General features: G+C 37.3%; 48 protein-coding genes (2 of these 48 cut by a window edge). 28 read left to right on the top strand and 20 right to left on the bottom strand.

All coding sequences use genetic code 11. The features are described 5' to 3' along the window. Positions 1-668, bottom strand: partial view of a transglycosylase domain-containing protein gene (locus ACMFKV_RS03420; RefSeq protein WP_413154497.1) — the beginning only. The gene continues 1,483 nt to the left of window position 1, outside the view; the window shows 668 of its 2,151 coding nt (coding positions 1-668); its start codon is at positions 666-668; its stop codon lies off the left edge, out of view. A gap of 397 nt (positions 669-1,065) precedes the next feature. Between ACMFKV_RS03420 and ACMFKV_RS03415 the strand changes: the two genes are divergently transcribed. The 12 genes from ACMFKV_RS03415 (at position 1,066) to ACMFKV_RS03360 (ending at position 16,028) form a co-directional block, all read left to right on the top strand. After that, a complete protein-coding gene (locus ACMFKV_RS03415) occupies positions 1,066-1,275 on the top strand; it encodes a hypothetical protein (RefSeq protein ID WP_336287923.1) in 210 nt (69 codons plus the stop codon). An 18-nt stretch (positions 1,276-1,293) separates the two neighbouring features. Next, the gene (locus ACMFKV_RS03410; protein ID WP_336287922.1) at positions 1,294-1,968 is read left to right on the top strand and encodes a response regulator transcription factor; all 675 of its coding nucleotides are present in this window, start codon (positions 1,294-1,296) and stop codon (positions 1,966-1,968) included. Next, positions 1,965-3,377 (top strand): HAMP domain-containing sensor histidine kinase, encoded by a 1,413-nt coding sequence (locus tag ACMFKV_RS03405; protein ID WP_336287921.1) that lies wholly within the window; start codon positions 1,965-1,967, stop codon positions 3,375-3,377. The genes ACMFKV_RS03410 and ACMFKV_RS03405 overlap by 4 nt, the downstream gene beginning before the upstream one ends. Positions 3,378-3,658: 281 nt before the next feature. After that, positions 3,659-4,393 carry a tetratricopeptide repeat protein gene (locus tag ACMFKV_RS03400; RefSeq protein ID WP_413154496.1) on the top strand — a complete coding sequence of 245 codons (735 nt, stop codon included), beginning with the start codon at positions 3,659-3,661 and terminating at the stop codon, positions 4,391-4,393. Positions 4,394-4,585: 192 nt separating this feature from the next. Further along, positions 4,586-5,083: a cytochrome c maturation protein CcmE gene (ccmE, locus tag ACMFKV_RS03395; RefSeq protein ID WP_336287919.1), complete on the top strand. Its 498-nt coding sequence runs from the start codon at positions 4,586-4,588 to the stop codon at positions 5,081-5,083. Continuing rightward, positions 5,073-7,058, top strand: coding sequence for a heme lyase CcmF/NrfE family subunit (locus tag ACMFKV_RS03390; protein WP_413154560.1), 1,986 nt, complete (start codon positions 5,073-5,075; stop codon positions 7,056-7,058). The genes ccmE and ACMFKV_RS03390 overlap by 11 nt, the downstream gene beginning before the upstream one ends. Continuing rightward, positions 7,055-7,447 carry a cytochrome c-type biogenesis protein gene (locus tag ACMFKV_RS03385; protein WP_336287918.1) on the top strand — a complete coding sequence of 131 codons (393 nt, stop codon included), beginning with the start codon at positions 7,055-7,057 and terminating at the stop codon, positions 7,445-7,447. Before ACMFKV_RS03390 ends, ACMFKV_RS03385 begins: the two co-directional genes overlap by 4 nt. A gap of 249 nt (positions 7,448-7,696) precedes the next feature. After that, complete coding sequence (locus tag ACMFKV_RS03380) at positions 7,697-9,211, top strand: Do family serine endopeptidase (protein ID WP_413154495.1); 1,515 nt, start codon at positions 7,697-7,699, stop codon at positions 9,209-9,211. A 79-nt stretch (positions 9,212-9,290) separates the two neighbouring features. Beyond that, positions 9,291-9,977, top strand: coding sequence for a response regulator transcription factor (locus tag ACMFKV_RS03375; RefSeq protein WP_332060321.1), 687 nt, complete (start codon positions 9,291-9,293; stop codon positions 9,975-9,977). Next, positions 9,974-11,356, top strand: a complete 1,383-nt coding sequence (locus ACMFKV_RS03370; protein ID WP_336287916.1) for a sensor histidine kinase — start codon at positions 9,974-9,976, stop codon at positions 11,354-11,356. The genes ACMFKV_RS03375 and ACMFKV_RS03370 overlap by 4 nt, the downstream gene beginning before the upstream one ends. Positions 11,357-11,452: 96 nt before the next feature. After that, positions 11,453-14,377 (top strand): bifunctional [glutamine synthetase] adenylyltransferase/[glutamine synthetase]-adenylyl-L-tyrosine phosphorylase, encoded by a 2,925-nt coding sequence (locus tag ACMFKV_RS03365; protein ID WP_336287915.1) that lies wholly within the window; start codon positions 11,453-11,455, stop codon positions 14,375-14,377. Between the two features lie 823 nt (positions 14,378-15,200). Continuing rightward, positions 15,201-16,028 carry an outer membrane protein gene (locus ACMFKV_RS03360; RefSeq protein WP_413154494.1) on the top strand — a complete coding sequence of 276 codons (828 nt, stop codon included), beginning with the start codon at positions 15,201-15,203 and terminating at the stop codon, positions 16,026-16,028. 330 nt (positions 16,029-16,358) lie between these two features. On the opposite strand, the gene ACMFKV_RS03355 is transcribed toward ACMFKV_RS03360, so the two are convergent. From ACMFKV_RS03355 to thiC, 9 genes are all read right to left on the bottom strand, one after another. Next, entirely contained in the window at positions 16,359-18,689 is a 2,331-nt protein-coding gene (locus ACMFKV_RS03355; RefSeq protein WP_413154493.1) for an ATP-binding protein, read from the bottom strand. A 269-nt stretch (positions 18,690-18,958) separates the two neighbouring features. After that, the gene (gene pepN, locus ACMFKV_RS03350) at positions 18,959-21,586 is read right to left on the bottom strand and encodes an aminopeptidase N (RefSeq protein WP_336287912.1); all 2,628 of its coding nucleotides are present in this window, start codon (positions 21,584-21,586) and stop codon (positions 18,959-18,961) included. Positions 21,587-21,664: 78 nt separating this feature from the next. Beyond that, positions 21,665-22,492 carry a uracil-DNA glycosylase gene (locus tag ACMFKV_RS03345; protein WP_413154492.1) on the bottom strand — a complete coding sequence of 276 codons (828 nt, stop codon included), beginning with the start codon at positions 22,490-22,492 and terminating at the stop codon, positions 21,665-21,667. Between the two features lie 138 nt (positions 22,493-22,630). Further along, positions 22,631-23,386, bottom strand: a complete 756-nt coding sequence (locus ACMFKV_RS03340; RefSeq protein ID WP_413154491.1) for a hydroxymethylpyrimidine/phosphomethylpyrimidine kinase — start codon at positions 23,384-23,386, stop codon at positions 22,631-22,633. Then, a complete protein-coding gene (locus tag ACMFKV_RS03335; protein ID WP_336287909.1) occupies positions 23,377-23,982 on the bottom strand; it encodes a thiamine phosphate synthase in 606 nt (201 codons plus the stop codon). Before ACMFKV_RS03335 ends, ACMFKV_RS03340 begins: the two co-directional genes overlap by 10 nt. Next, entirely contained in the window at positions 23,979-24,752 is a 774-nt protein-coding gene (locus ACMFKV_RS03330; protein ID WP_413154490.1) for a thiazole synthase, read from the bottom strand. Before ACMFKV_RS03330 ends, ACMFKV_RS03335 begins: the two co-directional genes overlap by 4 nt. A 3-nt stretch (positions 24,753-24,755) precedes the next feature. After that, complete coding sequence (gene thiS, locus ACMFKV_RS03325; RefSeq protein WP_336287907.1) at positions 24,756-24,953, bottom strand: sulfur carrier protein ThiS; 198 nt, start codon at positions 24,951-24,953, stop codon at positions 24,756-24,758. A gap of 3 nt (positions 24,954-24,956) precedes the next feature. Next, entirely contained in the window at positions 24,957-25,907 is a 951-nt protein-coding gene (locus tag ACMFKV_RS03320) for an FAD-dependent oxidoreductase (protein ID WP_336287906.1), read from the bottom strand. Then, complete coding sequence (thiC, locus tag ACMFKV_RS03315; protein ID WP_413154489.1) at positions 25,904-27,736, bottom strand: phosphomethylpyrimidine synthase ThiC; 1,833 nt, start codon at positions 27,734-27,736, stop codon at positions 25,904-25,906. The genes ACMFKV_RS03320 and thiC overlap by 4 nt, the downstream gene beginning before the upstream one ends. 2,743 nt (positions 27,737-30,479) lie before the next feature. Between thiC and ACMFKV_RS03310 the strand changes: the two genes are divergently transcribed. Then, a complete protein-coding gene (locus ACMFKV_RS03310) occupies positions 30,480-31,457 on the top strand; it encodes a tail fiber protein (RefSeq protein WP_336287903.1) in 978 nt (325 codons plus the stop codon). A gap of 509 nt (positions 31,458-31,966) precedes the next feature. Here the strand turns inward: ACMFKV_RS03310 and ACMFKV_RS03305 are convergent. The 5 genes from ACMFKV_RS03305 to ACMFKV_RS03285 form a co-directional block, all read right to left on the bottom strand. Continuing rightward, the gene (locus tag ACMFKV_RS03305; RefSeq protein ID WP_413154488.1) at positions 31,967-32,761 is read right to left on the bottom strand and encodes a heme ABC transporter ATP-binding protein; all 795 of its coding nucleotides are present in this window, start codon (positions 32,759-32,761) and stop codon (positions 31,967-31,969) included. Continuing rightward, positions 32,758-33,858 carry a FecCD family ABC transporter permease gene (locus ACMFKV_RS03300; RefSeq protein WP_336287901.1) on the bottom strand — a complete coding sequence of 367 codons (1,101 nt, stop codon included), beginning with the start codon at positions 33,856-33,858 and terminating at the stop codon, positions 32,758-32,760. Before ACMFKV_RS03300 ends, ACMFKV_RS03305 begins: the two co-directional genes overlap by 4 nt. Before the next feature lie 5 nt (positions 33,859-33,863). Then, the gene (locus ACMFKV_RS03295; protein WP_336287900.1) at positions 33,864-34,766 is read right to left on the bottom strand and encodes a heme/hemin ABC transporter substrate-binding protein; all 903 of its coding nucleotides are present in this window, start codon (positions 34,764-34,766) and stop codon (positions 33,864-33,866) included. A 15-nt stretch (positions 34,767-34,781) separates the two neighbouring features. Beyond that, the gene (locus tag ACMFKV_RS03290) at positions 34,782-35,825 is read right to left on the bottom strand and encodes a hemin-degrading factor (protein ID WP_413154487.1); all 1,044 of its coding nucleotides are present in this window, start codon (positions 35,823-35,825) and stop codon (positions 34,782-34,784) included. A gap of 278 nt (positions 35,826-36,103) precedes the next feature. Next, positions 36,104-38,299, bottom strand: a complete 2,196-nt coding sequence (locus ACMFKV_RS03285; RefSeq protein ID WP_413154486.1) for a TonB-dependent hemoglobin/transferrin/lactoferrin family receptor — start codon at positions 38,297-38,299, stop codon at positions 36,104-36,106. A 245-nt stretch (positions 38,300-38,544) separates the two neighbouring features. Here ACMFKV_RS03285 and ACMFKV_RS03280 point away from each other — a divergent pair, with 245 nt between their 5' ends. Beyond that, positions 38,545-39,321, top strand: coding sequence for a TonB family protein (locus tag ACMFKV_RS03280; protein WP_413154485.1), 777 nt, complete (start codon positions 38,545-38,547; stop codon positions 39,319-39,321). An 87-nt stretch (positions 39,322-39,408) separates the two neighbouring features. Here the strand turns inward: ACMFKV_RS03280 and ACMFKV_RS03275 are convergent, their stop codons facing one another. Then, positions 39,409-41,499: a lytic transglycosylase domain-containing protein gene (locus tag ACMFKV_RS03275; RefSeq protein ID WP_413154484.1), complete on the bottom strand. Its 2,091-nt coding sequence runs from the start codon at positions 41,497-41,499 to the stop codon at positions 39,409-39,411. Positions 41,500-41,749: 250 nt separating this feature from the next. Here ACMFKV_RS03275 and dapA point away from each other — a divergent pair, with 250 nt between their 5' ends. Both dapA and smpB read left to right on the top strand, forming a co-directional pair. Then, a complete protein-coding gene (gene dapA, locus ACMFKV_RS03270) occupies positions 41,750-42,628 on the top strand; it encodes a 4-hydroxy-tetrahydrodipicolinate synthase (RefSeq protein ID WP_413154483.1) in 879 nt (292 codons plus the stop codon). 25 nt (positions 42,629-42,653) lie between these two features. Next, the gene (gene smpB, locus ACMFKV_RS03265) at positions 42,654-43,130 is read left to right on the top strand and encodes an SsrA-binding protein SmpB (RefSeq protein WP_336287894.1); all 477 of its coding nucleotides are present in this window, start codon (positions 42,654-42,656) and stop codon (positions 43,128-43,130) included. Between the two features lie 66 nt (positions 43,131-43,196). Here smpB and ACMFKV_RS03260 read toward each other — a convergent pair whose 3' ends face one another. Next, positions 43,197-43,865, bottom strand: a complete 669-nt coding sequence (locus ACMFKV_RS03260; protein WP_336288034.1) for a uracil-DNA glycosylase — start codon at positions 43,863-43,865, stop codon at positions 43,197-43,199. Positions 43,866-44,437: 572 nt separating this feature from the next. Between ACMFKV_RS03260 and rpoZ the strand changes: the two genes are divergently transcribed. The 11 genes from rpoZ (at position 44,438) to panB (ending at position 53,807) form a co-directional block, all read left to right on the top strand. Next, a complete protein-coding gene (gene rpoZ, locus ACMFKV_RS03255) occupies positions 44,438-44,836 on the top strand; it encodes a DNA-directed RNA polymerase subunit omega (RefSeq protein WP_336287893.1) in 399 nt (132 codons plus the stop codon). A 120-nt stretch (positions 44,837-44,956) separates the two neighbouring features. Next, on the top strand, positions 44,957-47,185 hold the full coding sequence (locus ACMFKV_RS03250) for a RelA/SpoT family protein (protein ID WP_413154482.1): 2,229 nt from the start codon (positions 44,957-44,959) through the stop codon (positions 47,183-47,185). A 16-nt stretch (positions 47,186-47,201) separates the two neighbouring features. Continuing rightward, positions 47,202-47,780 carry an orotate phosphoribosyltransferase gene (pyrE, locus tag ACMFKV_RS03245; protein WP_336287891.1) on the top strand — a complete coding sequence of 193 codons (579 nt, stop codon included), beginning with the start codon at positions 47,202-47,204 and terminating at the stop codon, positions 47,778-47,780. A 97-nt stretch (positions 47,781-47,877) separates the two neighbouring features. Next, on the top strand, positions 47,878-48,480 hold the full coding sequence (locus ACMFKV_RS03240; protein ID WP_413154481.1) for a DUF2062 domain-containing protein: 603 nt from the start codon (positions 47,878-47,880) through the stop codon (positions 48,478-48,480). Continuing rightward, positions 48,477-48,878, top strand: coding sequence for a holo-ACP synthase (gene acpS / locus ACMFKV_RS03235; protein WP_336287889.1), 402 nt, complete (start codon positions 48,477-48,479; stop codon positions 48,876-48,878). The genes ACMFKV_RS03240 and acpS overlap by 4 nt, the downstream gene beginning before the upstream one ends. Before the next feature lie 82 nt (positions 48,879-48,960). Then, positions 48,961-49,773 (top strand): signal peptidase I, encoded by an 813-nt coding sequence (lepB, locus tag ACMFKV_RS03230; protein ID WP_336287888.1) that lies wholly within the window; start codon positions 48,961-48,963, stop codon positions 49,771-49,773. Continuing rightward, the gene (rnc, locus tag ACMFKV_RS03225) at positions 49,754-50,461 is read left to right on the top strand and encodes a ribonuclease III (protein ID WP_336287887.1); all 708 of its coding nucleotides are present in this window, start codon (positions 49,754-49,756) and stop codon (positions 50,459-50,461) included. Before lepB ends, rnc begins: the two co-directional genes overlap by 20 nt. After that, complete coding sequence (era, locus tag ACMFKV_RS03220) at positions 50,454-51,359, top strand: GTPase Era (protein WP_336287886.1); 906 nt, start codon at positions 50,454-50,456, stop codon at positions 51,357-51,359. The genes rnc and era overlap by 8 nt, the downstream gene beginning before the upstream one ends. Position 51,360: 1 nt before the next feature. After that, positions 51,361-52,107 (top strand): DNA repair protein RecO, encoded by a 747-nt coding sequence (recO, locus tag ACMFKV_RS03215; RefSeq protein WP_336287885.1) that lies wholly within the window; start codon positions 51,361-51,363, stop codon positions 52,105-52,107. A 27-nt stretch (positions 52,108-52,134) separates the two neighbouring features. After that, the gene (panC, locus tag ACMFKV_RS03210; RefSeq protein WP_336287884.1) at positions 52,135-52,980 is read left to right on the top strand and encodes a pantoate--beta-alanine ligase; all 846 of its coding nucleotides are present in this window, start codon (positions 52,135-52,137) and stop codon (positions 52,978-52,980) included. An 11-nt stretch (positions 52,981-52,991) separates the two neighbouring features. Then, positions 52,992-53,807 carry a 3-methyl-2-oxobutanoate hydroxymethyltransferase gene (gene panB / locus ACMFKV_RS03205; RefSeq protein WP_336287883.1) on the top strand — a complete coding sequence of 272 codons (816 nt, stop codon included), beginning with the start codon at positions 52,992-52,994 and terminating at the stop codon, positions 53,805-53,807. 423 nt (positions 53,808-54,230) lie between these two features. On the opposite strand, the gene ACMFKV_RS03200 is transcribed toward panB, so the two are convergent. Together ACMFKV_RS03200 and ygfZ are read right to left on the bottom strand one after the other, a co-directional pair. Next, the gene (locus ACMFKV_RS03200; protein ID WP_336287882.1) at positions 54,231-54,851 is read right to left on the bottom strand and encodes an HD family hydrolase; all 621 of its coding nucleotides are present in this window, start codon (positions 54,849-54,851) and stop codon (positions 54,231-54,233) included. Next, complete coding sequence (gene ygfZ / locus ACMFKV_RS03195) at positions 54,851-55,723, bottom strand: CAF17-like 4Fe-4S cluster assembly/insertion protein YgfZ (protein ID WP_413154480.1); 873 nt, start codon at positions 55,721-55,723, stop codon at positions 54,851-54,853. The genes ACMFKV_RS03200 and ygfZ overlap by 1 nt, the downstream gene beginning before the upstream one ends. A gap of 64 nt (positions 55,724-55,787) precedes the next feature. Here ygfZ and ACMFKV_RS03190 point away from each other — a divergent pair, with 64 nt between their 5' ends. Beyond that, positions 55,788-57,116 carry a dihydroorotase gene (locus ACMFKV_RS03190; RefSeq protein ID WP_413154479.1) on the top strand — a complete coding sequence of 443 codons (1,329 nt, stop codon included), beginning with the start codon at positions 55,788-55,790 and terminating at the stop codon, positions 57,114-57,116. Positions 57,117-57,360: 244 nt separating this feature from the next. On the opposite strand, the gene ACMFKV_RS03185 is transcribed toward ACMFKV_RS03190, so the two are convergent. After that, positions 57,361-57,671, bottom strand: the 3' portion of a protein-coding gene (locus ACMFKV_RS03185) for a TIGR02301 family protein (RefSeq protein WP_336288033.1). It continues 61 nt past the right edge of the window; only the last 311 of its 372 coding nucleotides appear in the window; its start codon lies off the right edge, out of view — the gene reads right to left on this strand; it ends in the stop codon at positions 57,361-57,363.

Genomic DNA, 57,671 nt, shown 5'->3' with positions numbered 1-57,671 from the left:
TACGCGCGGTCAAGATAAAGTTGCAAGATCTGCTTTTTACTAAAATTTGCTTCTAGCCAAAGAGCAAGATAAGCCTCTTTAATTTTGCGGGTTATGGTTCTTTCATTTGTTAAAAATAAATTTTTAGCGAGTTGTTGTGTAATGGTCGAGCCACCTTGAACGACACCTTTTGCTTGCATATTTTGCAAGATTGCTCGTGTGAGACCGTGCAAATCAATCCCCCAGTGATTAAAAAAGCGGCGATCTTCTGTTGCCAAAACCGCTTTAATAACATGATCGGGCATTTCTTCAACTGGGACAGATACCACTGGTAATGCACCACGGTGATCAATAGGGCGTCCATATCGATCTAAAAAAAGAATGGAAAAATTCTTGGGCGAATACCAATCTTTTTGGGTTAATTCAAAAATAGAAATGCCAGCTATGGTGAAAATGGTAAAACCAAACAATCCTAATGTTAGTGTTTCATCAAGAATTTCGATTATAAATCGCTTCCATCCTCGTATACGAAAACGTTGTGAGATGATTTTTGCTTTTTTCCAGAAAACACTATGAGTAGAGCGTATGCGATAAAGTGCTGTGTCTAGCCGTGCATCTAATTCAATGAGAGCAGAACTGTGAAATGGTTTATTGTATTGTGCTTTCTTTTTTTTAAAAAAATCAAACATCTAATGAGAGAGCCTATAACAAAGTGATGCAACAAAATAAATCTGTAATGCTTATCCTGTAATGATTATATGGAATGAAAGTATTTTTTTGCTATAGTTTTAATAAAGAAAGATCTTATTTAAATATTACGATAACACAGTTTTCATAGCGCATAGATTGTATATTCAATTTTTATATTTTTTAAAAAACTGTATCTTTCGATTATTGCGAAATTTTTAAAAAAGACTTTATTTTTAAATTGTTAAATTTTGAGGGAGTGTTTGCTTATTATTCTGTTGCACAGAGGATAAGTTATCTCTTGGACGTAAATTTTGAATAGAAAAAACATTATTCATCTTATATTCAGATAAAATAGATTATGAAATATTCATAATGGAAAAAGTTTTCTTATATATAATGATAGCAGCCTTTTTGTGGGGAGATTCTGTTTTTGCTGCTGGATGCGCCGAAGTTGGTAGGAAGATTGCTGCCCAACAGAGGGGAGTGTTAGTACGTTCAACCCCCGTTTTTCAGGATGGAAGAGAGAAGTGTATTGTTATGATTATAGTGCCTACTCATGATGGTAAAAAATTACGTCGTTTGGAGATTTCCGTACCTGCAGATTAGATTTTTTCGTGTATTGTAATGCGTATTTTAATTGTTGAAGATGATCGGAATCTCAATCATCAATTAGCAGAGGCTGTAAAAAATGCGGGCTATGTTTCAGATAGTGCTTTTGATGGTGAAGAAGCTTATTTTTTAGGCAGTACAGAGTCTTATGATGCTGTAATTCTCGATATTGGTTTGCCGCATTTAGATGGAATCCGTGTTGTTGAAAAATGGCGCAAAGAGGGGTATTCCATGCCTGTTTTAATGCTCACAGCACGAGATCGCTGGTCTGATAAGGTGCTTGGTATTGACGCGGGCGCCGACGATTATGTTGTTAAACCATTTCATTTAGAAGAAGTAATGGCGCGGTTACGGGCATTAATTCGTCGAGCTGCAGGTCATGCGACAAGCGCGCTACATTGTGGTGGGGTTTTATTAGACACCAAGACTTCTCGTGTTTTTGTTAATGGTCAGTTAATTAAATTGACGTCATACGAATTCAGGCTTCTTTCATATCTTATGCACCATTGCGATAGGATAGTTTCAAGGACGGAGCTTACAGAACATCTTTATGATCAAGACTTTGACAAAGATTCAAATACTGTTGAAGTTTTTGTAGGACGATTGCGTAAAAAGCTTGGGGTGGATTTGATTGAAACCATTCGTGGAATGGGTTACCGCGTAAGAGAGCGAGTGCTAGGTGATCAATGAGAGTTCTGAAAAAAAATAGCGGGCTGAGGGAGGTATTTTTTCTCGTTGGTAGATCTCTTAGTCTACGTGTTATGATTTTTTCAACATTATGGGTTGTTATTTCGATTTCATCAATTTCTGCGGTCAGTATTTTGTTTTATCAACGTTCAAGTGAACAAAGTCTAAAGCGCATCCTTTCTGCTCAATTGTACAGTCTTATTGCGACAGTAACTGTGTCACCTGAGGGAAATTTAAAAGGAGGTTTTGGGATTGATGATATCCGTTATTTAGATCCAACATCGGGTTGGTATTGGGAAGTTGTTGCTATATCACCTAATTTACAAGGAAGGTTAACATCCCCGTCGTTAGGAATGAGGAAAATACTTTCATCAAATGATGTGGGCGTCTCTTTTAACAAAAAATTCTTTCGCTTTTATCGGATAAAAGGGATCAACGGTCAAAATCTACAAGTCATTGAGAGTGATGTTGTTCTGGATAATCAAAATCATATTGCGCGTTTTCGTCTTGTTGGGAATATCGATGAAATACATGCACAAGTACAAGAATTTCAGCGAACTTTACAAATTTTTCTTTGGAGTTTTGGTATAGGAAGTGTTCTTATCAATATTGCTATTATTTTCTTTAGTTTTCGACCGTTGAAGCTTATTCGACAGTCATTGAATGATATTCGCGAGGGTAAGATTAATTATGTGAATACGGATTTAGTTAGCGAAGTTATGCCGTTAGCACAGGAAATGAATGCTCTCATTAATAATAATCAGCGTGTTATTGAAAGGTTTCGGGTGCAGGTTGGCAATCTTGCTCATTCATTGAAGACGCCTCTATCAATTATTATGAATGAGGCTGATAAGATGTGCGGAGAGCAGGCTATTTTATTAAGAGAGCAAACGAAAATAATGCAGGCACAAATAAATCATTATCTCCAGCGTGCTCGGATTGCAGCACAATGTGACAGTGTCGTTTATCACACATCTGTTCGCAGGGTAATTGAGCGTTTAATGCGTGTTATGGAAAAGCTTAATCCTGAGAAACAGTTTCAGTTTATCATGGATATAGATGATATTATTTTTTCTGGTGAAAGGGAAGATTTAGAGGAAATTGTTGGTAATTTGATTGAGAATGCTGCTCAGTGGTCGTGCACTAAAGTTTTGATCTCTTGTTGTTTAGGAAAAAATATTGAAGAAGAAGAATCCTTCTATATCATCGTAGAAGATGATGGTTCTGGCTTAACAAAAGAACAGATTGATGGAGCTTTAAAAAGAGGTCATCGGTTTGATGAAAGTAAGCCAGGGACAGGGTTAGGACTAGCAATTGTTTCAGATATGGTTAACGAATATGGGGGAAGTCTTTTCTTATCGCGTTCTGATTTGGGTGGGTTATATGCAAAAGTTTTATTGCCAAGACGATAGGCATAGTTTCCTTTTCTAAGGATGTATTATATTAAATTTTGTAAGGATGGAGCAAATATTTGTACATACGATATACAGAGCAAAAAATCATTTTATGTCTGTAGTTAGAATATAAAATAAAATTTTGCTTTGCGTTTTTATGCGCATTTGGAAAAATTGATGATAAACTTTACAATGGTAGCGGTGAAGAATAGTTATTTATCGTTTTTTATCGGCGTTTTAATGAATAAAGAGGAATAATTAGCGACGCTTTTTTATTTTCGTATTGGTACCAAAGTGATATGCTCTTGTTAGTTTTTGCTGCAATTTTTCTTTTATTTTTGATGATTGTTTTTTTTGCATTGCATTTTAGCCGTGCTCCAGAAAAAGATAGGCGAGTTTCAGCTGTTGATATTTATAACAACTGTATGCGTTTTGTTGAATTTGATAAGCCTTATACGCATTGTGAAAATGCACATGCTCTTAAAATTTTCATTATTTTATTTGTGCTTCTTATGACATGGGGTATTTACAGTTTGACAGGCAGCCCACAAGTTAAAAGTTATTTTTTTAATGAGTTAATGGAGAAGGATTTCAAGACGCTGAGTAAACGTGAGCAGCTTGTTCGTTTGCAAGCGCTTTTTTTGCGTGCACCTTATGATGGCAAGCTAGCAGATGCGTTAGCAGTGGGATACCTTGAAGAAGGTCGTTTTCAGGATGCAGTGAACATGTATTTAGATGCGCTTGGCTTGAATGGAGAATCGGCTCCACGACTTGTAGGATATGGTGTAGCATTAGTCGGTTATGAGGGGGGGGTGATTACGAGAGAAGCGCAAAACGTTTTTCAAAAGGCTATGAATTTAGCACCAAAAGATCTTTACCCTCGTTTATTTTTTGCTGATGCTCTTCGTCAGGCAGGTAAGTCTGCGCAGGCAATACAGTTTTTACAAAACTTTCTTGATACAATGCCTGAAGATTTTGTGGGGCGATTGCGTGTTGAAGAAATGATAATTCAGTTACGTAATTCACTCAATTAGCAGACTCAGAAAGTGATTGTGGATCAGTTTGAGATTGTTAAAATAAGAAGAAAGCATTGGGAAGGGGAGAGATATTGGATAAGAAGTTGCACCCGTATAAAAGATGTGCGAAGCTCTCTAAAATATGAGGCATATAAATAGTAATTTTGTGCCTATATAACACATTTATAAAAATATTTTCGTAGATGGTCTATGAAGAGTCAGTCCTTTAAAAATTTTCCTTCATTGAAAGCTGTTGTAAAGCAGCGGGAAAAGACGCGGTTGTTAATGATTCTACTGTGCGTTTTTATTATGTTAATTGCGGCAAGTCTCATTATGTATGCAATGCGTAATACGGTAAGTTTTTTCCGAATGCCGTCTGAAATTACAAGAGAAGATATTTTAATGGGGCGCCCTTTGCGTTTAGGTGGTTTTGTCGAAAAAGGAACAGTAGAATATATTGGCGGGATGAAAGTTACTTTTTTTGTAACTGATAATGCAAAACGCGAAAAAGTGATTTTCAATGGTATATTGCCAGATCTTTTTCGTGAAGGACAAGGTGTTATTGTAGAAGGATATTTTGATAAGCAAGGACTTTTTATTGGTACGCGCGTTTTAGCAAAGCACGATGAAACTTATATGTCTAAAAAAACAGCTGACTGTTTAAAAAAGCTCTATGGTATGGAAGGGCAATTTGACTGTGCTCGTTGAACTAGGTCATATTTTTTTAGCTGCAGCGTTTGCAATAAGTTTTCTACAGGTAATTTTATCCATTTTTGGTGTTTTGCGGGGATCATACATGTTAACGCAGGTAGGGATTCCGTTGACATATATCACCTTTATATTGGTGTTATTATCTTTTTTAATTCTTGTTTATTCTCATACGATGTCTGATTTTTCTGTTCTGAATGTTGTTAAGAATAGTCATTCAGAAAAGCCTATGCTTTATAAAATTACAGGCGTTTGGGGGAATCACGAAGGATCCATGTTATTATGGGTTTTAAGTCTCGCTTTTTTTAGTACATTGATGGCGTTTTTTGGTGAACAATTACCAGAACAATTTAAGACATTAGTTTTAAGCTGTCAAAGTTTGATTACAAGCGCTTTTCTTTTCTTTATTCTTTTTGTATCTAATCCGTTTTTACGTGTTCACCCACCAGCATTGCAGGGAAATGATCTCAATCCTCTTTTACAGGATATTGCTTTAGCAATTCATCCGCCACTTCTTTATTTGGGTTATGTTGGTTTTTCTATTTGTTTTTCTTTTGCAATAGCTGCATTGGTTATAGGGCATATCGATAAATTTTGGGCGCGTTGGGTTCGTCCTTGGCTTCTTCTTTCTTGGATTTTTTTGACACTGGGTATTATGGTTGGATCCTATTGGGCTTATTATGAGCTAGGATGGGGTGGTTATTGGTTTTGGGATCCAGTTGAAAATGTTGCATTTATGCCATGGCTTTCAGGAACGGCTTTTTTGCATTCTGCTCTTGTTCTTGAAAAACGGGAAACATTGAAAAACTGGACATTATTTTTAGCTCTCCTTACTTTTTCTCTTTCTCTTATAGGAACTTTTCTTGTTCGTTCAGGTCTTTTAACTTCTGTTCATAGCTTTGCTGTTGATCCAGCACGTGGGCAGGCAATTCTTGCTATTCTATTCTTTTTCACGGGAGGGGCTTTTCTTCTTTTTGCTTTGCGAGTACCTAATTTAAAAGCGAGTATATTATTTCCGCCAATTTCACGTGAAGGTTTTATTGTTTTAAATAATTTATTGCTCACAACAATAACAGTAACAGTGTTGATTGGCACGCTCTACCCTTATTTTATTGAGGCATTTACTGGGCAAAAAATTTCTGTAGGTGCTGCCTTTTTTAATCTTACCTGTGGACCTTTAATGATATTACTGTTGTTGTTGGTTCCATTTGGATCAATGATGGCGTGGAAACGTGGTGATTTTCTCGCAGTTTTTGAACGATTGTGGTTTGTTTTGGCATTAGTTTGCGTAGTTTGCTTTATAACATTTTATGTAACGTCTTTTCGTGATATCTTTGCAGTTTTAGGAATTGGACTTTCGGCTTTTGTTTTTTTAGGAAGTTTAGCTGATCTTTGGAGGAAGAGTGGACATCACAAGATAGCTTTGTTTGTGCGGGTTAAGAGATTTGTTGGATTGCCGTGGTCAGTTTTTGGTGCTGCAATGGCACATATGGGATTAAGTGTTACGCTGTTTGGGATTGTCTGTGTTGCGACTTTTACGCAAGAGCGTATTTTAACCATGGACATAGGAGATATGGTTACGATAGCAGATAAAACAGTTCGCTTTGACAAAGTACAAAAAGATGCAGGCTCAAATTATTCTGCAATCAAGTTTAATTTTGCAATATATGAGAATAAAAATGCAGTACGCAATGTAATGGCATCAAAGCGATTTTATTCAAGTCAAAATACATCAACAACGGAGGTGGGTATTCAAAATCATGGCTTATCTCAATTGTATATTGTACCAGGACGTATAAACGATCAAGGACTTGCTGTACATATTTGGTGGAAGCCTTACGTGATTTGTGTTTGGTTAGGCGCATTAATGATGGCTATGGGCGGATGTTTTTCTCTTTTTGGTTATTGGTTTCGTGTTGAGTTGCCTCAACGGATGGTCTCCTGCTTTAAATTTATCAAAAAGGCATTGAGATGAAAAAGACGCTATTTGGGATTTGGCTTTTTTTAGTTGCTATTTTTTCTCTGTCGTTAGCCAGTGCAGTAGAGCCAGATGAAGTTTTAAAAGATCCAATCCTTGAATCGCGTGCGCGTGATATTTCATCACATTTGCGTTGTCCAGTTTGTCAAAATCAATCAATTGACGATTCAGATGCTTCACTTGCACGTGATTTACGGCTTTTGATCCGTGAACGGTTAAAAATGGGTGATAGCAATCAGGAGGTGACTGATTTTCTTGTTGAGCGATATGGCGAATTTATTCTATTGAAGCCACCTTTTAATAAAACAACATGGTTTTTGTGGTTATCACCTTTGATAATTATGATCATTGGTATAAGTACCATCTTTTTCAGCGTAAGGCGGTAATACGAATACGAAAAGCAATCACTTTAGGTGTTTAATGAGGAACAATACTCCAAAATATCGCTAGGTTAAAATAAATATTTAATAGAGAAAAAGCTTGCTGCGTTTAAATCAACACTTTAGTTTTTTATAATTATAACTGCTGTATTTAATCTTACAAAATTTTAATAATTTAGACAGAAAATGGTAAGGTCTGCTATTTTATAACTATGTGCAATCAAGATAATATTACTGAATAGGAGCACATATAGAATGGTTAAAAAAACTTTTTTTTCAACATTAGTCGCAGTAAGCTTTTCTGTTGCGTTGGAAGGTACACTGTTTTTTAGTGGGTGGGGATCAAGTTTGTGGGTGACGGCAGCTCATGCAAATTCTGTGGTTACTCCGTTACAGCAACAGGGGGGGGGATTTGCAGATATTGTTTCTCAGGTAAAGCCTGCTGTTGTTTCAGTGCAAGTGAAGAGCGATAAAAAGAAAGAAGTGTGGTCTTGGGGTGATTTCTTTAATGGTCCAGGTCTTGACCAAATTCCAGATCAACATCCCTTTAAATGGTTTTTTAAAGAATTTTATGAGCGTAATAGACCAGATAACAGATCATTGCAGCGTTTGCGTAGACCTCGTCCTATAGCTTTTGGATCAGGCTTTTTTGTTTCGTCTGATGGCTATATTGTAACTAATAATCACGTAATTTCTGACGGGACAAGTTATTCTGTTGTTTTGGATGACGGGACAGAACTGAATGCAAAACTCGTTGGGACGGATCCGCGGACTGATCTTGCAGTATTAAAAGTGGATGAAAAAAGAAAATTTCCGTATGTTGATTTTGGTGATGATGAAAAGCTTCGCATTGGTGATTGGGTTGTTGCTATTGGTAATCCTTTTGGTCTTGGTGGAACTGTGACAGCGGGCATTGTTTCAGCACGTGGACGTGATATTGGTGCTGGTGTTGAGGATGATTTTATTCAGATTGATGCTGCTGTTAATCGGGGAAATTCTGGTGGTCCAACTTTTGATCTGAATGGAAAGGTTATTGGGGTTAATACAGCAATTTATTCTCCTTCTGGGGGAAACATTGGAATTGCATTTGCGATTCCAGCAACGACGGCAAAACAGATTGTGCAACAACTTATTAAAAAAGGTTCAGTTCTGCGTGGTTGGCTTGGGGTTCAGATTCAGCCTGTGACGAAAGAAATGTCTAATGCGGTTGGTTTGAAAGAGGCAAAAGGTGCTTTAGTAAGTGATCCATTAAAGGGACCAGCAAAAAAGGCTGGAGTTAAGGCAGGTGATGTGATCGTTTCAATAAATAATGAAAAGATTGCTGATGTTCGTGATTTAGCAAAGCGTATTGCAAGTTGTGAACCAGGAGAAACAGTAACTTTAGGTGTTTGGAGATCTGGTAAAGAGGAAAGTATTAAGGTTAAACTCGACACAATGCCTGAAGATGCAGGTGCGAAAGAGAATTCAAAATATTCAAGTGGACGCGATGCTGCAGATGAAGTATTGGAAGATTATGGCTTAACTATTTCTCCTTCTGATGATGGTTTAGGGGTGGTCGTAACTAATGTAGATTCAGATTCAGATGCCGCATATCAGGGAATACGCCCCGGTGATGTTATCGTGGCAGTTCATTATAAACCTATTAAAAAAGTATCTGATATTACTGATGCGATCAAGAATGCACAAAAGCTAGGACAAAATTATATAGCCTTATACGTGCAAACAAAAGATCGCTACCTTTATGTAGCTCTTCCAATTTTCAAAAAATAATATTTTTAAAAAATAGGACAGAGGTTTTATAAACCTTTGTCCTATAATTCCATTTTATAAAATAACGGAGATGCGTTTTATGAAGATACTCGTTATCGAAGATGATCGTGAGACGGGGCGTTATCTCGAAAAAGCTTTTTTAGAAGCAGGACATTCGGCTGATGTTGCATATGATGGCGATACGGGGTATATGTTAGCTGAAACAGAAAGTTATGATGTAATGGTTGTTGATCGGATGCTTTTGCATCGTGATGGTCTTTCTATTATTGCTGAATTGCGTGCTAAAGGCAATAAAACACCAGTTCTTATTCTTTCTGCTTTGGGGCAGGTGAATGATCGTGTAACGGGTTTGCGTGCAGGGGGTGATGATTATTTGACGAAGCCTTATGCCTTTTCTGAACTTCTTGCTCGTGTTGAAGTGTTGCAGCGGCGTAATAATCCTAAAGGGGCGGAGACCATTTATCGTGTAGGAAACCTTGAACTCAATCGGTTAGCACATACAGTAAAACGTGGTAACAGGAATATCACATTACAACCACGGGAGTTTCGTTTACTGGAATATTTGATGCGATATGCTGGTCAAGTTGTGACACGCACTATGCTTTTGGAAAATGTTTGGGATTACCATTTTGATCCGCAAACAAACGTAATTGATGTTCATATTTCTCGTTTAAGAGCAAAAATTGAAAAAGATTTTGATGTTCCTCTTCTCCATACTGTACGTGGGGCTGGATACATGCTGAAAGCAGCAGATAACAAAATATGAATCGTTTAATCAATATAATGCGTACAACTGCGTTGAGACTTTCGGCGCTTTATATTTTGCTGTTTGGATTAGTTGCAACAGGACTTTCTATTTATATGACGGCATTTTCTGCTTCATTGTTAACGGAGCAGACTGAACAAGCTCTGTATGAAGAGTTAAAATATATTGAAAATACTTATAAATATGGTGGACTACCTTTATTGATGCGTACGATTGATTATCGTTCACGACAACCAGGAGCTTTTCTTTATCTTGTTACTGATCCTATGGGACGCATTTTAGCAGGGAATGTTGCACGTATTGAAATTGGCGTTTTAAGCAATAATGGTGTTCTTTTGAATTCTTTCTTATATTCGCGTTTTGGAGAACGTGGAAAAAAAAGTGAACATCGCGCTCTTGCCGTTATTGTTGACTTACCAAATGCTATGAAAATTCTTATAGGGCGAGATTTAGATGAGCCAGAACGTTTTGCAATGGTTATTCGTAAAGCTGTGATGATTGCTCTTGCAGCGATGGTTGGGGGAGCTTTATTAATATGGTTTTTTGTTGGTAGACGAGCATTACAAAGGATTGATCATGTAACAGCTGCATCTCAGCGTTTAATGGAGGGTGATTTCAGTGGGCGTTTACCTGTTTCTGGAGTGGGTGATGAATTTGACCGATTGTCGGCTAATCTTAATGTTATGTTAGATCGCATTGAAGAATTAAATATTGGTTTGCAGCAAGTATCGGATAATATTGCTCATGATCTTAAGACACCGCTAACGCGTCTTAGGAATCGTGCTGAAGAAGCGCTTTCAGGGAAAAAGACAGAGCTTGAATATCGACAAGCACTTGATGGTGTCATTGTTGAGTCCGATCAGCTTATTCGTACTTTTAATGCTATTTTAATGATTTCGCGCATTGAAGCGAGCAGTGCGATTGAGCATCTTGAGACTATGAATATGAAGGTAATTCTTGAAGATGCTGTTGAGCTTTATGAACCTTTTGCTGAAGAATCAGGAGTTTTGCTTCGGTTAGGGAATACATTTGATAGAGAGCTGAAATTGAATCGTGAGCTTATTGCACAATCAATTTTTAATCTTATTGATAATGCGATTAAATATGCGTCTAATGACAAAGGAAAAGCTGAGGTTTGCCTATCAATGGAATACCGTGGGAAGCATTTGATGGTAGTTGTTCGTGATAATGGTCGAGGAATTGCAGCAGATAAATGTGAAAAAGTAACAGAACGATTTGTTCGCCTTGAAGAAAGTCGTACACAGCCTGGTTTTGGTATTGGTTTAAGTATAGCAAAGGCTGTGATGAAGCTTCATGGAGGTGAGCTTTTACTTGAAAATGCAAATCCAGGGCTTAGAGCTGTTTTATTGTTTCCTTAAAGGGTGGGTTCTTCATTTGACTCCTTTTACATATAGCGCATATTTTTTCTGGGTCTTATGCAATAAAATGGAAAATGATTTTTCAAGGGAGTGGAGATGAAAAGTGCTTTTTTAAAAACACAACTTCTTCCTTTACGTCCTCTTGATGAGAGTGGTTTTCAATGGTTGAAAGACATTGAAGAACAGGCAAAGAAAGAAAATTTAGAATCGCTTGTTGCTTATATTGCAAATAAAGGAAAGCAGGTTGATTTTATAAGTGCAGTTATGACCTTATCGCCTTTTTTGCGCGGGGTGTTAATTGCTAATCCGTCATATCTTAGCCCCTTATTGAATGTTGATATAGAAACAAGGCTAAGTGAAATTATAGACGATATTGCGCTCATCGATAAAAATGAATCTATTCATGAAGCTTTCTTGATGGCAGCTTTAAGACGTAAAAAACGGGAAGCACATACTTTAATTGCTTTAGCTGATTTAAGTGGTGTTTTTACTTACGAAGTTTCATGTTCTTGGCTGACCCGTTTGGGTGAAGTTGCATTAAGCGTGGCATTGCGCTTTCTTTTGAGAGAAGCATATGACCAGGGTAAAATAAACCTATCTAGCCGTGATGATCCAGAAAAAGACTGCGGTTTAATCATTTTAGCTATGGGCAAATTAGGTGCAGAAGAACTTAATTATTCTTCTGATATTGATTTGATTGTTTTCATTGATGAAATGTCACCTCATATTGTTAATCTTTATGAGAGTATCGATGTTTTTTCTAAAATGGTACGTCGATTGATCCGTATTATTCAAGAACGTACTGCAGAAGGGTATGTTTTTCGTCTTGATTTTCGGCTTCGACCAGATCCAAGCTCAACTCCTTTAGCATTGCCAGTAAGGGCTGCGTTACGTTATTATGAGGGACGTGGTCAAAATTGGGAACGAGCAGCTATGATTAAGGCACGTCCCGTAGCTGGTGATAAAAAAGCAGGCTTTAACGTTCTCAAAGAGCTTTCTCCTTATATATGGCGAAAATATTTAGATTACGCTGCTATTGCTGATATCCATTCGATAAAACGTCAAATTCACGCATATAAAAATTATGGTAAAATTGCAGCTTATGGTCATAATGTAAAGCTGGGGCGGGGCGGTATTCGTGAAATTGAATTTTTTGTTCAAACACAACAATTAATTGCTGGTGGACGTTTTCCCCAATTACGTGGGCGTCAGACAGTTGCAATGTTGGCAAAACTTCATACTCTCGGTTGGATCAGTGAGAAAACGAGAGATAGCCTTATAAAAAGTTATGCTTTTTTACGGAATGTTGAACATCGTATTCAGATGCTTGCAGATGAACAGACGCATCTTTTACCAAGCGATGTTTCTCAATTCAAAAGTGTTGCATATTTGATGGGGTATCAGGAAAATAGCTGTTTTATTCGCGATTTATTAAAAACGCTTCGAGTTGTTGAAAAGCATTATGCAGCACTGTTTGAAAACGAGCAAGAACTCGGGTTAGAAATTGGCAATTTAGTCTTTACAGGGGAAGAAGATGATCCAGAGACATTAATAACATTAAGCCATTTAGGTTTTGAAAGAGCAAGTGATATTTGTCGTATTATGCGGACATTACATTGTGGGCGTTACAAAGTTACCCAATCTTCTGAAGCACGTGAAAGATTAACGGAATTGACACCAGCGCTTTTGAAAGCCTTTGGCGCCACCAAACGAGCAGATGAAGCAATGTTATGTTTTGATAGCTTTTTACAAGGCTTACCTTCAGGGATTCAGTTGTTTAGCCTATTGCAGTCTAATCCATCTCTTTTGGATATGTTAGTGCTTATCATGGGAGCTGCTCCGCGCCTTGCAGAAATTATTACACGTAAACCACATGTTTTTGATGGGATGTTGGATTCAACAATTTTTTCAGAAGTACCAACAGAAGCTTATCTGGAAAGCCGGCTTGAATATTTTCTTGAAAATATAACTTCTTATGAAGAAACTCTTGATCATTTAAGAATTTTTGCTGATGAGCAACGTTTTTTGATTGGGATTCGAATTTTAAACGATACAATTGCAGGAAATAAAGCAGGTTTTGCGTTCACTGCGCTTGCTGACCTTATGATAAAAAAAACGTTTTCTGTGGTTCAAAAAGAATTTGCTCTTTTTCATGGAAATATTAAAGGAGGGCGTGTTGGCATACTGGGTATGGGTAAACTCGGAAGTCGTGAATTAACTGCTGGTTCAGATGTTGACCTTATTGTACTTTATGAACATGATGAGGATGCAGAAATATCTGATGGAGAAAAACCTCTTTATATTTCTCAATATTATACTCGTTTAACACAACGTTTTGTCGCTGCTTTATCAACTCTTACAAGTCAAGGTATCCTTTATGCAGCTGATTTAAGATTGCGTCCATTAGGGAATAAAGGTCCTGTTGCTGTTTCTTTTCAATTTTTTAAAAAATACTATTGCGAAGACGCATGGATATGGGAACACCTTGCTTTAACACGAGCGCGGGGGATAGCTGGGGATCAGGATTTTTTGCAAAAATTAGAAAATGAGGTTTGTGCAATTATTGCCGTTCCTCGTGATAAGAAGAGAGTTGCAAAAGAAGTGTGCGAAATGCGTACTTTGATTGAAAAAGAAAAACCGTCAGGAAATCTATGGGATTTGAAAACTATGTCTGGTGGTATCATGGATCTTGAGTTCATTGCTCAATATGCTCTTATTACTCATGCAACTGCATTTCAAATTGGAGCGACTACAGAAGATATTTTGGCTCACTTACCGAACAGTTTTCTCAGCCAGTCATGTATTTCTGATTTACATCGTGCTTATAGTTTATATACAAATTTGAGCCAAATTATACGACTCTGCTTAAACGATACCCTCAATCCTAATGATATGCCACCTAGGTTAAGTGATCTTTTATTAAACAGTATTGGGGAGCCTGATTTACTTCGTGTAGAAAATTTAATTAAGGAAGTGGGGCAATCGGTACGCTCAATTTTTACACAGGTCATGAAACATTGAAGTTGTTATAATTTTAACTCTATAGACTTTTGGGTATGAGAGTGAAGGTATTGATTCAATTGGAAAGCGTTTTTATTGATAAAATAGTAATTTTACCGCAATTATGTGTATTTTCACTCATTTTTTGATTTGTCATGTTAATTTTTGAATATTTTATTCTCGTTATGTATTTTATTGGAACAGATGGTTAAAGTTATTTTTGGTTGATTTTTATTGCTGGTTGGGGTTGTTTTTATGGTAGATCAGCATGTTTAGTATTATGATTTATTCAAAAAATTAAATTGTATTTTTTTCTCCCTTTAAGGGTATATAATATTCATTGTTTTTCTAAGCCAATATATAATAATAAATAGTGCTACAACGCATGTTGGTATAGAGAAGCATCAAGTTAGAGAGCTTCATGTTTTCAAAGTTTCTATAGATTTTTTCAAAAAAGAAACAAGTATCAGCACTTTTATTACATCAGTTTAGACAAAATGTCACAAAATTTATAGGAAACATATTATTTGTTATTGCACTAAACATGAGAGCATATTTTGCAAGGTGAGATAAAAATCTTTATCGATTACGTTCGCAAATGTAGTTTTCTTTCAATAATTAATATGACATTACTTGTGTATACCTAAGTAATATTAAGATATTCTCATAAAAGTTGATAATAATGATAACTTTTTTGGAAAAGATATAAGTTTAAATAATTTTTAATTGAAATTTTATTTTTTTTATAACTGTGTCATTTTTACTATAGATTTTTTCAAAAAAATATGAAACCATTTTTTATCATATGTTTATATGTGTCACATGAGCTTTTAGGGGAGCAATTATGACTACAAAATATTTAATCACAACATCCATTTTTGCTTTAATTTCACTATCTGTAGCGCAGGCATCAGAGGATACATTCTTTGAGCCAACAGCGCCTGTAGTTACAGTTCCAGCTTTTTCATGGACAGGGTTTTACCTTGGGGGCCAAATTGGTGGTCTTTCAGGGAAGACTTCCTTGAATTATTTAGGAGATGGAAATACAAGGAGAGTGAACTCAATTAAAAAGGAAAGTTTACCTCAACTTTCTGGTTTTGTAGGTGGCATTTATGCAGGATCTAATGTTGATATCGAGCATGGTTTTATTATAGGGATTGATACAGATATAATGTGGTCGGATAAAAAGGATACAAAAGCTATTAATGCGATATCAATAAATCTAAGAAAAATAGAGCAGAGTGATCGGGAGGAAAGGGAGAAAGAAGAGGAATATCATGACGAGGATTTAGTGGCGTTTCCTGGAGCTATGCGCTATACTTTAAAACAAAAGTGGTTTGGTGCTACGCGTGTGCGCGTTGGTTTTTCTGCTAATCGTGTGATGCCTTATGTTGCAGGGGGTATTGCTTATACACAGCTTCGAAATGTCTATAAAAAATCGGATAAAAACAGACGTAATTTAATTGATTTTGCTGATTTCTTTTATGATGAAAAAAAGACGATGGTTGGTTATACTTTGGGAGGTGGTGTTGATTTTGCAATGGCTGATAATATGATTATGCGCGCAGAATATCGCTATTCAGATTTTGGTAAAAAAAAGTTTGCACATGATAAAATGGAAGTTGGCTACAAAACTAATGATTTTCGCGTTGGTATAGCTTACAAATTCTAATTTATTGTAGGGTTAAATTTTTTATTAAAAGTCTCATTTTCGAATGAGGCTTTTATATTTTGATTATCTCATTATGTGCTGTAAAATACTGTGCTGAAAAAAGTGTAAGAAAAATAAAGCTAATTGTTTTTAATTTATCTCTCTCAGTAAATTTTTTTCTGCTCTCGTGTGCAATTAATATATTGGCATTGCAGAAAGTGATGTATGTGTTAAGCGAAAATTTGAGATAATATTATATTTTAAAATATGCCAAATTGAATATAGTCGCGAGTCCTTTTGGGGCATCAAGAGCAAGAAATATCATTGCAGTAAAAATGGTGTTTTATTTTTTTAAGATTTACTTTGTTGAATTGGCATTGTAATGACCACAGTTGTACCTCTCATTTCTTGAGAAGTAATTTCAAGTTTTCCTTTGTGTAACTCCAATAGTGAACGTGAGATAGCCAACCCAAGGCCAGAGCCAGTATGCGTTTTAGTAAATTGATTTTCAACTTGTTCAAAAGGTTGTCCTAGTTTTTTGATTGCTGATTGAGGAATACCAACGCCTGTATCTTTAATTTTAAAAACAAGATTGTTTTTTTTGTGGAATGCACAGACATCAATATTACCGCCAGAAGGTGTAAATTTAACAGCATTAGAGATGAGGTTAAGAAAAATCTGCCTCATAGCACGGCAATCAACTTCGGCATGCAGTTCTGGAGCAATATTAGTTGTAACAGAAATATTTTTTTCTTGAGCTTGTGGTGTTAGTGTCCGTACTGCTTCACTGATGATAGGTTCGAGATCGATATTTTTACAATCAAGGGTAAATCTTCCAGCTTCAATTTTAGACATATCAAGGATATCATTGATAAGGGTTAGAAGATGGGTTCCCGAGTTATAAATATCATGCATATATTCTTTATAGCGTTGTGAGCCAAGAGGACCAAAAGTGGATTGCAACATGATGTCTGAAAATCCGAGAATAGCATTAAGTGGAGTGCGTAATTCGTGTGACATATTGGCTAAAAATTCTGATTTAGCTTTGTTAGCGCTTTCTGCGCGCTCTTTTTCTGCTTTAAGACTTTTATTCAGTTTTTCAACTTCTGTTGCTCGTTGCTGGGCATTCCCTCGTGCTCGTTTGAGCTCTTGAATGAAAGAAAAAAGGCGTCTTTCACTGTCTTCAAATTTTTCTTGTTGTTGTTTAAGCTCAGAAATGTCTGTACCAGTGCAAACAAGTCCTCCATCTTGTGTGCGTCGTTCATTAATTTTGAGCCAACAGCCGTCTGCAGTTTGACGAATACTGGTTAAATTACCAAAACCATCGTCTTTGAGAGGATATTCACTAATTGCAGGGCGAGCCATAGCTTCGACTGTTGCACGTTCGATACCTGATTGTAGAACCTGTTTGGGAATGGCTGCATATTCGCAAAATTTGCTGTTGGACATGACTAAACGTCCTTCTGAATCCCACAATACAAAAGATTCTGAAATGTTTTCAATAGCATCGCGGATACGAAGATCGGCTTGTGCTGTTTGTTCAGCTAATTGGCGCTGCTCACTGATATCGAAAGAAATCCCAACCAAATGGGGTTCTTCTTCTTCAGTAACTTCGGCACGAATACGCATCCATACATAATGACCATCGGCGTGACGCATGGGAACGTTAATATCAATGTGCTTTTTTTTACCGTTCATTAATTCTTGTGCAAGATCAAAAAAATTTGCATCATTTGGATCAATAATCGCGGTAATTTGGGAAATTGATAACAGTGCATCTTGAGGCACATAGCCGAGCATTTCATACATTGCTCGCGACCAATAGACACGTCCATTCGCCATATTCCAATCCCAAAGTCCACAACGTCCACGCATCATTGCCATATCAATGCGGTTTTGAATTTTTTCTGAAATTATATCTGTATTGCGTGCTCGTACAATCTGATTGTAATAAGCATAAAGGAGAGCCAAAATAACACCCGTAGTTCCTATGAACAAAGTCATGTTTAATGAGAAAATTTTGTGCCATTCTGCGTAGGTGTGTTGTATTTTTTCACTGACGAATACACCATATTGTCCATTTTTTGTCTGACTAAATGAAGCAAAAGCAGGGTCATTATTCCCTATTGTGATTTGCATTGTACCAGCATGTTGTCCAAGAGATTGTAAAACAGCACTTTCAGAGGTAAAGTCTTGTAAGGGTTTTCCTAAAATTATTTCTGAGCTGGATGATGCGAGGACGTTACCCTTTTGATCTACTATAGCGATAACAGTGCTGGTATTGATAAGACCTTGGTTATAAAAATCAATAAGAATATTTTGCAAATGATTATGAGGAAGAACAGCAGCTTTTTCTTTCGGAGTGGTAGAAAGTAAGTCATGATCAATTATACTGCTAATATGAGCAGCTAAGAGAGTAATTGTAGAGCGCGTGTTTTTATCAATTGTATGGCGCCAATCATAAGCGAGCATGAAACGCACTGCTGCTAGCACAACAAGGAATATAACAATTATAATTGGGATAAAGCGCCGTAGCCAAGGCTCAATAAATAAAATTTTTTGATATGTTGAACCAGAAAGCAGTAGGCTGATGTGCGCTGTTCGCATTTTGCGATTTTGATCCCTCGGTTCTGAGGCAGTACGCACTTTTGTTGGCGCATTATATGCGTCCAATTTAGCCATTTCTAATTCCTCTAGCTATGAAATAATGTGACTAAAACTGCTTTGGTATTTACAATACCTCCAATAAGTGTAGTGAATCAAAACAGGAGTCTTCTGTCCAGTCTTTTTTTTAGAAAAAGTAATTTTACCTTTATGAGCAACGACGTATAAAAAGAAATCTTCACATTGCCCATAAATAGGCTTTTATTTCCTATTTATGGGCTTAGCGTTATTGAAGAGCTTATTTATGTTATTGCAAAAAATTATAATATATTGATTATAAACATTTTTTAAGAAAGTATGCGCTTAATTATATCTGCCACATCGCTTGACAATTGAGGAGCCACTGCGATTGTTTTTAATGCAGTTTCAAGTTTTTGTTGCCTAATAGGTTCTAATTGTCGCCAAGAGCGCATCATTGTTAGTAATCGTGAAGCAAGTTGTGGATTTTTTTTATCAATTTCTAAAATGATTTGGCAAAGAAAATGATAAGATGCACCATCAATTCTGTTAAAAGCTGTTAAATTATTAGATGCAAAGATACCAATCAAGGCACGTACACGATTGGGGTTATCTTTTGAAAAAAGTGGATGCTGCATGAGTTTTTGAATCTTGTCAAGCGTTGATGCTCCCGCAACCATTGCTTGAATAGAAAACCATTTATCCATAACCAGTGGATCATGCCGATAACGATTTTCAAAATTATTTAAGGCATTTTGTGTTTGTTCACTTTCGTTAAAATGTTTTACTAAAATGGTTATACTAGCTATACGATCAGTCATATTATTAGCCATTGCATACTGTGTTGCAGCACGCTCTGGTGTGGCTTCAGCAATGGAAAGATAGTCTAATATAATATTCCGTAATGCTCGTTTTCCAGTTTGCACAGTGTTTGGTGAATAGGGATCTTCTATTTGCATCTGGGCATAAATATTGGTTAAAAGCTCTTGGTGGGTATGCGCGATAGAAGCTAAAAATTGATTGCGTACATGATAAATGCGATCTGGATCAATATTTTTACCAATTATGTGGGCAAGCTCAACTTCGCTGGGTAAACTTAAACAAAATGCACGAAACTCAGGCTCAAGACTTTCATTTGTAATAATGGTTTCAATCAATTCTAGCAAAGTAGAGGGCATAGCATCTTTTGCGAGTGTTGTATCTTGAATGGCTTGAGTTAGGGCGTGCATCATCAAATGGTTAAGCGATTGCCAACGATTGATTTGATTGCTATCATTTTTTGCAAGAAAAATAAGTTCACTTTCATTGAAGGGGGTTTGCAGAGTGATAGGTGCAGAAAAATCTCTGAGAAGTGATAAAACAGGTTTTTCGTGTAGTCCCCTTAATGTGAATGTTTGGTTTTCTTTAGAGAGAAGCATAACATCTGATTGAATGTTTGTATCAGCTTCATAAGTCAGGGGTTCTCCGTTGCTTCCTAAGAGACCAAATGCGATAGGGATAAGCATAGGCTTTTTTGTATTTTGTTGCGGTGTTGCTGGCACATGTTGCTTTGCATGAATTGTGAGAACACCATCGCTATAATGGCTGTCGATTTCCACATTAGGTGTGCCTGCTTGTTCATACCACAGCATGAATTGTGAAAAGTCTCGACCAGAGACTTCAGCAAAACAGGCGATAAAATCTTCAATTGTGCAAGCTTGTCCGTCATGACGTTGAAAATAGAGATCCATACCTTCACGAAACAAGACGGAGCCCAAAATAGTATGTACCATACGGACGATTTCTGCTCCTTTTTCATAGACAGTCGTGGTATAAAAATTATTAATTTGACTATATTGACGAGGGCGTACAGGATGAGCAAGTGGTCCTGCATCTTCGGAAAATTGCGTAGCTTTCAGTGTTCTTATATTTTCAATGCGTTGTAGACTGCGGACATTTTGATCTGAGGAAAATTCTTGATCACGATAAACTGTTAATCCTTCTTTTAAACAGAGTTGAAACCAATCACGGCAGGTAATGCGATTACCAGTCCAATTGTGGAAATACTCATGTGCAATAACACGTTCAATATTTCTATAATCATGATCGGTTGCTGTTTCAGGATCTGCAAGAACATATTTATCATTAAAAATATTGAGCCCTTTATTTTCCATTGCGCCCATATTAAAGTCGGAAACAGCGACAATATTGAAAACATCAAGGTCATATTCACGCCCAAAATGTTGCTCATCCCAATGCATGGAACGTTTGAGTGCATCCATTGCATAAACTGCTCGTCCAGTTTTCCCCTTTTCTACATAAATGCCAAGTGTGATCTTTCGACCAGACATAGTGATAAAATGATCCTCCAGTTTATCAAGATTTCCACCAACTAAAGCAAAGAGGTAGGATGGTTTTGGATGAGGATCTTCCCAAATGGCAAAATGATGATTTTCATCAAGAACTCCTGTTTTTACAAGGTTACCATTGGAAAGCAAAATAGGGGTTGTTTGAGAATTTGCTTCAATTTTTACTGTATAGGTGGAAAGTACATCTGGGCGGTCGTAGAAATAAGTGATACGACGAAACCCTTCTGCTTCGCATTGTGTGCAATAAACACCGTTTGAAAGATAGAGTCCCATGAGTTGACGATTACTTTCAGGATTAATTTCCGTGACCAATTGTAATGTAAAAGGAGCTATTGGTGGAGTTGTAATTTCAAGACGTGAAGGAGTGCTTGTATAAGCGTCTTTGGTCAATGTTTCACCATTAATAGCAACAGAAATTAATGTAAGATTATCACCAGAAAGTACAAGAGGCGTTATCTCTTTTGTATTTTGACGCGCTTCAATGAATAATGTTGCTGTTACATGGGTTTTTGTTGGTTCTAAACGAAAGTGAAGTTCTGTTTTAGGGATAGCGTAGGGGGTTGGTTGGTAATCTTCTAAATGATAAATAGGTGTTGTTAGTTGTTCCATAATTTTTCCTAACTATATTCAAGATTATAAATGCTCAAAAAAGTAATTTATATTTTTAAGTGAAGTAATATTAAAGAATTATGATAGATTATTTAAGTAATTTTTAACTTCTAAAAAATCCATCCATGTGAGCTTTTTTTGACTGGGAGTTCGTAAAAGATAAGCGGGATGAAAGGTAGGCATGACAAGTATTTTTACTTCATCTTCTCCTGTATAGGTAAGCCACTTTCCCCTTGTTCGGATAATTCCGTTTTGAGTTCCAGTAAGAAATTGTGTAGCAACTCCTCCTAGTGCTATAAGGACACGAGGATTAGCGAGTTGAATATGTCGTTCAACAAAAGGACGACATAAGGCAACTTCTCTTGGTGTTGGTGTGCGATTTCCTGGTGGACGCCATGGAATAGTATTGGTTATATAAACATTTTGTCTTGTGAGTCCGATTGACGCTAGTATTTTATTAAGCAATATACCTGCTTTCCCTACGAAGGGAATGCCTTGCATATCTTCTTCTCGTCCTGGTGCCTCTCCAATGAGCATCAGTGGGCTTCCTGCTGTTCCATCTGCAAAACAGGTATTCTTTGCTGTCAGTTTTAATGAGCAGCCATTAAAAGCGAGGAGAGCAGATTTTAATTCATCAAGTGTATGAGTATTTTTTGCTATCTCTACGGCTGAAAGTGTATGTTGTGTGATATCAGAGTGAGGTAGTGGAGATTCATGTTGCTTGGTGGTTGGTGGTACTCGTTGGTGATGAGGAATATCAATAATCTGTTTTAACTTTTTGTCTGAAGAAACAGTTTGATCAAAGCGGTCAATGGGTGCATCAGTTAGCACGCCATCAGCACCACTTTCTTTATAGAAGTTTAGAAGTTCTTCATATGAGATTGAGTACTGAGATTGGTTTGACATTGTGTGTTTTCTGATAATCTATTCATTAACGAATAAACCAGATGAAATTATTCTTCAAGCTTTATGATGTTCTTATTGTTTAACCTCTATATAAGAACATTGTTAAAAGCATGGTGTTAGGAGTAACGTAATGTTAATTTAGCGTTCTTTACAGTGGTTTAAAAATAATGTGTGAGTGTATGCTTTTGCTTTTTTTACGGCTGAAATTATAGATTCATTGAATGCTAAGTGTGCTGCAATAGCACTTGATAGGATGCAACCTGTTCCACGCATTGTTCCTGCTAAGCGTGGCGCAGAAATATTTATTATCTCATTTTTATCAATTAAGCTATCGGTTGCAAGAGAGCCATTTGTGTGTCCACCTTTTATCAATATATAACGCGGACCAAATGACAAAAGTTTTTTTGCTTGTTCTATTGCTTCTTCATGATGAAATGCTAATGGGTTTTGGCTGAGAAGGGCGAGTTCTTCTATATTAGGTGTTAAAAGATCAATGTGAGGAAGCAATTTATTAATCATGGTTTCTATGATTGTTTCCGTTGTCAGTTTTCCTCCTGATGAGGCAACAAGTACAGGATCCAAAATAACTGGAATATGAGAATAATCTTTTAGGACATTACAAATTTCTTCTATAATTTCTTGAGTTCCTATCATACCAATTTTTATTGCGCTTATTGGATGAGCTTCTAGAGCTACACGCATTTGTGCGGCAACAAGTTTTCCATTCATTGGAACAATTTCAACAACGCGACGATCATCTTGTACGTTAACGCAGGTAATTGCTAAATTTGCTTTTATTTGAAAATATGTTGCTGTTTCTATATCACGAACAATTCCAGCTCCTCCTGTTGGGTCAGTTCCTGCAATGATAAGAATAGAAGGTATCAACGCCATGTTTGTGTTACCTTTATCCACTGTTGGACACGCTCTTCAGGTTTTTTATGGAGGATAACGTCTGTCACAACAGCGGCACTGTTTGCTCCTGCTTTTAAAACATCAACGGCACGTTCTGGTGTTAAACCACCAATGCCAACTAAAGGTAAAGAACCAATTCGTTTTCTCCATTGCTTAATTTTTTCTAGCCCTTGCGGCATCCATTTCATTTTTTTTAATATTGTTGGATAAATAGGACCAAGTGCAATATACTCGGGATTAACAGATATTGCGTTATCTAATTCATGTTCATCGTGTGTGCTAAGGCCAAGTTTTATACCGTTTTTACGAATTGCAGGAAGATCAGCATTTTGTAAATCCTCTTGCCCTAGATGAATAAAATTGCATTTTTCATCAATTGCTATCGTCCAATGATCATTGATAATCAATTGTGCTCCCAATTTATCACATATATTTTTTGCTCGCTTGATATGTTGACTAATTATTTTGGGGGGTTCATTTTTTATACGCAATTGTACAAGTTTGATTCCAAGAGGAACTAAACGTTCAATCCAATCAGCATTATCAACAATGAGATAAAATGGATCCAGTTTCATGAAAATACTGCTTTTCCAATGATTGGTGTTGAAGGAACCGCTACATTGCGCGCTTCGAGAATGCCTGCTTTATATCCCATACGTCCTGCCTGAATAGCTTTAGAAAATGCTTCAGCCATTAAGACAGGATCATTTGCTTTAGCAACTGCTGTATTAAGGAGTACTGCGTCATAACCGAGTTCCATAGCAATGGTAGCATGCGATGGACGACCAATACCAGCATCGATAACAAGAGTAATATCAGGAAGGTAAGCGCGGATAGAGCGCAATCCATCAGTATTATGAGGGCCTTTGGCAGATCCAATAGGGGCACACCAAGGCATAATGACACGACAGCCGACGTCTACGAGCTTTTCAGCAACAATGAGATCATCTGTTGTATAGGCAAAGACTTTAAAACCTTCATTATTTAAAATTTTTGCCGCTTCTATTAAGGAAAAAACATTTGGTTGTAAGGTATCTGGATTTCCGATAACTTCAAGTTTAATCCAAGTAGTTTTAAAAAGATCTCGTGCTAATTGAGCAGTTATCACAGCTTCTTTAACAGTGTAACAACCCGCGGTATTGGGAAGTACTGTTACATCAAGTTCTGTAAGAAATTGCCAAAATTGTCCGCTTTGTTTTCCTCCTGCGGTTTCTCGGCGCAATGAGGCAGTCACAATTTCTGTACCAGATTTATGAATAGCATCACGAAGAACTGCCAGTGAAGGATATTGAGCTGTACCTAACATAAGACGAGAAGAAAATGTACGTCCATAAAGATTCAGCATAGTTTAGCCTCCTTGCATTGGGCTTAAAATTTCAATTTTATCTCCTTCATGTAAGATAAATCGGTCTCGTGCATCTATGGGAATAACTTCAGTATTAACAGCAGTTGCTAGCCAATTTCCTTCATAACCCAATTCTTCAAGCAATAAATTGAGATAGACAGCTTCTGTTTGGATTGCTTCACCATTGACAAATATTTGCATGCTTTACTCCAATGCCAATTTCATTGCTCGTTTTGCCATTTCTGGAGATAAAAGAAAACCATGTCTGTAAAATCCATTCACAAAAATTTGATTACCATATTTATGCACATAAGGAAAGTTATCAGGATAGCATGGTCGTATACCAACACCAGTTTCGATAATTTCTGCTTCGGCAAAAGCTGGATGTAAGGTGTAGGCGGCGTTGAGTAATTCCATCATTGATCTTGCTGAGATGGCACCATTGAAGTCACTTTCAATCATTGTAGCGCCAATCATGAAAATGTTATCTTGTCGAGGTACAATGTAAAGTGGGATACGTGGGTGGAGAAGGCGAATTGGCCGAGAAATTTTAATATCTGTACTCCGTACTAGCAGCATTTCACCGCGGACACCCCGTATGTTTTTATCTTTTCCTAAACGTGCTATTCCTGTCACGTCAATGACAATATCAAAACTGGTTTCAGATGTTTCTGTACCAACAAAAGATGCTCCATTCTTTATGAGGTTTTCTTTTAAAGTGATAAGCGCTTTGCGAGGATCAATATGCGCTTCACTTTCATAAAAGAGTGCACAGTTAAAACGTTCTGCGAGATCTGGTTCAAGGCGCGTTATTTCTACACCATTTATCATTTTGTGATTATGTGTGCGCATTGAAAATCGTTCAAGCTCGACCATATCCCGTATAGGCGCGACAACTAAAGTCCCTTTTTGTATTACGAGATTAGGAAGAGTTTTGCGCCACCATTGTATAGCTTGTATACCAAGGTCTTCAACAATTTGTTCAGTATTTTCTCTTTCACAATAAGGTGCAAGCATCCCTCCTGCATACCAACTAGCAGTTCCTACAGGAGAGTGAGGTGGAGACGATACAGTAACAGAAATACCTTTTTGTTGTAGCATAAAGGCGACTGTTAAACCGCCTACACCTGCACCTTTGATAAGAATATTCTTCAACTGTTTACTATCTTTTTTTGAGTAGGAATAGCTTCTATATAAAGATCACCATTCTTTTGATATTTCTCGGCCATGGCAACCATACCTTCATCTTTTGTCTTTTTTGCTGCTGCATCACGAATATCATGAGAAATACGCATGGAACAGAATTTTGGTCCACACATAGAACAAAAATGCACCAATTTATGGGCTTCTTTAGGCATTGTTTCATCATGAAAAGTGCATGCTGTTTCTGGATCAAGAGAGAGATTGAATTGGTCATGCCATCGAAAGTCAAATCGTGCACGCGATAGAGCATCATCACGCAGTTGTGCTCTGGGCAAACCTTTAGCAAGATCTGCAGCATGAGCAGCAATTTTATAAGTGATCACGCCAGTTTTTACGTCATTTTTATCAGGAAGTCCTAAATGTTCTTTAGGTGTTACATAGCATAACATAGCAGTTCCAAACCACCCAATCATAGCGGCACCAATTGCTGATGTAATATGGTCATATCCAGGAGCTATATCGGTTGTCAGTGGTCCTAAAGTATAAAAAGGTGCTTCATGGCAAAGATCTAATTGTTTGTCCATATTTTCTTTAATTTTATGCATCGGGACGTGACCAGGTCCTTCAATCATAACCTGTACATCTTTTTCCCAAGCAATTTTTGTCAATTCTCCCAAAGTCTTAAGTTCGGCAAATTGAGCCTCATCATTGGCATCGGCAATGGAGCCTGGGCGCAGTCCATCTCCTAATGAAAGAGAGATATCATACATGCGTGCAATATCACAAATTTCATCAAAATGCTCATATAAAAAACTTTCTTTGTGATGATGCAGACACCATTTTGCCATAATAGAACCACCTCGTGAAACGATACCCGTTGTACGATCAATGGTCAAAGGAATAAAGGGTAATCTTAGTCCTGCATGAATGGTAAAATAATCAACACCCTGTTCTGCTTGTTCAATGAGGGTATCACGGAAAATATCCCATGTTAAGTTTTCAGCAATACCTTGTACTTTTTCGAGTGCTTGATAAATGGGAACGGTTCCAATAGGAACTGGGGAATTCCGAATAATCCATTCACGAATGTTATGAATTCCTCGACCTGTTGAGAGATCCATAACTGTATCTGCTCCCCAGCGAATGGCCCAAACCATTTTATCAACTTCTTCTTCCATAGATGAAGTAACTGCTGAATTGCCAATATTCGCATTAATTTTAACACGAAAATTACGCCCAATAATCATTGGTTCACATTCTGGATGATTAATGTTTTGGGGAATAATGGCACGTCCGCAGGCAATTTCATTGCGAACAAATTCTGCAGTGTAAATTTCTGGAATTGATCCATCAAATACTTCACTTGGTTGCATTTTTTGCTGGTCTTGTATTGCTAGTCCTTCATTTTCTCGTATAGCAACATATTCCATTTCTGCGGTAATAATGCCTGCGCGTGCATAAGCCATCTGTGTAATTGATTTACCATTTTTGGCTCGTAAAATATCCCGTTTTTGTTCAAAGGTTGGTGTAGGGTTTTTATCATAGGCGAAACCATTATCTTCAGGTTTCACTGTTCGTGCAGGATAAGGTTCAGTATCAGCACGTTTAGAGAGCCAAGATGAGCTAATGGCGGGCAAGCCTTTTGTAATATCAATGATTATATCTTGATCTGTGTAAGGACCAGAAGTATCATAGGTATTTAAAGGTTTTTCACCACTACCATCTGCCAGTGAAATTTCACGGAATGGTACGCGCACATCAGAAAAGAGAGGGCTCTGTTGATAAATTTTGCGTGAAGCGGGAAAGGGGTTGCAATTGATTGATGAAGTATTTTTTTGCACAAACTTTTTCCTTATAGCCACAGAGTTCAAAAACAGGTTGTGATGTTAACGAGGATGTATTGAAATTATCAATTTTACATATGCTTGAGTTCGGCGGCACATGTAATGCTGCTTTTACACAAGAACGCATTTAGTAAATGCTCAAGAAATTTTATTGAAAAAACCAATGCAAAATTTTTAAGAATATTTGCATTATACCCCCCTTTAAAGCACTTTTATTAGCATATACATGGTTGGCTTAAATACTTATATTGTCAATCGCAAAGATACATTTTTAACGATTTTAGTAAGTTTTTTAAAAAATTAAAGTGTGTATTATGATAGGCAATTCTCTATAAGATTGAGGGTATAGTGATAATAAAATCAATAAAATCAATAATTTCTTTCAACAAAGAGAGATTTGAAGCTTGTTACTTCTCTTAAATTTTTGCGCCTCATTTTTCACTTTTTTGTAGCTTTTTAGTTGATTCGATAACGAGTTTTTGCAATTAATACTCCTTGTTTGTATGAAGAAATGCCATATTATCTTCTACTGATCTAAAAAATGTTTTGAGTTGTGAAACTGCTGTACCTACACTTATATTGCGTGTTTTACTGAAAAAATTTTTTAATCTTTGTGCCAATTTTTTGATATCTTTTGGGTTGCACATCTTATAAAAGTTGGAGCAAAGCTTTCTTTTAAATAGGTGAGCGTATAGCTGTAAAAAATTTATGATATTGCAAAAGCAATGTTCACTCTTTTGCAAGAGGAAACAAGATGTATAGAGAATGATTTAGTTGCTTCTTTTGCTTTTTGAGACAACAATTTATAACCAAAATATTGTCAAAATACCAAGAGCTAACAAAATAACGGTTGTTATTGTGAATCAATATACAGAAATTTAAAATGCCAAAATAAATCTGATTAAAATAGGACAGATATGACGACAGTGATTTGATCATGAATGCAAAAAAACAAAAATAGTAAGTTGTTAAGAAAATGGAGAAAAAATATGGTGATAGTAGTTGGATCTTTTACCTTTAAAATAGATGCTTGAACTTCTGATTACTTATTTATCGTTGTTTGTTAGGGAAAAAAACTTATCTTTTCAGTGATAGGAAAGAGGAGTGATGCCATTAAAATGATTAAGACGTATCGAAAGATAAATGGACGATGCAGCAAATCTAAATGATCTCGAAGTTTATTAATTTTGGGGGGAAAAGCGATGGTGCATGCAGCTTAAGGTGATATTGTTTGGGGAAGGTAAGATATCTTATTTTAATGTGGCTGCTTTACAAGGCTAAAAATATGGTATGGAGGGAATATCTAGCATTATTCTTTATGTCTGTAGTTTCAGAATTGCTTTGTCGAAAGTGTCCTGCAAGAGATTTTAAAAGTTATGACTTTTAAAAAGCTTATTATAAAGTTGGTAAATCGTTGATTAAATCACTAAATGATCGCATAATCTCTCAGTTTTTTGATATTGATTAACAATATTACAAGTGCCAAATCAGAGTTGGGCGTGTTTTGTATTGTTGGTTTGATAAGGCAGAGCTGTAATTGAAGTGGTTTGGCAAGCATTTTCGACATTGCATGAAAAAATGGAATGCTAATAACTTGTAGGAGCCTTTCAAAAAACTTATTGTTCTTGCAAAAAAACTTTACATATAATAAAATATATAAACTAATAGTTGTGCTGAATGGGGGCAGGCAGTTACAGCAAGATAATTTTTAAAGGCTGAGTGTGTATTTATACACAAGGGGGAGCAGCGTTAGATGGGCGGTTTGTCAAATCGCGTAAATCAATAACATCTTTTATATGTCCTTCAAGCTTGATGGAGAAAATGTGTTGCATTGTTAGCAGTTAGTGCGTCATTCTCATATTAAATCAAGACAGAGGAAATCTATTGTGTTGAAGGATGTCATCTTCGGTGATGCGTTGAACGAGGGAGAGAAAGCATTCAAAAAGGATGCTTGTGTTGATTTGGTGCGGACATGTTTAGGAACAGACTTAACGAAAAGGTATGTTTGAAAGAATCATTTGCGTGCAGATTAAAAATACGGTGGGCAGAATAAAAAACGAGAAAAATTCTCTTAGTTTTTTTGACACAGAAAATTATCATCAAAAATAGTAACCCATTTTTGATGAAGCTAAAGCAAACAACTAATATAAAGTTTTTTCGATCACAGATCAAAACATTAAAGTTATTGCGCAATTTCAAAGCACATAGGTAGCATATAAATACAGGGCGTAAAAATTGCTTTGAGACAATTAAAAAGCGATAAAAATGCTAGCAAATACAAGTAGTCTTATAATGTGTCAGCAGCTTTTTGTTAAATTGATAAGCGGTTATATTCAACGTTGATTATACTGAATTCATAGTAAGGAATATTATGAATAATATTTATTTATAACAAGAGGGAGATCAGATGTATAGCACAATGACAATGAGGCAGTGATAAAACGAGCAAAACTAAATGAAATGATTACATTGTAAGTGAAAATATTGGTATTACGTTTATAAAAAAATATGCGGTGGGATTTAGTTTATTGAATTCGAAGGGAGCGAAAAGTAAAAATAGTTAAACACAGATAGTACAGTAAAAAATAGTGTATCAAATAAATATGGCAAAACGTTCATAATTTGGGACATACTGACAAATTTAACGCTGTGAGTTGATCTATCAAGAAGGCAATTGGTTGCCTCTTGGTGAGCAAAAAATTACGAGAAAAATTATCGAAAAAAAAGGGGGGGAGATGTAATGTCTGATATTTATGATTGGTCGCTAATGGCTGATGAAAATGCAAATTCAGATAGTATCATTAATTGGGCAGAAGGGCAGCCGCCTAGCTCTGTTAATGATAGTGCGCGGGCAATGATGCAGCGTGTGCGCGAGTATCTTGCAGATAGTGGTGGTTCTATTGATTCAAAGTTTGTTGTGAATGCAGAAGATAAAACAACATCAATTACGCTGACAACGGTTTCACCTATAGTAAAATACAAGAATGATATCATTATACGTTTTAAAGCATGTGGCGTAAATATTGGCACGACGACAGTAACCGTTAATAACATAGGAGAGAAGCTTATCTATAAAGCGACAGATGTAGGTGTTACGCCATTAGAAGGTGGTGAGCTACAAACAGATGCTATTTATGAAATGGTGTATAATGAAGATATTTCAGTGAAAGATCGTGATGGTTGGTATTTATTAAATCCCACACCTCTTCCACCACCAAAGATAGAAATCTTTCCTTGTGGGTTCATTGCTACATTTGCTATGCAAGAAATACCCAGTGGTTGGCTTTTATGCGATGGTACAGCTTATAAGCGTGAAGATTATCCGCAATTATTTAAGGCAATAGGTGATAAATGGGGGAAAGACAGTAATACAACCTTTAAAGTTCCCGATTTTAGAGGGATGTTTTTGCGCGGTTTTGATGATGGTCGTGGTTTAGACCAAAATAGAAATTTTGCAGATATACAAAAAGATAGCATAAAGTCGCATACGCATGATTGCACCATTGAGAAGACAGGCGAGCACACGCATGATTTCCCGCATCGTGGTAAAGTGGTTGGTAGTGACAGAGTTGGTCATGGTTCAGGTTTTGTTTCTGCATTGTTCCTTGATGTAACAAAACCTGCTGGTATACACACGCACAAAGCAACCATTTCTTCAACGGGAGAGACAGAAACACGCCCTGTTAATGCAACAGTCGTTTATGCCATAAAATCATGAGGCTTTATTGTGTGGTAAATAATTGTTTGCCATTATATAATATTCCTGATGTAGAGCAAATCCAAGTTATTTTTCATGTAAATAATAAATAATTGATGTGTCGCTGATGTGCTTGAGAGTATCAAAAATGATATTTGATAATTTTTCAGTCAGTAATTTTAGGTATTTGCATATTGATATCTCAATTTCTTACAAGAAATATTACAAGAAAAAATGGTTGAAAGTTATTTGTTTTTTGCATGTAAAAATATGGAGAAAATTGATAAAAGTTACCGGCAATTTGTCCACTAAGTGATTTGTCGTAAGGTTGAAGGTGCGTTTTTTAAAACGTATGAATATATAAAATTTTCAGTGTGGGGCAAAAGAAGTAACATATTTGTAATATGTAATGTTGCCCCATAGAGAAGAGTTCCATTTAAAACAACTCTTGAGATGTTCTTCACGCTTCATTTTATCGTACAGCTTGATTTTTTGATGTAAGCGAACAGATTGTTGAAAAATCACTCATTTCATAAGGAAGATGCTGTTTGTGGCAATATAAAAGGTGTATCTGTTTTAGGCAATTCAGAAACGGTTAAAGAACAATGATAGGCATCGCGTAGGTTTTGTGTTGTCAAAACGGTAGAGGCATTTCCTTCACAATAAATCTCTCCCTGCTTTAACAATATCATTTTATCTGCATAATGTGCGGCAAGATTAAGATCATGAAGAACAGCAAGGACACCACCACCACGACGCGCAAAATTTTTTGCAATATCCATAACAACAAGCTGATGTTGGATGTCAAGATTAGCAATAGGCTCATCTAATATCATCCAACGAGGGACTCCATTATAAACAGGTTCCCAGATTTGGCAAAGTACACGGGCAAGCTGTACTCTAGCTTGTTCTCCACCTGATAATTGATGATAATATCGATCACTATATTCAGCTAACCCAACATGTTCTAAAGCTTTTTGGGGAAGAGTTTGCAATTTAGTTTTTGTGGTGGTGAATCTGTTTACAGAGATACCAAGTTCCACCACTTCATGAACTAAAAATGGAAATGCTAACGTTGTTGATTGCGGCAGCACTGCGCGCATTACTGCCATTTCATAAGCTTTTGTTTGTGTAACTTCGTAACCGTTTAAAGTTATTTTTCCGCTGTAGGGAATTTCTCCACTTAGCGCTTTAATAAAAGTACTTTTTCCAGATCCATTAGGGCCGATAATAACAGTGAGAGCACCACTTTCAGCTTGGAGATCAATACGATTAAGAATCTGTTTTTTTCCACGTCGAACATAGATATTAGTTGCCTCAATCATGAAAAATTTGTCTCCCGTTTACATATAAGTATCCAAAGAAAAAAAGGGGAGCCAAAGAGCGCTGTAACAATTCCAATAGGCAATTCTGCGGGGGCAACAATTAAACGTGCAAATGTGTCGGCAAAAATAAGTAATGCCGCTCCTAAGAGAGCTGAACAGGGGATAAGGTAACGATGATCGGGACCAATGAGCTGACGTAAAATATGTGGAACAACAATACCAATAAAACCAATCCCACCACTGACAGCGACTGCGCTCCCACACATAAGTGCAACAAGGAAAATAGCAATATTTTTAACCCGTTGAATATGAAACCCAATATGACTAGCAACAGCTTCTCCAAGGGTGAGGGCATTAAGCGCTCGTGATAAAAAAGGAGAAAAAAGAAGACCAGCACAGATAAAAGGAAAAACAAGCCAAACCTTCAACCATGTTGCACCTGCAAGAGAGCCAAGATTCCAAAATGTAATATCACGTAATTGCTGATCATTTGCAATAAAAATTAACATTCCGATAATAGCACTACTTAAAGCACCAAGGGCAATACCTGCAAGAAGCATTGTTGCAATAGAGGTACAATTATGACGCGTTGCTATTGTATAAAGGATAATTGTCGATAAAAGTCCGCCTACAAAAGAGCCTATGATAACTTTGTATGACTCTAGAAAAGGTGCAAGTGAAACAGGAAAGGTAATACCGACAACAATTGCTAAAATAGCTCCAAGACCTGCACCTGCTGATACACCTACAATCCCAGGGTCTGCAAGAGGATTGCGGAAAAGCCCTTGCATAAGAACACCAGAGACAGCTAAAGACGCTCCAACCAACAATCCCAAAATAATACGAGGAAGTCTTATGTCAATAAATATGAGGTAATCACGAGTTTTACTGCTTACTGAAAAATCTTGCGTAAGCATCACATGAAGAAGATTAATAAAAGAAACGTTTGATGCGCCATTTAAAAGTCCACCAAAAATACTGAAGATAAGAAACATTATTAAGCTTAATAATAAAATTTTTCCCAAGTGTGCACGGTTTATTTTCTTATCTTCTTTTGTTTCAGCTATATGCGCTATGGGTGCATTATTATCGATCATTTTGATCAGCTCTTATCTTTTTGATTGACACCGTAAAGTATATTAATAACTTCTTTCGATGCATTTGCAGTGCGTGGACCAAATCCTAAAAGATACATGACATCCATCTGTTTAATGGCATGATTTTTTGCTGCAGTTGTTGCTTGAATTGCTGGTATGGCTAAAATTGCATCAATATTAACAGGTTTACCGCCATATTTAGCAAGTAGAATAACATCAGGATTTATTTTTAATAACGCTTCATTATTTAGAAGTTTGTATCCTTTATAATCAGAGACAGCATTAATACCACCTGAAAGTTTTATCATGCCATCGGCAGCTGTATCTGTTCCAGATGCCATAACGCGTCCATTTTGTACGGATAAAATAAAAAGGACGCGCTTTGGTTGTGGTATTTTTGCTAAAAGGGCATCATTATCCATAAAATCACGGTTCACTTTTTCAATCAATGCAGCTGCCTGCATTTCTCGATGAATAGCTTTTCCAACAAGACGAATTTTTTCTACTACGTTTTCACGGGAATAATCTTCTGGCACAATGACTATAGGGATCGATGTTTTTTTGAGAATATCAATTGTTGAAGGAGGACCACTTCCCTCAATAAGTAATATGCCTTCTGGGGCAAGCGATAAAACACCCTCAGGTGAAAGAGTACGCATATACCCAAGTACAGGAAGTTTGAGTGCTTCTTGTGGGTAGACACTTGTACTGTCACGGGCAATAAGCCTATCTTGGGCTCCCAATGCGTAGACAATTTCTGTAAGTGCTCCACCAATGGAAACAATTCGCGCATTCTCAGGAAAATGCTCTGTAGGCTCAGCAATCACTTGTTTAGAAAAATAGGGAAAAGAGAGTAGTATACAAAAAAGAAAAAGGCTCGAAAATCTATGCAAAAGGGACGCAAACATATCCGATTTACCTTCCTAAGTTGTTGTTTTTTCTTGAATTTGAGGTAAGCTATTCAATAGAGAGCGCCACTCTTCACGCTCTTTTTGACCTTCCTTGCGCATACCAAAAAATTGAATAATCATCTCACCATTTTTATCGAAAACTTCAAGTGAACTGACATAACCATCATTTGTAGGTTTACGAACACGCCATGTACTATTTACACCAGAAACTAACAAATGCATGTGAAATTTTTGATCAAGAATATTAAGCCAAGATTCCACTTGTTTAATATTTTTTACTTGTCCACTGAAAATTTGGATACATCCTTTGTTGCCAACAAAACACATAATTGGTATTTCTTGTTGCGCTACTTGATTGAGCATTATTTCAATAGCTTCATTTTTTAATTCATCGGCAAATTCATTTCCTGCATATTTTACAGCATCGTGTCGGTTAATTTTGAGTTCAGAAATAATCTTATGCAGCTGATGAACATCAGTCATTTGCCGCCATGAATCTCTAAATTTTTCAACATCCATTTCTACCGCGGCACGTTGAGCTGGAGTAGAGGCGGAAAGTATATTAAGAACAGGAGATTGATCTTCGTGAAGCAACTTGTCAACAAGTTTAGCCCACTCTTCCATATTTGTTGTATCTTTAGGATAAAGTTTGAAAATAGCAACGCCATATTGATCAAAGAATTGCAAACTTTTCGTGGGTTTTCCAAGGATGGTCATGTCATATTCAAAACCAAATTCCCATTGTTTAGGAAAAATACGCAAGTCAATTTCACCAAGTGTAAAAGGAATATGCTGGCTTTGAAAAACTTTTTCAAAACATCCTGTTACTTCGTGGACAGCATGTTCATTGCGTGTCAACGCCATAACTGTTCCAAGTTTAGGAGCATTTTCTAGGAAAGTGGTAACATCAGCTTGTAGCCTTTTTGCTTTTCCAATTGTACAATAAGCAGCAATAAGTTCTGCTTCAGATATACCAATCGAGATTGCAAAATCACGATTAAGCATCTCTTTTTTTTCTTCATGCAGATTAATGATCTTCTCGGCTGTATATAACATAGAATGCACTTTCTTTCCGCCACTAATTTTGAGGGCTCTTTTTTTTAATTCCATATCTTAAAGGCGAAAAGTTGAGCTATTATCAACTAATAGTTCAACCTATCGCCAAATAAGCTATCACTTCTAATAGCAGAACAATCAAAAAACGATAAATCAGGAATAATTAAAGTCTTTATTTCAAATTCTTTTAATTTAAAAAACAATGAAAACAAAAACATAACACGTTATTCTTTTATCGATATAATTTTTTCAATTGATCCAAAAATTAAGAGAAGTGACTAAAATTTTTGCATCAATGATACCTTAAAGTTCCGACCAGGTTGGCTGTAATAATCTTTTGGTGTTGAGCCTTTGCTGCTAGGAAAATCTGATACAATCCAATATTTATTATTAAACAAATTATAAACACCAGCTCTTATAACAGGTCCCCTTTCTCCCAATGGTTTCCACCAACCTGAAACATCGACAACCTTATATCCTGGAATTTTTTGGTATTCTGGATCTTTTTGGGCAACTTTGTCACGTTTGGCTACTACAGTAAACGCTACATCTGTTCCCCAAACCTGCTTTGCATATCCGAACCCTATAACCGCCTTTAAAGGTGAAATTGAGTTAAGATACTCGCCTTTTTCGAGATCTTTTCCTTGCGAATAGGCAAGAGCAAAATTGCTACGGAAGCCATTATTAAGGACCAAATGCATTTTTGTTTCAACACCTGAAATACGTACCCTTGAACGATTTACGTAATGTCGACGTGAAAGTCTAAATTCTTCTGATGGACCTTTGTCTATGGTGTCTACGAAATCCTTATATTGATTAATATAGGCGTTGAGAGAACCACCGAAGTTCGCATTTCCATATCGTATACCAATATCATATCCATTGCTCGTTTCTGGCTTCAGATCTTGATTTCCTTTTGAATAATAAAGAGAAGGTTTGGTATAGGAGAGATAAAGTTCTGAGACACGTGGTGCACGGAAAGCTTGCGCCCATTGAGCATAAAATGTCATTTGATTATGAATGTCCCATTCCATGCGTAGTTTAGGAGAAAAACGTGAACCAGTTCTTTCTGGAGGATATTCTGCAGAACCTAATGCCTTCTCATAAGCAGGTGTTTTTTGAGGAGTATGCTTGTACCAATCATAACGAATGCCAGGTGTTAGACGAAAACGATCATCTGCAAATCCAATCTCATCTTCAAAAGCTACACCAAAATTGTAACTATTCGTATCTGGTGATTCTGATCGATTAGCTGGCAAAAAAGCACATCCTCTTGCATTTTCTTGCAGATGACAATTGTCTTTACCTAACATATAGTGATGAAATTGAGATGATAAAACATTTGTGGTAAGCTTGAATGTACTACTTACATTACCAATGTTGACTTTTTTGAGAGCATTGGCATTTAAACCATAATTGGTATTACGTATAAGATTATCTCTTAGATAATTTCCTTTTGGTGCCGCAACACGATATCCATTGAAAATGTGATTATTAAACTGTTTTTGCCAATAAAGCTGTCCATGAAACGCATCAAAAATAGCATCTCCATTTCCGTTATAATTATAAGAAAGAGAGAGACGCTCACGACGTTTATTGTCTTTTTCATAAACAGATCCTGGATAATATCTTGTAGATGCATTTAATGAATGAGTGAGACTATTATAGCCAAAGCGTTCCGCTGTAAAACCAAGACGATGGTTGTCATCAATGTATTGATGAATTTTAAAAAGCAAATTAGTTTGGTCAAATTGGACAGGATTTTTACGAGTGCGTTCTCTATATCCCTCTATTGTTCCCATATTTTTACGTTGATGACCTTCTGTACGGGACCCTTGAAAAAGCAAGAATGTTTGAGAGTTTCGTACTGCAACAGCTTGATCTACGCGCCAACTGTCATCAACAGAATTATAACCACCTTTTATAAGACCACCCCAATTTTTTCCCTCACTAATAAGGTCTTCAGGATTAAGGGTGCGTAAAGCAACAACTCCTCCTAGTGCACCAGATCCATAAAGACTAGAATCTGAACCTTGAATAATATCAATTGTGGAAAGCGCATTAAAGTCAAACGTTGTGTTTCCCGTTGCTTTTTCAAACGCTTGGCTGCGCACTATATCATCAACCCACGGAAGAGTAATACCATCTATTGTTGTAAGAACACGCTCTGAATTCAAGCCACGAATCACAAAACTATTATTCTTTGGATTATAAGTTACGGATGGATCAAGACGACTGATATCGTAGATATCAGTTATCTGCTTTTCATTAAGATCTTTAGCAGTTTTACGATCTGTCAGAATAGTGATTGAATCCGACAAATCTTTTATTTTTGTTCCTTGAATAACGATTGGCTTTAGTTCAGTTATAGCACCTTGACCATTACTTTGTGCAAAAACAAATGAAGGTATACAAACTGAAAGCGCACCCAACATTATATAGCTTTTATAGATATTTCTTCGTCTTATTTGCATAACGCATTATAACCTTTTCTTAAATACCCCCTCCATAGTTTGAAATTTACGCATAAAAAACACCTGCTTTGCCAATTACGAAGTAGCTAGCCAAACAGGAATGACTTGATATTTAATACAAAATCACGGAAAAACCATATTAAACATGACAAAATCAGTCAAGAAAAAAGTTGCAATTTTAAAATAGCCTGTTTTAATGAAATTAAGCACCAAATATTAAGCTTAGTATAGCGGTAAGAAAAGTTATGAATTTTGAAAAAATTAAACGATTATCAACTCTGTGGGTAGGTGCGTTTATTGGTGCTTTTTCTCTGCATTTAGCATTGGGAGCGCAGTTTTATTTTCGCAGTGCTGGTGTAAGTGATGGCACGTTCTCGCCAACTATTATGTTAACTTTTGCGCAAGAAACTATATATCCAGATGTTGATACAGATTTATTGGATACCAACAAAGATGTGCCAGATGTCGATTCAGAAGTATTGCAACCTGATGTTTCAGAGCAAGAATCAGAGATATCAGAATCAGATGATGAGGTTCAACCAGAAGAGCCTGAGCATACGGTAGAACAAAATGATTTGACAGTACCTAAATCTTTGGAAAAACCTCCTCTTCCAAAAGTGGAGCACGAAGTACTTGCCAAAAAATCGATACCACAATCAAAGACTGTGGTAAAACAGCGTAGTGCAAAGGCGGTACGTTCGTCTTCCGCTCGCTATGGTAGTAATGGGGCAGAGCTTGAAGATGCGTTGTCAGCAGAGTGGTTGGCAAAGGTACAAGCACAACTAGAAAGACAAAGAAATTATGTTGCGCGACAGCGTACCAATCGTACAAAAGGGACGGTGCAGTTAGAGTTTAGAGTGCGTGAACAGGGGAATATTTTTTCTAGCCGTATTGTACTCTCTTCTGGGGATCAAGAACTTGATCGATTGGCTATGGCAGCGTTGCAACGTGTAGGCAATTTTCCACCTCCACCAGCGTCAAAGGTGAATAAAATTATCAGAGTGTCTTTAATCTTTAGCTAACTTTTAGCACTGCTGATTTTTATAACTGTGTATTATGATTTTTGAGTAAAAGAACAGAATAAACTATTCTTTCAGTGGAGAGGATTTTTATGGTTTCCATCTGCCAGAAACAAGGTCAGTTTTTATGTCTGTCGTTCCAGTAAGTCTGGCTTTGTAAACTTCATAATTTTCCATAACGCGCATCACATAATTACGCGTTTCTGCATAAGGGATGCGTTCAATCCAGTCAATCACTTTATCGAGAGGTTTTCCTCTCGGATCGCCGTAACGTCTTACCCATTCATGAGCACGACGAGGACCTGCATTGTAACCGATAAGAGTCAATATGTAGGATCCGTTAAAATGTTCTAATTGTTCATCTAAAAAATGTACGCCTAATATAGTATTATAACTGACGTCATTGCCTAGTTTGTTTGGCAACCACGTGATTGAATGTTTTTTTGCAAGTGCTTTTGCTGTTGTTGGCAGTAATTGGAGCATGCCTTGTGCTCCTGCTTGTGATAAGGCTGTTGGATTAAATTCACTTTCTTGGCGTGCAATAGCATAGACAAGCGCTTTTTTTGTCGCAGAAATATTAGTAGATGTTGGAATAGCACCAATAGGGTGAGAAAGTGCACCGACATTTTTACCTTGAAAAACAGCAGTTTTTCCAATTTTTAGGCTAGTGTGATAGTCGCCATTTTTTTCTGCCATCACAGCCAGAAGAGCTAATTCGCCAGGGCTTTCTATTTTTCTTCCGAGTTCTTTATAAAAAATTTTGGCAAAATTAGCATAGCCTGCTGCTTCAAGTCGCTGAATTACTTTAATAGCATTTCGTTCCTTAAAACGTTGTCGTTCGGCAGTCGTTGGTTTTGGATAAGAGATTTTCAGTTTTTTTTGGTTAAGCCGTGAAGCTGCTAATTGACCATAATATGTTGCACCAAAATGGGCAGCACGAAGGAAATAACGCTGAGCATTTTCATGTTCACCTAAAGTTTCTGCCGCTTGTCCCATCCAGTAATATCCACGGGATGCTGAAAGAGGCGCGGAAGATAATTGAGGAATACGTGCAAAATGATGCATTGCTAATTTAGGATTATGAAGAAATCTGAGTGCATACCATCCTGCGTGAAACTCAACATCGACAGCTAATGAAGATGTTATGCCAACGTGCGTTGCAACGAGTTGATAAGCAATTTTAGGTTTGTTTAAATCGAGCATTTCGCGAGAGAGGGCACGTCGCACTATCCACCATGCATCAGGATTAACAAGACTTTGTGCACTTTGAGGCGTTTGCATCATGAGTGCTGCTGCTGCACTGTATTGTCCAGTTTGCCGAAGATAACAGATTTGAGCAAACTGTAAGAGAGGATTTTTTTGCCATGATCGTGCAGCAGCGCGTAACTTTTGTATAGCTCTAGGGTCATTTCTTTTAACGGCAACAAAAGCGTTAAAAAGAGATTGAGCATGAGCTAATTTTGCAACTCGCTCAGCTGACGCAATTCGATGTGCATAGAGCATAAATTGCATACGCTTGAAATGATCAATAGGCTTTAATGCAGCACTTGCATTTTTTAAAACAAGTTCTTCTTCTTTGGCATTAAGCTTTGCTTTATGCCACCATGGCGCGATGATTTGTCGTGCACTGGCGGTTTGCCCAGTTGCGATAAGTGCTTTAGCAAATATAGCCATACCTTGTGCTGTGATAGGAGAGCGATGAGCAAATTTTTGGATGATTACATATGCGGAATGCGCTTCATTGATAAAAGCATGTTCGGCATTTCGTTGCATAGTAGCCATGCCAGGCCATCCTTTGAGTTCATTAATAGCATTGAATATTTCGGCACTTGGGATGTCGGTTTGATTTGATATACTGATAGCCCATGTTAAAATGTGTCGATCAAGGCTATTTTTATTCATTGAATTACGAATAATTATTGTTTTTGCAATATCATTATTTGCAAGTGCGTTTAAGCCAGCTTTAAGTTGATTGAGTGTACTGTTGATCGTAGGCGTAATCTGCTTTAATGGCTTTGTGGGTTTTTCTTTCACAATGAGGGTGATAGGTCGCGCTAAAGGGATTGGCACTTTTTTGGGCAAAAGAACTGTTTGTGCAAATGTATTTGACGATAAAGTTGTTATTGCCAGTATAGGTACAGTAAAGGTTAATACAACAAGAGGAGCAGAGAGCGTACGCATAGAAAAAAGACCTTGAGACCTTGCTTTTTATAAACACTCTACGATTTCTAAAGTGGAAGCATGAAAAACGGGTTAATGTATGGATAGTATTTTGAGAAAAGACTCTAAATTGAATGAGGATACATACTAATCTTGTGAGAGCTTTTGTGAAATTCATCTTGCTTCAACGATAGAGCAAGATTATGCTTTATTATGGGAAGTTTGTAAAGGCGACTATTTTAAATAAAGTTAACATTACAGGGAGTTTATTATGCTCAAGGGAGCCGTGACCGCGCTTATCACACCTTTTGATGACAGTGGCGCTATTGATGAGAAAGCATTTTGCAAGTTTGTTGAGTGGCAGGTCACGCAAGGTATCAATGGTGTAAGTCCCGTTGGTACCACGGGTGAATCGGCAACTTTAAGCCATGAAGAGCATAAGCGTGTTATAGAATTATGTGTTGCACAGGTTGCTAAGCGTGTCCCTGTTATTGCTGGAGCGGGATCAAATAGTACAAGCGAGGCTGTAGAGCTTGCACAACATGCAGAAAAGGCAGGTGCAGATGTGGTTTTGGTTGTAACTCCCTATTATAACAAACCTAACCAGCGTGGTTTATATACGCATTTTTCCTCTATTGCGAAAGCTATTTCTATCCCGATTGTGATTTATAATATTCCTGGGCGTTCTGTTATTGATATGACTGTGGAAACTATAAGAGATCTTTGTCAGGATTTTAAAAATATCATTGGTGTTAAGGATGCGACAAGTAAAATTGAGCGTGTCAGTGAACAACGTGAAAAATGTGGCAAAGATTTTGTGCAGCTTTCTGGCGATGATTGTACAGCATTAGGTTTTAATGCACATGGAGGTGTGGGATGTATTTCGGTTTCATCTAATATTGCTCCAAAACTTTATGCAGAGCTTCACGCTGCTTGTTTACGTGGTGATTATAAAAAAGCTCTCGAATTAAATGATCGTTTGATGCCTCTCAATCGTGCAGTGTTTATTGAGCCAAATCCTGCAGGGATTAAATATGCTGCTGCAAAATTGGGGCTTTGTGGTGAAACTGTTCGTTCTCCGATTGTTCCATTAGCAGACAGCACAAAGAAGATTATTGATGCGGCTCTGCAACATGCAGGTCTTGTTTAAAGAGTAAGATAATATTGATAGAGCTATGAATAAAAAAAAGAACGCGCTAGTACGAAAAATAATTGCTGACAATCGTAAGGCTCGATTCAATTTTGAAATTCTCGATAATCTTGAAGCTGGTCTTGTACTTCAGGGAGCGGAAGTGAAATCTTTACGCTCCAATCATGCTAATATTGCTGAAAGTTATGCTAGTTTTGAAAATGGGGAGTTATGGTTAGTTAACAGCTATATTCCTGAATATACACAGGCTAATCGTTTTAACCATGAACCGCGTCGTTTGCGTAAATTATTAGTTTCAAAACGTGAATTGGCGCGTTTTTTTAACGCGACTTCTCGCGAAGGAATGACGATTGTTCCACTCAAACTTTACTTTAATGAACGAGGGCGCGTTAAGTTAGAGATTGCTCTGGCACGCGGAAAAAAACTTCACGATAAGCGTGAAGTGGAAAAAAAGCGTGATTGGGGACGTGAAAAAGCACGACTTTTAAAAAAATATGGATGATAAGAAAAAAATATGGATGATAAGATTGATTGATATATCCTTTTTTATTGTACGATTAATGGGCTTTCAGTGTTGGTCTAAATATATTTTTGCTGCTTGAAAAACTTGATGAAACATAACCTCTGTTAAGCGACCAGTGTTGGTATTATAGCGCGAACAGTGATAGCTTGAAAAGATACGTAATCTGCCAACGTCACTGATTCTTCCATGTTCGAAAGGGTGTGCCAAAATTTTTGCATTTAAAGCGCGTATAGTTGAATGGTGAGCAATAGTGCCAAGAGTGATAACGGCTTTAAGATTGGGAAGGTTTGTTAAAAGGGGCGAAAAGAAATATCGGCAAGTGTTAATTTCGGCACCAGTGGGTTTATTTTCTGGTGGGACACAACGAACTGAGTTGACAATTGCTGCATCAATGAGTTCAAGGCTATCATCTGCTCTTTCCTCAAAGGTGCCTTGGGCAAAACCAAATTTTTTTAAAGTGGAATAAAGTAGTCGTCCAGCATAATCACCAGTAAATGGGCGACCAGTTCGGTTTGCACCGCGTAATCCAGGAGCAAGTCCGACAATCAGAAGACGCGTTGTAGTTGCGCCTTTATAAGGAAAAAATGGACTTACTGGTGCATTATACCAGCTTGGTTCTTTTATCCTCCAATCGCTGATAAATTTATGCAAGCGGGGACATAAATTGCAATTTTGTGGGGGTCTTGGACAAAGCGATGTTAATTGGCTATGCATGGCATGGGCATCAATCATTTTTATACAAAATCCTTTTGAGTTATTTATGAGGTATACGACGGATTATGTTTTTGTAAATAATCGCATGATTAAGCTATTTAAATATTACTTGATATAGAATTATTGCAGATAACTTTGAAAAAGAGGCAGTTTCTTAGCGATTAACACGATAAACAAGACGGTTAATGAATACAGCGTTCAGTGGGATAAAATTTTTTATGTTTAACAAATATATTATCATAAATAGCTTGCATGAGACTGTCATTGTTTTGAAAATTTTTAATAAAATTGAATGATTGATATAACTTTAAAGAGTGAAGATTTCAGAGCATAATTTCATTAATAAAAATGCAGTGCTTTTGTTTGAAGTTAGTATTATGAGAATCTTTTTTAGAGCAGCATTCATAATTGAGCTGCATAGGTTATGCTTTTTTATGAAGCGCTCAAAAATTTTCTCCAAGAAGCTTTTTTGCAAAAGTATGAAAGCTTGTGTTGTTTTTCTTGTGTTTTATTTTGATTGTTGTATATAAATCATTTAATATGAAACTTAAATCTTTAGGAAAGAGGCATAAATGGCTCGCGTAACAGTAGAAGATTGCATTGATAAAGTCGATAACCGATTTGAGTTAGTGCTTTTAGCTGGGCATAGGGCGCGTCAGATTTCACAGGGCGCTCAGATTACGATTGATCGTGATAATGATAAAAATCCAGTCGTTGCTTTACGTGAAATAGCAGAAGAAACGTTATCGCCTGCTGATTTGAAAGAAGATCTTATCCATTCGTTGCAAAAGCATGTAGAAGTAGATGAGCCAGAAGTGGTAAATGAATTTATTTCTCACTCAGGGGAAGGCGGCAGTGTTTTCAGTACATCATCGGAAGAAGAAAACTGTCCGTTTGATTATATGTCAGAAGAAGATCTTTTAGCAGGCATAGAAGGTTTGGTTGTTCCAGAGAAGAGTGACGATTATTAATTTTAGCGATTCGTATCATGAAAACTACTATACGTTATCATGGAAAGCAGTTGTTTTTTAGTGAGAGAATATTCACGTTCAATGAGGATTAAATTGTGAAAGTATAAAGGATCTTCTTATATGATGCGTCAGTGTGATCTTGTTGGGCGTGTTCAACGTTACAAGTCTGACGTGGATGAGGCTCTGTTAAATAGAGCTTACGATTATGCGATGCGAAAGCATGGTCACCAAAAACGTGCTTCGGGGGATCTTTATTTTTCTCATCCTTTAGAAGTTGCCGCTATTTTAACAGATATGCGGTTAGATGAAGCAACAATTGCTGTTGCTCTTTTGCATGATACCATTGAAGATACGAGCGCAACACGGGCAGAAATTGATCAGCTTTTTGGATCTGAAATTGGTAAGTTAGTTGAAGGACTTACAAAACTTAACAAGCTTGATCTTGTATCGAAGAAAGCAATACAAGCAGAGAATCTTCGCAAGCTTCTTATTGCTATTTCCGATGATGTTCGTGTTCTTTTGGTCAAACTTGCAGATCGTCTTCATAATATGCGCACACTTGCTGTTATGCGTGATGATAAACGTCGGCGAATTGCTGAGGAGACAATGGATATTTATGCGCCGCTTGCTGGGCGTATGGGTATGCAGGATATGCGCGAGGAATTAGAGGATCTTTCCTTTTTTTATTTGAATCCAGAAGGTTATCATACGATTACCAATCGACTTTCTGAATTATCGAAGCGCAATCGTGATTTACTCTCTACGATTGAAAATGAATTGACAAAACTTTTTTTTGAGAATGGCATTAAAGCTGATGTTAAAAGTCGTCAAAAGAAATCTTACTCAGTTTTTCGTAAAATGGAAAGCAAAGCATTATCTTTTGAACAATTGTCCGATATTTTTGGATTTCGCGTAATTGTTAAAACGGTAAATGATTGTTATCGTGCTCTTGGTGTTATCCATACTACGTGGCCAATGGTTCCTGGTCGTTTTAAAGATTATATTTCTATTCCAAAGCAAAATGATTATCGTTCTATCCATACAACGATTGTAGGTCCTTCAAGACAACGCGTTGAATTGCAGATTAGAACTGCTGCTATGGATGAAATTGCTGAATATGGCGTTGCGGCGCATTCCATTTATAAGGAACACGGTTCTCATTATTCGACTTCAAAGTTATCTAGTGAGACCAATGCTTATGCATGGTTGCGCCAAACGATTCAATCTTTATCAGATGGGGATAATCCAGAAGAGTTTTTAGAACACACAAAGCTTGAGCTTTTTCAGGATCAAGTTTTCTGTTTTACCCCGAAAGGTCGATTGATTGCCTTTCCTAAAGGTGCCACACCTATTGATTTTGCTTATGCAGTTCACACTGACATTGGTGATTCTTGTGTGGGGGTAAAAATTAATGGTCGCATTATGCCTTTAATGACCAAACTAAAAAATGGTGATGAAGTTGATATTATACGTTCACAAGCTCAAATTCCTCCAGCAGCTTGGGAGTTTCTTGTCGTAACGGGAAAAGCGCGTTCAGCTATTCGTCGAGCGACTCGCGCAGCAGTACGTAAGCAATATTCAGGTCTTGGATATCGTATTCTTGAACGTTCGTTTGAATATATGGGCAAACAATTTTCAGAAGATGCTCTTAAGCAAGTGTTGCCACGTTTGGCACGCAAGGATGTGGAAGATGTTTTGGCAGCTGTTGGGCGTGGCGAATTGCCTTCTGCTGATGTAATTAAAGCGGTTTATCCTGATTATCAAGATCACCGCGTGGTACAAAAACCATCTTTTAAGCCTGGGGAAGAAGGTTGGTTCAACATTGAAAATGCTCAAGGCATGATTTTTAAAGTTCCAGAAAATGAAAATGGTGCAACTTCAGAGAAGAAGCATCAATATAAAGCATTACCTATTCGAGGAACTCAAGGAGATATTCCAGTTCGGTTTTCTCCTGAAGGAGCTGTGCCGGGAGATCGGATTGTTGGCATTATGCAACCTGGTGCAGGAATTGTTATTTATCCAATACAGTCTTCGGCTTTGATGGCGTATGATGATCAGCCAGAACGGTGGATTGATGTCCGCTGGGATATCGATGCACAAATGAGTGAACGTTTTCCTGCTCGGATTAATGTTTCGGTTGTTAATAGCCCTGGTTCCTTAGCAGAAATTACTCAGGTTATTTCTGCCAATGATGCTAATATCCAAAATTTGTCTTTTATTCGTACTGCACCAGATTTTACAGAAATTATGATTGATTTAGAAGTTTGGGATTTAAAACATTTGAATCGTATTTTTTCTCAGTTAAAAGAAGCAGATTCGGTTGGTACAGTGCGTCGGGTTCATGGATAAAATGAGAGATTTTGTAATGAATACACAGGATGTGATTGATATTTTTAAACAGGCAGACGCTATTATGGAAGGGCATTTTATTTTAACATCAGGTCGCCATAGCGCTACTTATATGCAAAAAGCGAAAGTATTCATGCATGCTGACTTGACGGAAAAATTGTGTTGCGGGTTAGCTGAAAAAATCAAAAGATGCGTTGAAGGAAAAATTGATTACGTGGTTGGTCCTGCAATTGGCGGTCTTATTCCCTCATATGAAACTTCGCGTCATCTTGGTATTCCTTCTCTTTGGGTAGAGCGTGTGAGTGGCGTATTTCAATTACGTCGTTTTGAAATCAAGAAGGGTGCGCGGGTTGTGATTGTTGAAGATATTGTAACAACAGGTCTTTCTATTCGTGAGACAATCGAGGCTCTGGTTGCAGCAGGGGCAGATGTGGTGGCAAGTGCGTGTATCTTTGATCGTTCTGGTGGTAAGGTTGATGTTGGAGTTCCGTTGATTGCCCTTGCTGAGTATGAGATAGTATCTTATGCTAGTGATGCACTTCCTGCTGAGCTTGCTATGATTCCAGCAGTCAAGCCAGGAAGTCGAAATATTTAATGTCTTTATATTTTTTTGTTTTTGTGCAAAAATTCAGTGCGATTAATTTGAATCATATAAATCATTTCGTTTTCATAAGATGTATATTGAGAATCATATGCTTTTTCGCCGTCGAGAATCAGTGAATTTTATAAAGCGTATACGACTTTGGTTATGGCCGCGTCGTTCATTTTCTCGTTCATTTTGCTATATGCGGAAACGTATTTTGCGTATATCGGCAACACCGCATAAAGTAGCATTGGGTTTTGCTGTCGGTATTTTTTTAGCTTGTTCACCTCTTTTAGGGGTGCACATTATTTTGGCAATAGTTTTTTCTTGGATTTTGCGCGGAAATTTTGCAGCAGCAATCATCGGGACTGTTTTTTCTAATCCGCTGACATTTTTATTTATTGTTATGGTAGATTATAAAATAGGTTACTTGTGTTTATCGCTTTTTAACGATGTGAATGAAATCTCTCTTTCTCAGATTCGTGCTTTGTTTGATGGTTTGACACTTTCGAATGCATCTCTCCTTTTCAAGGATGCGTGGAACTCGATCATGATGCCAATGATTATCGGTGGTATCTTTTTAGGTTTTATTTTAGGCAGTTTTTCTTATATAGGTGTTTACAGAGCAATAACCCGTTTTCAACAAAAGAGATATCAAAAGATTATGAAAAAGAGGCGTTTATGGCAAGGAAATTCGAGTAATATCTCATGATCGTTGGGCTTGGAAATGATCTCATTGATATCAGACGCATTGAGAGAATGTTAATTCGTTACGAGGATCGTTTTATTCAACGTATTTTTACGGATATTGAGCAGAAAAAATCTGAAAATCTCGCAGAAAAATCTTCTTTTTACGCCAAAAGGTTTGCTGCCAAAGAAGCATGTGCTAAAGCTCTAGGCACGGGAATCGCTTGCGGTGTAAGTTGGCAAGATATGGAGGTAGTTAATTTACCATCTGGAAAACCAATTATGAAATTAAAAAGTCGCGCACAAATGCAACTGCGAAAATTGTTGCCTCCCCATTATGATGCTGTTGTCCATCTCAGCTTAACAGATGATTTTCCTTGGGCGCAGGCATTTATTATTATTGAGGCACTTCCACGTGGATAAATATTGTGGAAGATCGTGCTTTTGTTATTTGAATATTATGATGAACAGATGAGTAGTATCTGTAATGGGAAGGTGGTCTGTAATGATCCAGAAAGAAAAAGTGTATAAAAGAGAAAAAAAAGGCGGAATTTTTGAATTTATTTCCGTTTTGATACAGGCTCTATTTTTAGCTGCGCTTATTCGCACGCTTTTTTTTCAGCCTTTTAGTATTCCTTCTGGCTCAATGCGTCCTACTTTGCTGGTAGGCGATTACTTGTTTGTTTCTAAGTACACATACGGGTATTCTCATTTTTCCATACCTTTTTCTCCTCCTATTTTTTCGGGACGTATTTGGGCATCTCAGCCTCAACGTGGGGATGTTGTGGTTTTTCGTTTACCGAGTGATACAGATATTGATTATATAAAGCGTGTTGTTGGTCTCCCAGGTGATCGTATACAGGTTCGTCAAGGTGTTCTTTATATCAATGATGAGGCTGTTTCACGTCGCTTTATGGGACAAATTCATAACCCTGATATAACAGAGGTTGACTACCCTGTTGATGTTTATCGCGAGACGATGTCTAATGGTGTCACTTATGATACGCTTGATTTAGGATTTTTCCCACGAGTTGATGAAACAGAAGTTTTTGAAGTTCCTCAGGGGCATTATTTTGTAATGGGTGATAATCGAGATAATTCAGATGATAGTCGTTTAAGTGTGGGTTATGTTCCAGAGGAAAATCTTATTGGTCGAGCAAGTTTGATTTTTTTCTCTATCAGTAATGGTTCAAGTGCTTGGCAAATTTGGCGCTGGCCGTTTGATGTGCGTTGGAAGCGTTTGTTTTCCTTTATCCATACTGTTCATGATTTGCCGCTCAATAAGCAGGAGATCAACGATGAAGCGTTCAATCATTGATCAACTTGAAAAATTGACGGGGCATAATTTTAAAGATGAGCATCGATTAAAAAGAGCATTAACGCATTCCAGTGTACAGGGTTTGGAGCAGGGGAATTATGAACGGTTGGAATTTTTAGGTGACCGAGTTCTTGGGCTTTTGATTGCAGAGATGTTGTATCAGTTTTTTCCACAGGCAAGTGAAGGTGAATTATCAGTACGTTTAAATGGTTTGGTAAATGCACGCACATGTGCTGATATTGCGCTAGAAATGGGTTTGCCCGATATGATCTATGTTGGTTTTGAGATGAAAAACTTGGAGGGTCGTCGGCTTACAAATATGCACGCTGATGTAGTTGAAGCTTTAATTGCTGTGATGTATCTTGATGGAGGATTGGAGAGCGTTCGCCCTTTTATTCAAAAATATTGGCAAGGTCGGGCACAGCAGATGGGAGCTGGTCGACGTGATTCCAAGACAGAGTTGCAGGAATGGGCACATGTGCAAGGTTGTGCACAGCCACATTATCAGATTGTAAAACGTTATGGTCCAGATCATGATCCTGTCTTTATGGTAGAAGTAAGTATTCCTGGTTTTGCACCAGAGATTGGACAAGGCAGCTCAAAACGATATGCTGAAAGAATGGCAGCTGAAAAGATTTTACGGCGAGAAGGCATATGGGAAACAATGGGAAAAAATGATCATGGATGACGTTATCAAAACGCGTTCTGGTTTTGTTGTGCTCATTGGGATGCCTAATGCGGGTAAGTCAACATTGGTTAATCAGCTCGTTGGAACAAAGGTTTCAATTGTAACGCATAAAGTACAGACAACACGGACTTTGATCCGAGGAATTGTCATTCATGATGATACGCAAATTGTGTTAATTGATACACCAGGTGTTTTTCGTCCCCACAAACGGTTAGAACGTGCTATGGTATCTGCTGCTTGGGGAGGCGCCAGAGATGCTGATGTTCTTTTAGTTTTGATTGATGTTCAAAGTGCTCTTTCGGATGAAGTTTACGCAATGTTAGATACTGTAAAAAATATGAAGCAGGATAAGATTCTTGTTCTTAATAAGATTGATACAGTTGCTAAATCATCCCTTTTAGCATTAACTGCCAAAATTAATGAGCAAGTGAATTTTTTGCAGACATTTATGATTTCAGCTCTTAACGGTTCTGGTTGCAAGGATTTGCTTCACGCACTAAGCGCAATAATGCCACGGGGTCCGTGGTATTATCCAGAAGATCAAATTTCAGATATGCCTATGCGTCAGCTTGCGGCTGAAATTACGCGTGAAAAACTTTTTCTTCGTCTTCATGATGAGCTTCCTTATTCTTCAACAGTTGAAACAGAAAGTTGGGAAGAGCGCTCAGATGGTTCAGTGAAGATTAATCAGGTTATTTATGTAGAGCGTGATAGTCAGAAGAAAATTGTTTTAGGAGCAAAAGGCGATACAATTAAAGCAATTGGTCAGGCAGCGCGTAAAGAATTAATGGAAATTATGGATCAGAAGGTTCATCTTTTTCTATTTGTAAAAGTGCGTGATAATTGGGACACTGATCCAGAGCGTTACCGTGAAATGGGATTGGACTTTTTAAAATAAAATGAAATGGAAAGAACAAGCCATTATCCTTGGCACACGTCAGCACGGTGAAACAAGCGTTATTCTTGAAATTATGACGCGTCAGCATGGTCGCTATATGGGGGTGGTAAAAGGGGGGCGTTCGCGTCGTATGGCAGCTCTTCTTCAACCTGGAAATTTTGTAGAGGCTGAGTGGTGGGCACGTTTAGACGAACATTTGGGGCTTTTTCGGCTTGAAGCACTTGATTTACATGCTGCACGGTTAATTGTTTTACCAGAGGCACTTTATGCTTTGCAGTTGATAGCTTGCCATTTGCGCCTTCTTCCTGAGCGTGATCCGCATCCTATTTTATATGATATTTTATATCTTTTTATGCAAAATTTTGATGAGCCGCTCGTAAATGCGGAATTGCTTGTACGTTTTGAGATGCGACTTCTTGAAGAACTTGGCTTTGGTCTTGACTTATCCCGTTGTGCTGCAACAGGTCGTCAAGAAAAACTTTATTATGTTTCACCAAAATCAGGGCGTGCGGTATGTGAAGAAGCAGGATATCCTTGGAGAAAAAAGCTCCTAATTTTACCACAGTTTCTTGTACAAAGAACTGTCCGTCCTGCAAATTGTAGTGATATAATGAATGGCTTTATTTTAACGGGTTTTTTTTTAATGCGCCATGTCTGGGAACCACGGGGGATAAAGCAGCCATCAATGCGTATTAATTTAATACAATTATTTGAACGACGGTTTTGTGCGCAAGCGTTAGTTTGTTAATTTGATAAAAGTGAATAGAATGTAAAGATGCGAATTTTAAGAGAAATTGCTGAAGTACGTGAATGTATTGCGAAAGAGCGATGTCTAGGGTTTTCAATTGGTTTTGTTCCAACTATGGGGGCATTGCATGATGGTCATCTTGCATTAGTAGAGCGAGCAAGGACAGTGTGTGATCGGATATTGGTTTCTATTTTTGTTAATCCGAAACAATTTGGTCCTCATGAGGATTTTGATCAATATCCAAGAGATTTGATGGGCGATTGTGCTTTATTGGAAAAGGCGGATGTAGAGTATGTTTTTGCGCCTTCTGTAGAAGAAATGTGGCCACTAGGTAATGAAACAAGTGTGAAGGTAGAAAAGCTATCGCACATTTTAGTGGGAAAATTACGTCCAGAGCATTTTTGTGGTGTGACCAGCGTTGTTGCTAAGCTTTTTAACATTGTTCAGCCAGATAAGGCTTTTTTTGGGGAAAAGGATTTTCAACAGCTTTTGATTATCCGTCGTATGGTTGAAGATTTAGCCTTTCCTGTTGAAATTGTTGGAGTGCCTATTTTACGTGAAGCAGATGGCTTAGCAAGTTCTTCACGGAATCAGTTGTTAACATTAGAAGATCGCAAAGCTGCAAAAATTATTTCTGAGAGCGGTAAAGCTGCTGAAAAGCTTTATCTTCAAGGTGAACGCTCTGTTGATAAATTATGCAAAATTGTGCGCGATGTTTTACAACAGGAATCGCGTGCGATTATTGAATCAGTAGATTTACGAGACATGAAAACTTTATGCGAGATCAAAGGAAAACTGGATACACCTGCAGTTTTATTACTAACTGTCCGCTTTGGTGAGGTTAGGCTTATTGATCAATATATATTGCAATAGAAGGGCTAAAAATGAGTGTACATAAAACCATAAAACGGATTACTGCTTCTGAAATACGATCAAGAAAAGGAAAAGAACCGATTGTTTCTTTAACGGCTTATCAAGCTTATACGGCACGGATTGCTGACCCATATTGCGATTTACTTTTGGTGGGTGATAGCGTTGGTATGATTGTGCATGGGTTTGATACAACACTTCCCGTTAGTTTAGATATGATGATTCTACATGGGAAGGCAGTTATGCGTGGGTCTAAGAGGGCACTTGTGGTTGTTGATATGCCTTTTGGTTCTTATGAAGAAAGCAAAGAACAAGCTTTTTCTAATGCGTCGCGTATTCTGGCAGAAACTGGTTGTGGTGCAATTAAGTTAGAAGGTGGCGTTTATATAGCAGAAACAATTGATTTTTTATGTAAACGTGGCATTCCAGTTGTGGGACATATTGGTCTTACTCCGCAGGCAGTAAATTGTTTTGGTGGTTTCAAGACGCAAGGGCGTAAAGAGGGTGATTGGCAAAAGATTGAAGCAGATGGGATAGCAATTGAAGAGGCAGGTGCTTTTGCTGTTGTCGTAGAAGGGGTTGTGGAACCCTTAGCGGTAAAGCTGACAGAAAATCTTTCTATCCCTACTATTGGTATTGGTGCATCCAAACAGTGTGATGGACAGATATTGGTCATGGAAGATATGTTGGGCTATGGCGCCTATGTGCCTAAATTTGTGCGTCGTTATGGTGCTCTTGAACAAGCTGTAGAAACTGCAATTAAGAGTTATGCAGATGATGTCAAAGCACGTGCTTTTCCAGCAGATTCAGAAGTTTATAAATTTAAATAAAGTTCAGTTTAATATAAAGTTATTATAAGCGAGCATTTGTTTTTAAATCCTGATTAACATGCATTCCTTTATATGTGCCTTGCTTGTGCACAAAGTGCATCATGATTTTTTGTATGCTATTTCATTCATTTGTATAAATTGACCAATGAACTTACAAACTTTCTGAGGGCATGTTCGATAGTGAATTATTGGCAAATGCTTGAGCTTAACGATGTTCGTTTTTTGCGGATTTTACGCTACGCATAAAGATAGCGATTGTAGAGTCCTAAGCTTCACAGAATAATGATGAAAAAAGTGCTTGCTTTACTCTTTTTATAACCGTTCTCAAGTGAGCATGAGTGGGAGAAGGCTATAAACTTAATTAATATATTCGTGAGCTTTGTAGTTGCAATCATAAAGGATGAAAAGTTAGAAAAAATATTATTAGCACGATCTTTGAGTGTCGAGATCGTTAAAACGGGTTAAAAAGGTGTGTTCAATGTGTTGTGTGGAATATGATTGCAAAATAAGATCGTCGGGTAAAATATGATTTGGAGATCCAAAATAGTGAAGAGCTTCTTCTGAATTAAATCCAGCGAGAGTGATGGCTTCGTAGAATGCTGCAATACGGTCAGCTTGTTTAATTTTTTTTAAGAGTTTTTGAGAAAGGTCAATAGAGAGAGAAAAGCGCATGTGAATAGCATCTTGTATACGCTTTTCGATGAGCTTATATTGCTCGCCTATGACAGCTTTAAAAGGTGAGATCATATCGCCAATAACATATTCTGGTGCATCATGAAGTAGTGCACAAAGGCATTCGTTGTTACACGATTGCGGAGAAATTTTCTGAAATATTTGCTCTACCAAAAGTGAGTGTTGTGCGACAGAATAGGCATGTTCTCCTTTTGTTTGACCGTTCCAGCGTGCAACGCGGGCAAGACCGTGAGCAATATCTTCGATTTCAATATCAAAAGGTGAAGGATTTAGTAAGTCAAGTCGCCGTCCAGAAAGCATTCTTTGCCAAGCGCGTGCTTCTCCATTTTGTGATAATTCAACTTTAGCCATTAGTTAGTTTCCACAGTGTCTTCAGGAAAGGTAAAATTCATATTTTCAGCAATATTTATTGTGACAGGGGCATTTTCTACTGTAAATGTGACATTGTTGTTCATAGCATCTTTAACATGATCAATACGCATTAAAGCTAAGGCTTCGTTTCCAGAGCATGTTCCCAAACAACCAAGTACTTTTGTTCCTGCTGTAACGCTGGATTTTAAGGCTAGTTCATGTTGGCTTTTTACTATCAAAACACGACGACGCGCTGCACGACGGTGATGCATTCGTGAAATCACTTCTTGTCCGATATAGCAACCTTTATTAAACGCTAATCCACCGATTTGATCGTAATTAATATCATGAGGAAAGACTTTTCCTATTTCATAGTCTTCATCACTTTCTGCAATTGCATAACGGATACGCAATTTATTCCAAGTATCATTATATTCTGGAACAGCAAAAGGTGTTTTCCCATAAGCTCGTAATATCTTCTCTTTTTGCGGAAATCGCTTATCAATAAAACTTAAATCACAATCTAAGGTATCTATTTCCTTTTCATTGTTCCACAAAACCGTAACCATTTCTTGTAGTGGTTGTGTAATTTCTACTTTTTTATGCAACTTATAGAGAAGAAGGCGTTTTTGGAAGGTGTCAGCTAAGGATGCAACAATATCAATCAGATAGCCACCATTTATTTTGCCTATTAAAAAATCAGCAATAACTTTTCCTTGTGGGGATAAGAGAGCTCCAGGAAAAATTTCTTGTGGTTTAATTTGTTTTACGTCTGTTGTGATAAGAACTTGCAGAAAATCTGTTGCTTCTTCACCTGTAACTTTAATAATTTTACGGTTTTTAAAGCGAATGGCATTTTGTTTTTCGTTCATGGTTCTTGCCTTTCTGCCCAAAGTTACATAATCGATAAAGAGGGGATACGTAAGGAGCACGGTTATGTTTAAAACATTTGATACAATTTTAAAAGGCGCAACACTTGTAAATCATGATGGAAGTAGCAAGCGTGATATTGGTATCACGAACGGTCGTATTGCTGAAATTGGTGATCTCACATGTGCGTCTGCTGGTGAAGTAATTGATTGTACAGGACTTCATATTTTACCTGGTATCATTGATAGCCAAGTCCATTTTCGCGAACCAGGCAATGAACATAAGGAGGATCTGGAAAGTGGCTCATATTCTGCTGTTTTAGGAGGTGTTACAGCAGTGTTTGAAATGCCCAACACCAACCCATTGACTACGTCAGAAGAAGCATTGACCAATAAGGTTAAACGCGGATTTCACCGGATGCATTGTGATTTTGCATTTTGGGTTGGGGGAACGCGTGAAAATACATTAGAATTGGCTGAATTAGAAAGACTTCCTGGTGCTGCTGGAATTAAAGTCTTTATGGGGTCTTCTACGGGTAATCTTTTGGTGGATGATGATGAAAGTGTACGTCTTATTTTGAAGAACACACGTCGTCGTGTGGCTTTTCATTCTGAAGATGAGGCAAGACTCAATGAACGTAAAGTGTTGCGTATTGAAGGAGATGTATCATCACACCCAATCTGGCGTGATAAAGTTGCAGCATTAAAATGTACACAACGTTTGGTTAAAATTGCACATGAAACAAAAGCGCGTATTCATGTGTTACATCTTTCTACAGCGGAAGAAATTAATTTTTTGAAAAATCATAAAGATATAGCAACAATTGAAGTCACTCAACATCATTTGACGTTAACTGCTGATGATTACCAGCGACTTGGCACATTGATTCAGATGAATCCACCTATCCGCGAAAATTTTCACCGTGAATCTCTTTGGTACGGTGTTCAGCAGGGAATTGTTGATGTTTTGGGTTCTGATCATGCTCCTCATACGCTTGAAGAAAAGCGTAAGCCTTATCCTTCTTCTCCTTCAGGGATGACAGGTGTGCAGACAACAGCAGCAATTATGTTGACGCATGTAAATGCAGGAAAGATATCTCTTGAACGTTTTGTTGATCTCACCTCGCACGGTCCTAGTCGCATTTTTGGCATAAGCTGTAAAGGGCGCCTTGCTGTTGGATATGATGCTGACTTAACCATTGTTGATCTTAAGCGGGAAGAGATTATTACGAATGCATTGATTGGTTCGCGCGCGGGGTGGACACCTTATGATGGCAAAAAGGTTAAGGGTTGGCCTGTTGGAACCATTATCCGTGGTATACGGGTTATGTGGGAAGGTGAAATTGTTACACCTTCGCAAGGTGAGCCTGTTAAATTTATAGAAACTTTGGCGTAATCTAATTAAAATTGATAAATCTTATGAGATAGATGATTTTGTGAGTGAAAAGGTACTCATTATGCTTTGATGATACATAAATATATACTTTGATGGTGCATAAATAAAAGTACCTTGAGAGTTTATTTTTTAGTCATTAGAAGAGGTTATCTCTATATCAGATTTGGTTTATTACTAGCTTATTTATTTTAGGAACTATCACTATTAGTATAGCGTAAAGTGGTGACATGATATTTTATACAGGTTAATTGTTAAAATGTGTGAGAAGGTTTTCTGATAAGGATCTGCCTTCTGTGACGTATCGTTGGTTTGCTTCAATTGCTGATTGTGTACAATGATGGTAATTTGCTGAAAAAGCACGATAAGCTTCATTAAACGCTTCGTAAAAATAAGCGCGCCTTTGTGGAGTTGGGTTTTCTGCTTCAATAAGTGCGGTCATGTGATTATACCATTGGTTTGTTGGGATATTGCAAAGATTTTGCAGATAATGCAGGGATCCCAAAATTTCTGCCAGTCGCAGCAGTTTTGTATCATATGGTGGATATTGTTGCGCAA

The organism is Bartonella propinqua (genome assembly GCF_047263965.1).
GTDB lineage: Bacteria > Pseudomonadota > Alphaproteobacteria > Rhizobiales > Rhizobiaceae > Bartonella.
Note: the sequence above shows the minus strand (reverse complement) of the source record. Positions and strands in the feature narration are given on the sequence as shown.

Excerpts from the sequence above, each read along its gene's own strand:
- ACMFKV_RS03415 (WP_336287923.1), top strand. The coding sequence starts at position 1,066 with ATGATAGCAGCCTTTTTGTGGGGAGATTCTGTTTTTGCTGCTGGATGC.
- ACMFKV_RS03410 (WP_336287922.1), top strand. The coding sequence starts at position 1,294 with ATGCGTATTTTAATTGTTGAAGATGATCGGAATCTCAATCATCAATTA.
- ACMFKV_RS03260 (WP_336288034.1), bottom strand. The coding sequence starts at position 43,865 with ATGCATAGCCAATTAACATCGCTTTGTCCAAGACCCCCACAAAATTGC.
- pepN (WP_336287912.1), bottom strand. The coding sequence starts at position 21,586 with ATGGAACAACTAACAACACCTATTTATCATTTAGAAGATTACCAACCA.
- rpoZ (WP_336287893.1), top strand. The coding sequence starts at position 44,438 with ATGGCTCGCGTAACAGTAGAAGATTGCATTGATAAAGTCGATAACCGA.
- ACMFKV_RS03275 (WP_413154484.1), bottom strand. The coding sequence starts at position 41,499 with ATGCGTACGCTCTCTGCTCCTCTTGTTGTATTAACCTTTACTGTACCT.
- ACMFKV_RS03310 (WP_336287903.1), top strand. The coding sequence starts at position 30,480 with ATGTCTGATATTTATGATTGGTCGCTAATGGCTGATGAAAATGCAAAT.
- ACMFKV_RS03375 (WP_332060321.1), top strand. The coding sequence starts at position 9,291 with ATGAAGATACTCGTTATCGAAGATGATCGTGAGACGGGGCGTTATCTC.
- ACMFKV_RS03340 (WP_413154491.1), bottom strand. The coding sequence starts at position 23,386 with ATGGCGTTGATACCTTCTATTCTTATCATTGCAGGAACTGACCCAACA.
- panB (WP_336287883.1), top strand. The coding sequence starts at position 52,992 with ATGAGTGTACATAAAACCATAAAACGGATTACTGCTTCTGAAATACGA.
- ccmE (WP_336287919.1), top strand. The coding sequence starts at position 4,586 with ATGAAGAGTCAGTCCTTTAAAAATTTTCCTTCATTGAAAGCTGTTGTA.
- era (WP_336287886.1), top strand. The coding sequence starts at position 50,454 with ATGGATGACGTTATCAAAACGCGTTCTGGTTTTGTTGTGCTCATTGGG.
- ACMFKV_RS03335 (WP_336287909.1), bottom strand. The coding sequence starts at position 23,982 with ATGAAACTGGATCCATTTTATCTCATTGTTGATAATGCTGATTGGATT.
- ACMFKV_RS03295 (WP_336287900.1), bottom strand. The coding sequence starts at position 34,766 with ATGTTTGCGTCCCTTTTGCATAGATTTTCGAGCCTTTTTCTTTTTTGT.
- recO (WP_336287885.1), top strand. The coding sequence starts at position 51,361 with ATGAAATGGAAAGAACAAGCCATTATCCTTGGCACACGTCAGCACGGT.
- thiS (WP_336287907.1), bottom strand. The coding sequence starts at position 24,953 with ATGCAAATATTTGTCAATGGTGAAGCAATCCAAACAGAAGCTGTCTAT.
- ACMFKV_RS03190 (WP_413154479.1), top strand. The coding sequence starts at position 55,788 with ATGTTTAAAACATTTGATACAATTTTAAAAGGCGCAACACTTGTAAAT.
- ACMFKV_RS03290 (WP_413154487.1), bottom strand. The coding sequence starts at position 35,825 with ATGTTATATACAGCCGAGAAGATCATTAATCTGCATGAAGAAAAAAAA.
- ACMFKV_RS03345 (WP_413154492.1), bottom strand. The coding sequence starts at position 22,492 with ATGTCAAACCAATCTCAGTACTCAATCTCATATGAAGAACTTCTAAAC.
- ACMFKV_RS03360 (WP_413154494.1), top strand. The coding sequence starts at position 15,201 with ATGACTACAAAATATTTAATCACAACATCCATTTTTGCTTTAATTTCA.
- ACMFKV_RS03250 (WP_413154482.1), top strand. The coding sequence starts at position 44,957 with ATGATGCGTCAGTGTGATCTTGTTGGGCGTGTTCAACGTTACAAGTCT.
- ACMFKV_RS03400 (WP_413154496.1), top strand. The coding sequence starts at position 3,659 with ATGCTCTTGTTAGTTTTTGCTGCAATTTTTCTTTTATTTTTGATGATT.
- ACMFKV_RS03380 (WP_413154495.1), top strand. The coding sequence starts at position 7,697 with ATGGTTAAAAAAACTTTTTTTTCAACATTAGTCGCAGTAAGCTTTTCT.
- ACMFKV_RS03200 (WP_336287882.1), bottom strand. The coding sequence starts at position 54,851 with ATGGCTAAAGTTGAATTATCACAAAATGGAGAAGCACGCGCTTGGCAA.
- ACMFKV_RS03365 (WP_336287915.1), top strand. The coding sequence starts at position 11,453 with ATGAAAAGTGCTTTTTTAAAAACACAACTTCTTCCTTTACGTCCTCTT.
- smpB (WP_336287894.1), top strand. The coding sequence starts at position 42,654 with ATGAATAAAAAAAAGAACGCGCTAGTACGAAAAATAATTGCTGACAAT.
- ygfZ (WP_413154480.1), bottom strand. The coding sequence starts at position 55,723 with ATGAACGAAAAACAAAATGCCATTCGCTTTAAAAACCGTAAAATTATT.
- ACMFKV_RS03285 (WP_413154486.1), bottom strand. The coding sequence starts at position 38,299 with ATGCAAATAAGACGAAGAAATATCTATAAAAGCTATATAATGTTGGGT.
- ACMFKV_RS03280 (WP_413154485.1), top strand. The coding sequence starts at position 38,545 with ATGAATTTTGAAAAAATTAAACGATTATCAACTCTGTGGGTAGGTGCG.
- lepB (WP_336287888.1), top strand. The coding sequence starts at position 48,961 with ATGATCCAGAAAGAAAAAGTGTATAAAAGAGAAAAAAAAGGCGGAATT.
- ACMFKV_RS03355 (WP_413154493.1), bottom strand. The coding sequence starts at position 18,689 with ATGGCTAAATTGGACGCATATAATGCGCCAACAAAAGTGCGTACTGCC.
- pyrE (WP_336287891.1), top strand. The coding sequence starts at position 47,202 with ATGAATACACAGGATGTGATTGATATTTTTAAACAGGCAGACGCTATT.
- ACMFKV_RS03370 (WP_336287916.1), top strand. The coding sequence starts at position 9,974 with ATGAATCGTTTAATCAATATAATGCGTACAACTGCGTTGAGACTTTCG.
- ACMFKV_RS03240 (WP_413154481.1), top strand. The coding sequence starts at position 47,878 with ATGCTTTTTCGCCGTCGAGAATCAGTGAATTTTATAAAGCGTATACGA.
- ACMFKV_RS03330 (WP_413154490.1), bottom strand. The coding sequence starts at position 24,752 with ATGCTGAATCTTTATGGACGTACATTTTCTTCTCGTCTTATGTTAGGT.
- ACMFKV_RS03405 (WP_336287921.1), top strand. The coding sequence starts at position 1,965 with ATGAGAGTTCTGAAAAAAAATAGCGGGCTGAGGGAGGTATTTTTTCTC.
- dapA (WP_413154483.1), top strand. The coding sequence starts at position 41,750 with ATGCTCAAGGGAGCCGTGACCGCGCTTATCACACCTTTTGATGACAGT.
- panC (WP_336287884.1), top strand. The coding sequence starts at position 52,135 with ATGCGAATTTTAAGAGAAATTGCTGAAGTACGTGAATGTATTGCGAAA.
- acpS (WP_336287889.1), top strand. The coding sequence starts at position 48,477 with ATGATCGTTGGGCTTGGAAATGATCTCATTGATATCAGACGCATTGAG.
- ACMFKV_RS03300 (WP_336287901.1), bottom strand. The coding sequence starts at position 33,858 with ATGATCGATAATAATGCACCCATAGCGCATATAGCTGAAACAAAAGAA.
- ACMFKV_RS03385 (WP_336287918.1), top strand. The coding sequence starts at position 7,055 with ATGAAAAAGACGCTATTTGGGATTTGGCTTTTTTTAGTTGCTATTTTT.
- ACMFKV_RS03305 (WP_413154488.1), bottom strand. The coding sequence starts at position 32,761 with ATGATTGAGGCAACTAATATCTATGTTCGACGTGGAAAAAAACAGATT.
- rnc (WP_336287887.1), top strand. The coding sequence starts at position 49,754 with ATGAAGCGTTCAATCATTGATCAACTTGAAAAATTGACGGGGCATAAT.